This is a genomic window from Mesorhizobium sp. 10J20-29, assembly GCF_054130485.1.
The window spans coordinates 4,754,007-4,811,468 of record NZ_CP199156.1; the positions used below are offsets into that span (position 1 = coordinate 4,754,007).

At 65.5% G+C, this 57,462-nt stretch carries 47 protein-coding genes and 1 other RNA gene (1 of these 48 cut by a window edge); 11 read left to right on the forward strand and 37 right to left on the reverse strand.

Features of this window, described 5'->3' with window-relative positions; translation table 11 throughout:
- From ACT2BZ_RS22915 to ACT2BZ_RS22925, 3 genes are all read right to left on the reverse strand, one after another.
- Window positions 1-830: the 5' portion of a metallophosphoesterase gene (locus ACT2BZ_RS22915; protein WP_457938049.1), read on the reverse strand. 1 nt of this gene lie to the left of the window's left edge; 830 of the gene's 831 nt are visible here — the first part of the coding sequence; it begins with the start codon at window positions 828-830; the stop codon is cut by the window's left edge — 2 of its three bases fall inside, at window positions 1-2.
- A 6-nt stretch (window positions 831-836) separates the two neighbouring features.
- Window positions 837-3,155, reverse strand: a complete 2,319-nt coding sequence (locus ACT2BZ_RS22920; RefSeq protein ID WP_457938051.1) for a polysaccharide biosynthesis tyrosine autokinase — start codon at window positions 3,153-3,155, stop codon at window positions 837-839.
- A gap of 245 nt (window positions 3,156-3,400) precedes the next feature.
- Window positions 3,401-4,546, reverse strand: a complete 1,146-nt coding sequence (locus ACT2BZ_RS22925) for a glycosyltransferase (RefSeq protein ID WP_457938053.1) — start codon at window positions 4,544-4,546, stop codon at window positions 3,401-3,403.
- Between the two features lie 492 nt (window positions 4,547-5,038).
- On the opposite strand from ACT2BZ_RS22925, the gene ACT2BZ_RS22930 reads away from it, so the two are divergent.
- Both ACT2BZ_RS22930 and ACT2BZ_RS22935 read left to right on the forward strand, forming a co-directional pair.
- On the forward strand, window positions 5,039-8,005 hold the full coding sequence (locus ACT2BZ_RS22930; protein WP_457938055.1) for a family 16 glycosylhydrolase: 2,967 nt from the start codon (window positions 5,039-5,041) through the stop codon (window positions 8,003-8,005).
- A 458-nt stretch (window positions 8,006-8,463) separates the two neighbouring features.
- Entirely contained in the window at window positions 8,464-9,150 is a 687-nt protein-coding gene (locus ACT2BZ_RS22935; protein ID WP_457938057.1) for a sugar transferase, read from the forward strand.
- A 16-nt stretch (window positions 9,151-9,166) separates the two neighbouring features.
- On the opposite strand, the gene ACT2BZ_RS22940 is transcribed toward ACT2BZ_RS22935, so the two are convergent.
- On the reverse strand, window positions 9,167-9,487 hold the full coding sequence (locus ACT2BZ_RS22940; RefSeq protein ID WP_457938059.1) for a hypothetical protein: 321 nt from the start codon (window positions 9,485-9,487) through the stop codon (window positions 9,167-9,169).
- A 225-nt stretch (window positions 9,488-9,712) separates the two neighbouring features.
- Here ACT2BZ_RS22940 and ACT2BZ_RS22945 point away from each other — a divergent pair, with 225 nt between their 5' ends.
- Window positions 9,713-10,633: a glycosyltransferase family 2 protein gene (locus ACT2BZ_RS22945; RefSeq protein WP_457938061.1), complete on the forward strand. Its 921-nt coding sequence runs from the start codon at window positions 9,713-9,715 to the stop codon at window positions 10,631-10,633.
- Window positions 10,630-11,595, forward strand: a complete 966-nt coding sequence (locus ACT2BZ_RS22950) for a glycoside hydrolase family 26 protein (protein ID WP_457938063.1) — start codon at window positions 10,630-10,632, stop codon at window positions 11,593-11,595. The genes ACT2BZ_RS22945 and ACT2BZ_RS22950 overlap by 4 nt, the downstream gene beginning before the upstream one ends.
- Before the next feature lie 17 nt (window positions 11,596-11,612).
- Here ACT2BZ_RS22950 and ACT2BZ_RS22955 read toward each other — a convergent pair whose 3' ends face one another.
- The 13 genes from ACT2BZ_RS22955 to ACT2BZ_RS23015 all read right to left on the reverse strand — a co-directional run bounded on the left by ACT2BZ_RS22955 (window position 11,613) and on the right by ACT2BZ_RS23015 (window position 27,680).
- Window positions 11,613-12,668 (reverse strand): NAD-dependent epimerase/dehydratase family protein, encoded by a 1,056-nt coding sequence (locus ACT2BZ_RS22955; RefSeq protein ID WP_457938065.1) that lies wholly within the window; start codon window positions 12,666-12,668, stop codon window positions 11,613-11,615.
- Entirely contained in the window at window positions 12,665-13,684 is a 1,020-nt protein-coding gene (locus ACT2BZ_RS22960; RefSeq protein ID WP_457938067.1) for a Gfo/Idh/MocA family protein, read from the reverse strand. Before ACT2BZ_RS22960 ends, ACT2BZ_RS22955 begins: the two co-directional genes overlap by 4 nt.
- Before the next feature lie 21 nt (window positions 13,685-13,705).
- Window positions 13,706-14,770, reverse strand: coding sequence for a polysaccharide pyruvyl transferase family protein (locus ACT2BZ_RS22965; RefSeq protein ID WP_457938069.1), 1,065 nt, complete (start codon window positions 14,768-14,770; stop codon window positions 13,706-13,708).
- On the reverse strand, window positions 14,767-16,230 hold the full coding sequence (locus ACT2BZ_RS22970) for a lipopolysaccharide biosynthesis protein (RefSeq protein ID WP_457938071.1): 1,464 nt from the start codon (window positions 16,228-16,230) through the stop codon (window positions 14,767-14,769). The genes ACT2BZ_RS22965 and ACT2BZ_RS22970 overlap by 4 nt, the downstream gene beginning before the upstream one ends.
- A gap of 70 nt (window positions 16,231-16,300) precedes the next feature.
- Window positions 16,301-17,584, reverse strand: a complete 1,284-nt coding sequence (locus tag ACT2BZ_RS22975; protein ID WP_457938073.1) for a hypothetical protein — start codon at window positions 17,582-17,584, stop codon at window positions 16,301-16,303.
- A gap of 49 nt (window positions 17,585-17,633) precedes the next feature.
- Window positions 17,634-18,599 carry a glycosyltransferase gene (locus ACT2BZ_RS22980; RefSeq protein WP_457938075.1) on the reverse strand — a complete coding sequence of 322 codons (966 nt, stop codon included), beginning with the start codon at window positions 18,597-18,599 and terminating at the stop codon, window positions 17,634-17,636.
- 259 nt (window positions 18,600-18,858) lie between these two features.
- Window positions 18,859-20,526 (reverse strand): DNA repair protein RecN, encoded by a 1,668-nt coding sequence (recN, locus tag ACT2BZ_RS22985; protein WP_457938077.1) that lies wholly within the window; start codon window positions 20,524-20,526, stop codon window positions 18,859-18,861.
- 16 nt (window positions 20,527-20,542) lie between these two features.
- A complete protein-coding gene (locus ACT2BZ_RS22990) occupies window positions 20,543-21,370 on the reverse strand; it encodes an outer membrane protein assembly factor BamD (RefSeq protein WP_457938079.1) in 828 nt (275 codons plus the stop codon).
- A 212-nt stretch (window positions 21,371-21,582) separates the two neighbouring features.
- Window positions 21,583-22,527, reverse strand: coding sequence for a UDP-3-O-acyl-N-acetylglucosamine deacetylase (lpxC, locus tag ACT2BZ_RS22995; protein WP_457938081.1), 945 nt, complete (start codon window positions 22,525-22,527; stop codon window positions 21,583-21,585).
- 270 nt (window positions 22,528-22,797) lie between these two features.
- Window positions 22,798-24,450 (reverse strand): cell division protein FtsZ, encoded by a 1,653-nt coding sequence (gene ftsZ / locus ACT2BZ_RS23000; RefSeq protein ID WP_457938083.1) that lies wholly within the window; start codon window positions 24,448-24,450, stop codon window positions 22,798-22,800.
- 67 nt (window positions 24,451-24,517) lie between these two features.
- On the reverse strand, window positions 24,518-25,828 hold the full coding sequence (ftsA, locus tag ACT2BZ_RS23005) for a cell division protein FtsA (RefSeq protein WP_457938085.1): 1,311 nt from the start codon (window positions 25,826-25,828) through the stop codon (window positions 24,518-24,520).
- Window positions 25,825-26,766: a cell division protein FtsQ/DivIB gene (locus tag ACT2BZ_RS23010; RefSeq protein ID WP_457938087.1), complete on the reverse strand. Its 942-nt coding sequence runs from the start codon at window positions 26,764-26,766 to the stop codon at window positions 25,825-25,827. The genes ftsA and ACT2BZ_RS23010 overlap by 4 nt, the downstream gene beginning before the upstream one ends.
- Complete coding sequence (locus ACT2BZ_RS23015) at window positions 26,754-27,680, reverse strand: D-alanine--D-alanine ligase (protein ID WP_457938089.1); 927 nt, start codon at window positions 27,678-27,680, stop codon at window positions 26,754-26,756. The genes ACT2BZ_RS23010 and ACT2BZ_RS23015 overlap by 13 nt, the downstream gene beginning before the upstream one ends.
- Before the next feature lie 272 nt (window positions 27,681-27,952).
- Here ACT2BZ_RS23015 and ACT2BZ_RS23020 point away from each other — a divergent pair, with 272 nt between their 5' ends.
- On the forward strand, window positions 27,953-28,258 hold the full coding sequence (locus tag ACT2BZ_RS23020; RefSeq protein ID WP_457938091.1) for a PAAR domain-containing protein: 306 nt from the start codon (window positions 27,953-27,955) through the stop codon (window positions 28,256-28,258).
- A 1-nt stretch (window position 28,259) separates the two neighbouring features.
- Here the strand turns inward: ACT2BZ_RS23020 and murB are convergent, their stop codons facing one another.
- From murB to mraZ, 12 genes are read right to left on the reverse strand one after another with little or no spacing between them, the layout of a single operon-like run.
- Window positions 28,260-29,225: a UDP-N-acetylmuramate dehydrogenase gene (murB, locus tag ACT2BZ_RS23025; RefSeq protein ID WP_457938093.1), complete on the reverse strand. Its 966-nt coding sequence runs from the start codon at window positions 29,223-29,225 to the stop codon at window positions 28,260-28,262.
- Window positions 29,222-30,637: a UDP-N-acetylmuramate--L-alanine ligase gene (murC, locus tag ACT2BZ_RS23030; RefSeq protein ID WP_457938094.1), complete on the reverse strand. Its 1,416-nt coding sequence runs from the start codon at window positions 30,635-30,637 to the stop codon at window positions 29,222-29,224. Before murC ends, murB begins: the two co-directional genes overlap by 4 nt.
- On the reverse strand, window positions 30,634-31,761 hold the full coding sequence (gene murG / locus ACT2BZ_RS23035; RefSeq protein ID WP_457938096.1) for an undecaprenyldiphospho-muramoylpentapeptide beta-N-acetylglucosaminyltransferase: 1,128 nt from the start codon (window positions 31,759-31,761) through the stop codon (window positions 30,634-30,636). Before murG ends, murC begins: the two co-directional genes overlap by 4 nt.
- 9 nt (window positions 31,762-31,770) lie before the next feature.
- Window positions 31,771-32,925, reverse strand: a complete 1,155-nt coding sequence (ftsW, locus tag ACT2BZ_RS23040) for a putative lipid II flippase FtsW (protein ID WP_457938098.1) — start codon at window positions 32,923-32,925, stop codon at window positions 31,771-31,773.
- Window positions 32,922-34,325: a UDP-N-acetylmuramoyl-L-alanine--D-glutamate ligase gene (murD, locus tag ACT2BZ_RS23045; protein ID WP_457938099.1), complete on the reverse strand. Its 1,404-nt coding sequence runs from the start codon at window positions 34,323-34,325 to the stop codon at window positions 32,922-32,924. The genes ftsW and murD overlap by 4 nt, the downstream gene beginning before the upstream one ends.
- Before the next feature lie 14 nt (window positions 34,326-34,339).
- On the reverse strand, window positions 34,340-35,422 hold the full coding sequence (mraY, locus tag ACT2BZ_RS23050; protein WP_457938101.1) for a phospho-N-acetylmuramoyl-pentapeptide-transferase: 1,083 nt from the start codon (window positions 35,420-35,422) through the stop codon (window positions 34,340-34,342).
- A gap of 23 nt (window positions 35,423-35,445) precedes the next feature.
- Complete coding sequence (locus ACT2BZ_RS23055) at window positions 35,446-36,879, reverse strand: UDP-N-acetylmuramoylalanyl-D-glutamyl-2,6-diaminopimelate--D-alanyl-D-alanine ligase (protein WP_457938103.1); 1,434 nt, start codon at window positions 36,877-36,879, stop codon at window positions 35,446-35,448.
- The gene (locus ACT2BZ_RS23060) at window positions 36,876-38,330 is read right to left on the reverse strand and encodes a UDP-N-acetylmuramoyl-L-alanyl-D-glutamate--2,6-diaminopimelate ligase (protein ID WP_457938104.1); all 1,455 of its coding nucleotides are present in this window, start codon (window positions 38,328-38,330) and stop codon (window positions 36,876-36,878) included. The genes ACT2BZ_RS23055 and ACT2BZ_RS23060 overlap by 4 nt, the downstream gene beginning before the upstream one ends.
- 51 nt (window positions 38,331-38,381) lie before the next feature.
- Window positions 38,382-40,091 carry a peptidoglycan D,D-transpeptidase FtsI family protein gene (locus tag ACT2BZ_RS23065; RefSeq protein WP_457938106.1) on the reverse strand — a complete coding sequence of 570 codons (1,710 nt, stop codon included), beginning with the start codon at window positions 40,089-40,091 and terminating at the stop codon, window positions 38,382-38,384.
- The gene (gene ftsL / locus ACT2BZ_RS23070; protein WP_457938108.1) at window positions 40,091-40,465 is read right to left on the reverse strand and encodes a cell division protein FtsL; all 375 of its coding nucleotides are present in this window, start codon (window positions 40,463-40,465) and stop codon (window positions 40,091-40,093) included. The genes ACT2BZ_RS23065 and ftsL overlap by 1 nt, the downstream gene beginning before the upstream one ends.
- Before the next feature lie 5 nt (window positions 40,466-40,470).
- Window positions 40,471-41,487: a 16S rRNA (cytosine(1402)-N(4))-methyltransferase RsmH gene (gene rsmH, locus ACT2BZ_RS23075; protein ID WP_457938110.1), complete on the reverse strand. Its 1,017-nt coding sequence runs from the start codon at window positions 41,485-41,487 to the stop codon at window positions 40,471-40,473.
- Window positions 41,484-41,942 carry a division/cell wall cluster transcriptional repressor MraZ gene (mraZ, locus tag ACT2BZ_RS23080; RefSeq protein ID WP_457938111.1) on the reverse strand — a complete coding sequence of 153 codons (459 nt, stop codon included), beginning with the start codon at window positions 41,940-41,942 and terminating at the stop codon, window positions 41,484-41,486. Before mraZ ends, rsmH begins: the two co-directional genes overlap by 4 nt.
- Window positions 41,943-42,347: 405 nt before the next feature.
- On the opposite strand from mraZ, the gene ACT2BZ_RS23085 reads away from it, so the two are divergent.
- Entirely contained in the window at window positions 42,348-43,457 is a 1,110-nt protein-coding gene (locus ACT2BZ_RS23085) for a cystathionine gamma-lyase (RefSeq protein ID WP_457938113.1), read from the forward strand.
- A gap of 24 nt (window positions 43,458-43,481) precedes the next feature.
- Here ACT2BZ_RS23085 and rnpB read toward each other — a convergent pair.
- The 4 genes from rnpB to ACT2BZ_RS23105 form a co-directional block, all read right to left on the reverse strand.
- Window positions 43,482-43,893: RNase P RNA component class A (gene rnpB / locus ACT2BZ_RS23090), an RNA gene on the reverse strand.
- A gap of 106 nt (window positions 43,894-43,999) precedes the next feature.
- Complete coding sequence (locus ACT2BZ_RS23095) at window positions 44,000-44,653, reverse strand: lytic transglycosylase domain-containing protein (RefSeq protein WP_457938115.1); 654 nt, start codon at window positions 44,651-44,653, stop codon at window positions 44,000-44,002.
- Window positions 44,654-44,855: 202 nt separating this feature from the next.
- Window positions 44,856-45,620 carry an N-acetylmuramoyl-L-alanine amidase gene (locus ACT2BZ_RS23100; protein ID WP_457938117.1) on the reverse strand — a complete coding sequence of 255 codons (765 nt, stop codon included), beginning with the start codon at window positions 45,618-45,620 and terminating at the stop codon, window positions 44,856-44,858.
- Window positions 45,617-46,336: a TerB family tellurite resistance protein gene (locus ACT2BZ_RS23105; protein ID WP_457938119.1), complete on the reverse strand. Its 720-nt coding sequence runs from the start codon at window positions 46,334-46,336 to the stop codon at window positions 45,617-45,619. Before ACT2BZ_RS23105 ends, ACT2BZ_RS23100 begins: the two co-directional genes overlap by 4 nt.
- Window positions 46,337-46,457: 121 nt before the next feature.
- On the opposite strand from ACT2BZ_RS23105, the gene ACT2BZ_RS23110 reads away from it, so the two are divergent.
- Window positions 46,458-47,357, forward strand: coding sequence for a DMT family transporter (locus ACT2BZ_RS23110; protein ID WP_457938121.1), 900 nt, complete (start codon window positions 46,458-46,460; stop codon window positions 47,355-47,357).
- A gap of 52 nt (window positions 47,358-47,409) precedes the next feature.
- Here ACT2BZ_RS23110 and ACT2BZ_RS23115 read toward each other — a convergent pair whose 3' ends face one another.
- The gene (locus tag ACT2BZ_RS23115; RefSeq protein ID WP_457938123.1) at window positions 47,410-47,667 is read right to left on the reverse strand and encodes a hypothetical protein; all 258 of its coding nucleotides are present in this window, start codon (window positions 47,665-47,667) and stop codon (window positions 47,410-47,412) included.
- Window positions 47,668-47,797: 130 nt separating this feature from the next.
- Window positions 47,798-48,319, reverse strand: a complete 522-nt coding sequence (locus ACT2BZ_RS23120) for a winged helix DNA-binding protein (RefSeq protein WP_457938125.1) — start codon at window positions 48,317-48,319, stop codon at window positions 47,798-47,800.
- Between the two features lie 107 nt (window positions 48,320-48,426).
- On the opposite strand from ACT2BZ_RS23120, the gene ACT2BZ_RS23125 reads away from it, so the two are divergent.
- On the forward strand, window positions 48,427-52,158 hold the full coding sequence (locus ACT2BZ_RS23125; RefSeq protein ID WP_457938127.1) for a hydantoinase B/oxoprolinase family protein: 3,732 nt from the start codon (window positions 48,427-48,429) through the stop codon (window positions 52,156-52,158).
- On the opposite strand, the gene ACT2BZ_RS23130 is transcribed toward ACT2BZ_RS23125, so the two are convergent.
- Window positions 52,155-53,723, reverse strand: coding sequence for a peroxidase family protein (locus ACT2BZ_RS23130; protein ID WP_457938129.1), 1,569 nt, complete (start codon window positions 53,721-53,723; stop codon window positions 52,155-52,157). The two genes, ACT2BZ_RS23125 and ACT2BZ_RS23130, sit on opposite strands and share 4 nt — an antisense overlap.
- A gap of 175 nt (window positions 53,724-53,898) precedes the next feature.
- The gene (locus ACT2BZ_RS23135) at window positions 53,899-54,288 is read right to left on the reverse strand and encodes a cupin domain-containing protein (RefSeq protein WP_457938130.1); all 390 of its coding nucleotides are present in this window, start codon (window positions 54,286-54,288) and stop codon (window positions 53,899-53,901) included.
- Window positions 54,289-54,435: 147 nt separating this feature from the next.
- On the opposite strand from ACT2BZ_RS23135, the gene ACT2BZ_RS23140 reads away from it, so the two are divergent.
- The 3 genes from ACT2BZ_RS23140 (at window position 54,436) to ACT2BZ_RS23150 (ending at window position 57,395) form a co-directional block, all read left to right on the forward strand.
- Window positions 54,436-55,680: a DUF3419 family protein gene (locus tag ACT2BZ_RS23140; protein WP_457938131.1), complete on the forward strand. Its 1,245-nt coding sequence runs from the start codon at window positions 54,436-54,438 to the stop codon at window positions 55,678-55,680.
- Window positions 55,680-56,336, forward strand: coding sequence for a class I SAM-dependent methyltransferase (locus ACT2BZ_RS23145; protein ID WP_457938132.1), 657 nt, complete (start codon window positions 55,680-55,682; stop codon window positions 56,334-56,336). Before ACT2BZ_RS23140 ends, ACT2BZ_RS23145 begins: the two co-directional genes overlap by 1 nt.
- A 258-nt stretch (window positions 56,337-56,594) precedes the next feature.
- Window positions 56,595-57,395, forward strand: coding sequence for a glycoside hydrolase family 25 protein (locus ACT2BZ_RS23150; RefSeq protein WP_457941421.1), 801 nt, complete (start codon window positions 56,595-56,597; stop codon window positions 57,393-57,395).
- Window positions 57,396-57,462: the final 67 nt, after the last annotated feature.

Genomic DNA, 57,462 nt, shown 5'->3' on the forward strand with positions numbered 1-57,462 from the left:
CATCGCGGCCCTTCCAGCAATTCGGCGCCGGTCGCGTCGATGCGCAGGCAGGCCAGTCGCCCGGTCGCGTAGGCGCCGGTGTCGAGATTGATGCGGTTGCCCCGGAATTCCGGCGCCGGGCGCGGCGTGTGGCCATGCACGACGATCGCGCCGAAGCCGCCCTGATGGTTGAGGAACGGCTTGCGGATCCACATCAGGTCGTCGGCCACCTGCTTTTCGAGCGGCCGGCCGGGCCGCACGCCGGCATGGGCGAAGAAATAGGGCCCGTAGTGAAACGCGAGCCTCAGCCCGCGCAGGAAGGCGACGTCCTCGAGCGGCACCGCGCGGGCCATCGCGGCAGCCAGAACGGCCTCGCTCTGCGGGTTGACGCCGTAGGAGAGCGCGGTCGCAGCCCCTCCCCATTCCAGCCATTCGCGCGCCGCGATACGTCCTTCCAGGAAGCCGAGCAGCGTGTCCTCGTGGTTACCCGAAATCGCGATCACCTTGCGCGCCTCCGCCCGTCGGCGCAGCCGGGCGAGCACGCCGGCACTGTCCGGCCCGCGGTCGACATAATCGCCGAGGTAGATCTCCGCCTGCCGCTTGCCGATGCGGCGTCCGAAATCCGCATCGATCATCGCATGCACGCCGTCGAGCAGGTCCGAGCGGCCATGGATGTCGCCGACAGCATAGATCACGGTGCCGGCATCGATCGGCGGATAGGCGACCGGGCCGGCACTGCGGCGGCCAAGCTGCTTCAGCCAGCCGAGAACCCGCGCCTGCAGCGACCTTCGCCGGCTCGCAGCCCGAAGTAGCGGTCCGCTTCCGTGAAAATCTGCAGTCGTGTCACTCATGCCCGCTCAGCCCTGCGATACATAGGCGCCGAACTTCTCGCTCGAGTAGTATTCGCTGCTGCCGATGGTCGACGTGTAGAGCCGCAATCCGTGTTCGTCGGTCTTGTTCAGCACGCAGCCCAGGATCTTCTGGTTGACCAGCGGCGCATTGTGCAGCGCGTCCGTCACGGTGGCGATGGCGGTCTTGCCCCATTCGACGACGAATACGAAGCCGTCGATCGAGCCGGCAACCGCCTTGGCGTCGATCACAGGGGCGAGCGGCGGCAGATCGATGATGACGTAGTCGTAGGTCTGGCGCGCCGCCTGCAGCAGCTGCGCCATCCGGGCCGAGCCGATGAGATCGGCCTTCTGCCCGGCGCCGCCCTTGGCCGCAGCCGGCAGGAACTTGAGCCGCTTGCTTGCGTCCGAATAGATCAGCTCGTCGACCGGCACCTGGCTGACCAGGAATTCGTAGAGGCCGGCCGTCGCCTGCGGCGCGATTTCGCGCGTCAGCGTCGGGCTGCGCAGGTCGGCGTCGATCACCAACACGGAACTGCCATTCGAGGCCATCAGTTCGGCAATGTTCATCGCCGTCGTGGACTTGCCCTCGCCTGGCATCGACGAGACGACGCCAAGCGTGCGCACACCGCCGTCTTCCACCGCGAAGTCGGCCGCCAGCTTGACCGCGCGCAGCGTCTCGGCATAGCGCGACAGCGGCGCCTTGACGACATGCTGGAAGACACCGAGGTCGCGCGACAGCATGCGCGGCCCCGCCTGTCCGTCGGCGCGCTGGGCCGGCTGCCGCACCGCTCGGCGCATTTGCCCGCGCGCCAGTTTCGGCAGGATGCCGAGGCAGGTAACCCCGAGCACCCGCTCGACCTGGTTGGGCGAGCGGAACGTGTTGTCGCTGAGTTCCCGGCCGAGCGCCAGGAGCAGCCCGAGCGCCACGCCGGCGATACCCGAGAGGATCAGCGTGATCGTCGTCTTGGGCGACGACTTGCCGCGCGCCGGCGACGCCGCTGTCAGCACCCTGGCATCAGTGATCGGGAAGGATTGCTGCTGCAGTGCCGACTTGTAACGGTCGAGGAAGCTCTCATAGAGATTCTGGTTGGCCTGCGCGTCTCGCTCGAGTTCTCGCAGCCTGACACCCGCCTGGGCGACTTCCTCCGAGCGCGACGAATAACCCTCCAGCGTGCGCGCCAGCTCCTGCTCCTGGCTGCGCGCGACTTCCATGTCGCTTTTGTAGACCTGTTCGATGCGGCCGAGTTCGCCGAGGATCAGTCCGTTGATGTCCGCCATCTGGCGCCTGGCCTTGGCTGCCGCCTCGTGCTCGGCGCCGTAGCGGCGCGCGACGTCGGCTTCCTGCTGCGAGAGGCGCGAATATTGCCGGCGCAGGTCGCTGATCACCGGGCTTGCCAGCGAATCGACAACCGAGGCGTCGGGATCGCCGGTTGCGATCATGCGGGCGATCTGCTCGTAGCGCGCACTTTTCTGTGCGCTGTCCTTGCGTGCCTCCACCAGCCGCGCCGACAGGTCGCTGAGCTGGGCATCCGACAGGAGCTGCCCGTTGCCCGAATTCGTGTCGATGATGCCGTGCTCGCGCTTGTAGTCCTGCACCAGCTGGTCCGAGGCCACGGCCTTCTGGCTGAGCTCGGCAAGCCGCCCCTGCAGCCACAGCGAGGCGCGGCGCACCGATTCGAAGCGTGCGTCGAGCTTCTCCTCGAGATAGGCCTCCGCGACGGCGTTGGCGACGTCGGCTGCGCGCTGCGCGTCTTCCGAAACATAGCCGATTGCAATGACGAAGGTCTCATCGACGCGTTCGACATAGAGCCGCTTGGCAAACTGGTCGATCACCCCGCGCGGCACGCCTGTCTCCGGTATCGCAGGCTCGCCGCCGCCGAAGCTCAGCAGCGACTTGAGGATGCGTGCGCCGTTCTTCGCATGGTTGACGATCAGGTTCTGCGGCCTGCGGAATTCCTCGGCGTCCTGAATGCCGAGCTTTTCGATTACCGACGTGGCGATCTTCTCCGAGCGGATGATCTGCAGCTGGCTGTTGACGTCGACGTCGTCCAGACCAGCCTTCATGCCGCTGGCCGAGCCATTGCCCTCGATCACCTGGGCGTTCTGGATGTCGAGATAGACCAGCGCGGTCGAACCGAACATCGGCTTGGTGGTCGCCAGGTAGAAGACCCCGACGAACAGCATGGCCACGATCGAGCAGGCGATCAGCAGCGCGCGGCGGCGCAATATGGCGAGGATACCGACAAGGCTGAGCAGGCCCGATTCTTCGGCGGCGCGCGGTTCCCTGGCGTCGGCGGAAAAGTTCTTCTGGAGCTGCACAAGCATATGGGTCGCACCTTTCGGTTGCACTGCACAATCTCCACCGGAAAAACCGGTGATCGACTGTTTCCCCACGCCCCATATGAAATGCAAGCCATTGATATTAATTGATTAAACTACAATCAATGGATGTTTGCCCGCTTGCAGAGACGTTAGCAGAGATTTGCTGCAGTGCAAGAGAGTACAATAGCCTGCGGTCGATTTTGCGCTTTCCCCGGCGTTGCCCGGTGCCGCGGAAAGCGCAAGCTTCTTCACCTGTGCCCTGTCGCCCGCGCGCTCGGCGTCGGCGTCCAGGTCTGGAATTTCTCACCCTGTACAGAGCGCCACACCCCCCAGGACGTGCCTGCAAACGACATCAGCATGGCGAGGACTTGTTGCGCCATCCGCACCTTCAGCGCCAGCAACGCGGCAAAGGCCAGCGCCACGATGATGATGGCCGAAAACACCGGCACAGGCGGAAAGGCTGTTAGCAGCGACAGCAACAGGAACAGGCCCGACAGCAGCAGGTTGTAGCCGATCAGCCATTTCAGCAGCCGGTGCGACACGTAGCAGTAGGCGAGCGCCGGCCGGCGCCAGATTTCGGGCCAGATCAGCCGGTGCACGTTGAAGGCCTGGCAGGCGATTCGGATCTTGCGCCGGAACTCGTCTGCGGTGCTTGTCGCCGACCTCTCGAAGGCCAGAGCGTCCGGCGCGCGCGCTACCCGCAGGCCATCGATGACGATCTTCATCGACACGTAGAAGTCGTCGATGATGTCATCCGGTACCGGGTGGTGCGCCGAGCGACGGATAGCGAAGAGCGATCCGTCCGCGCCGATGACGCTGTAGGCGTCGCTTTCGATCTGCTTGATGGCCTCTTCGATCCGCCAGTAGAGCGATCCCGAACTGCTCATCGCGCTCTCGTCGGGGTTCGAATAGATGAGATGCCCGCAAACGCAGCCGACCTCGGGGTCTGCGAAAGATGGCGCAAGCTCCCACAGCACGTTGCCGTCAAGTTCGACATTGGCGTCGGTGAAGACGATGATCTCGGCCCGGCAGCGCTCCACCAGAACATTCATGCCGTGCGACTTGCCGCGCCGGACGTCGGAGACCACCACCGTGATGCGGTCGCTGAACGGTGCCAACCGCTCAGCCGTCCGGTCGGAAGCGCCGTCGACATAGACGAAGAGCTCGCAGTCATGCGTGGTGTCTGCAACCGCGATCATGTTGCGCGCCTTTTCGGCGATCGTCGCTTCCTCGTTGTAGGCGCAGACGCAGATCGCGAAGGTAGGCAGTGTTTCGGGCATGGCCGTTTTCGGCCTGCGCCGCCTGAACGGCAGCAGCGATAGCGGGTAGGTGACGAACGGGTGAACGCTCAGCAACAGGAAGAACAGGAACAGGATGGTCCAAATGACAAGCATGGCGGTATGGGCGCCTTAAACGAGAGTAACTGACTGATCGTCCCCAACCCGCGATGCGGGCGCCACTTGCCTTCTTGCCTTCCCTGTCTGTGTTGCCGACCCCACTTTTCCTGCCGGCGTAACGCCGGGTGCCTCACCGGGCGTGCCGGCGGCTGGCTCGCCCGCTAATGCGCCGCGAAACCGGTCAATTGTCAACGCCCCATCTGCAATGCGCTCTCCACGGACGGGTCTTTCCTGTCCGCCTTACGTCAAATTCCGACAATGCGCGGAAAGAATTGGTGAAGTCATTAACCATCGATCGCACGAAAAAACCCAAGTATCGCCACACTGGTGACGCTGCCTCTTCGCTATGTTTTCTTGGACCGCCGAGGAACCTCACCCGGTGGCCTTTCCTTCATGCCCGAGCCGCGTGCCTGAGGGCATGAGCGAACCGCCGAACGGACAATGCGCGCGTCTCGAGCGTCGCCGTCCTCGACAAGGGAATACCGCCACATGCCAGCACTTTCCCCTCGATTTGTCATCGGAACCGGCGCTGCCGAATCTCTCGCCGGCAGCGACGGCGTCGACTTCATCGTCGGCGGCAAGGGCGACGACACGCTGACGGGCGGCGCCGGTGCCGACACCTTCGTCATCAGCAAGAACAACGGCGACGACGTCATCTCCGACTTTCAGGCTGGCCCGGGCGGCGACGCCCTGCGTCTCCAGAACCTGGGCTTCGCCGATTTCTGGGCCGTCCGCGCCGCCTCCGTCCAGGTCGGCGCCGATGTCCGCATTAGCCTGTCAGACGGCGCGACGCTTCTCCTGCGCAATGTCAGTCTGGGAGACCTCACCCCGGCCAACGTGGTTGTCGACTGGCGGCTCGCCTGGTCAGGCTCGCCGACCACCTGGTTGTCGGCAGACCAGCCGCGCACGTCGCTTTCCGGCACCTCCGGCAACGACCAGCTTACGGCGAGCGCCGAGCATATCACGCTGTCTGGCGGCGCCGGCGACGACACCTATTTCGTCTGGGACCACACCAATATCGTCGAGGAAGCGGCCGGCGCCGGCGTCGATACGGTCAAGACATACGGCGTACACGGCTACTCGCTGGCCACGGCGCCGGAAGTCGAGAACCTCTTCCTGCTCGGCGACGCGTCCTCCTCGGCGCGCGGCAACGCGCTCGACAATTTCCTGAGGGGCAATGGCGCGGCCAATTTCATCGACGGCGGCGCGGGCGACGATTCGCTGGCCGGTGGCGGTGGCGGCGACATCTTCGTCGTGCGCGCCGGCGAAGGCTCCGACGTCATCATGGACTTCCAGGCTGCCGGCGGCGACACGGTCGCGCTGTCGGGCTTCGGCTTCCGCGATTTCGCGGCGATCTCGGCGGCGCTGCACCAGGTCGGCAGCGAGGCCATCCTCGACCTCGGCGACGGTGAGACGCTTACCTTCCACAACACCAAGGCCAGCTCCTTTACCGCAGACGACTTCTCGCTTGCGCCCGACCACGAGGCGATGACCCGCACCTTCTTCGACGGGTTCGACAGCTTTGATCGCTACGCAGATGGCGCCGGCACATGGCGGACGCGCTTCGAATGGTGGGGCGACGGCGCCTTCACGCTCTCCGAGAACGGCGAGCAGCAGATCTATGTCGATCGCGACTTCACGGGCCTCACCGGCGTCGAGGCGGACGCTCCGCTCGGCCTCAACCCCTTCTCGCTGGAAGACGGCAAGCTCGTCATCACGGCGAGCCCGATCGACGCGCCGGGCGACGCCACCGGGGACTTCGCCTTCAGTTCCGGCATGATCTCCAGCCAGTCTTCCTTCTGGCAGACCTACGGCTATTTCGAGATCGTCGCCGAGCTGCCGCAAGGCGCCGGCGCCTGGCCTGCCTTCTGGCTGCTGCCGGTCGACAACAGCTGGCCGCCCGAGCTCGACGTGCTGGAAGCCTTCGGCGACCAGCCTGACCAGGTCCATTCGGCCGTCATTGACCCGACCGGCACCGTCGGCGGCTGGGCGCAGGTCAACACCTCGAATGGCCCGCACGCCTTCGGCATGAAATGGACACCCTACGAGATCACCTTCTATGTCGATGGGGTCGAGACCCTGTCGGTGGCGACGCCTGCCGACCTCAACGCGCCCATGTACATGATCGCCAATCTCGCCGTCGGCGGCGACTGGCCGGGCGACGCCGACCCTTCGTTCAGCGCCGGCTTCGGCATCGACAGCATCGCCGCCTACCAGCTGGCCGAGTACACGCTCTCTGGCTACACGCTGCGCACCACCGGTAGTGCCGCGAAGTCCTTCCAGGCGTCAGCCGATGGTCAGACGCTGATCGGCAGCACCGGCAATGACAGGCTCGAGGCCGGCCAGCACGCCGCCACCCTGCGCGGTCTCGCCGGCGACGATTCCTACCGCGTCGCCGACCCGGCAGCGACGATCGTCGAATCGCTCGACGGCGGCATCGACGAGGTGCGCGCCTCCACGGCCTACGCGCTGCCCGACAATGTCGAGAACCTCTACCTGACCGCCGCTGCCGGCAATGCCAGCGCGACCGGCAACGGGCTTGCGAACATTGTCAGCGGCAATGCCGGTGACAATGTCATCAGAGGCGGCCTTGCCGGCGACATTCTCTACGGCGGCGGCGGGCGCGACACCTTTGTCTTCGCGCGAGGCGACGGCTCCGACATCATCGCCGACTTCTCCGCCGACGACATTGTGCGCCTTGACGACCACGGCTTCTCGACCTTCGACGACGTGGTCGCTGCCATGACCGAGGTCGGCAACGACACCTGGCTTCAGCTCTCAAGCTTCGAAACCCTGGTTTTTCGCAACGCCGGCATCGACGCCTTTGCAGAGAAAAACTTCGACCTGCCGTCGATCCCGCCCGAAAGCCAGGCGTGGATTCGCGCCAATATCGGTACGGCCGATGCAGACAGCATGTCCGGCAGCGCCTCCAATGAGCGCTTCGAGGGCAAGGGCGAGGCCGACAGCTTTTCAGGCGTCGTCGGCGATGACACCTATCTGGTCGACAATGACGAGCAGGTGGTCGTCGAGCGCGTGCGCGAAGGCATCGACACGGTCGAATCCTACATATCCTTCGCCCTGCCCGATAACGTCGAAAACCTGACGCTGCTGACGCCCGGCGCATCGGGCCTCGGCAATGCGCTCGCCAACCGGATCGTCGGCTCGGCCGGCGCCGATACGCTGAATGGCAAGGGCGGCAACGACTGGCTGTTCGGCGGCGATGGCGATGACGTCTTTGTCTTCGAAGCCGGCGGCGGCAACGACACGGTCGCCGACTTTACCGGCACCGCCGCCGGGCTCGCCGAGCGCGATCTTCTGCGATTCGTCGGCTTCGGCGAAAACGCCTATCTCACCCAAGCGGGCGAGGACTGGACGATCCACCATGAAGGCGGCGACGTGTCGCTTCACCTTGCCGGCGTTACCGCGCTGTCGCCGGACGATTACGTACTCGCCTGAGGGCTGGGGGCGAGTGCCTGAATGGGAATGATGGCCATGCACACGCGATCTCCGCTCCGCCACGTCGGCGCGCCAACAACATCCGGCAATCAATCGGTCTGCGGGCAAGCCCGGCAGCCGTCGGAAAGAGTTTCGCTGCAATGCGGAACGGTATTCAAACTAAATAATTATGACAAAATCTTTCACGAAACTTAGGATTATATAGTCGCATTTATCGTTTACTTTCCGAGTTCGCCAAATTCTTGCTTACTGCTGCACCGCACCATTTAAGTCTAAATTGAGGTATATTAAGTCGGAGAACGAAATCCGCTTCCGAATTACGGGATGAAATCAAGCTCACTCGAATGAAAATAGGGACTTGATCATCGATACGATCAATGGTTTAAATTTAGTGTTAGCGGACTTGGGGGTCGCGCTTGGGGCGGTTCGAAATCATCTCGTGTTGATGGAGACGTCTGTTGCTGCATGTCGAGAACTCCCTGAAGGGCGCCCCGGCAGTCGATATTGCCGATGTGGGCCCCACCAAATATTCCACCGGCGGTTCACTCAAACGGGCACTCGACGTCCTCGTGGCGCTCACCGGGCTCGCCGTCCTGTGGCCGCTGATGCTGTTCGTCATCATCGCCATCCGCATCACCGATCCTGGCCCTGCGATCTTCGGGCATGAGCGCATCGGCTATAATGGCCGGCGCTTCAAATGCCTCAAATTCCGCTCGATGGTGGTCAACGCCGACGGCGCGTTGCGCGATCTGCTGGAGCGCGACCCCCGCGCGGCGGACGAGTGGGCACAGTCGCAGAAGCTGAAGAACGATCCGCGCGTCACGCGCCTAGGCAAGGTCCTGCGCGAAACCAGTCTCGACGAGCTGCCGCAGCTGTGGAACGTCGTCAAGGGCGACATGAGCATCGTCGGGCCGCGCCCGATCGTCTCGGCCGAAGTCACCCGCTACGGCAGCCACTTCCCCGCCTACGCGGCGACCAAGCCTGGAATCACCGGTCTCTGGCAGGTAACCGGCCGCAGCGACTGCAGCTACGACGAGCGGGTCTCGCTCGACGTCGACTATGTCAAGAACTGGTCGATCCTGCGCGACATCAACATCATCGCCAAGACGGCGGTGGTCGTCTTCGCTCGCAAGGGAAGCTATTGAAACCCCCCGTCGGGGCTCATGGCTCTTCGCGGATCTGCGGCTTTCTGGAGAACGGTACCGTGCCTGATTTCGCCTCGCCTGCGTCTGCCTTGTCGCGCGCCGCCCTGCCCGGCCAGATCCGGGAAACGGCAAGCAGCGTGACGAAATACGCAGCCTCGATGACAACAAGCGGCGCCAGTCCGGCGATCAGCATCTGCAGCGCGCCGTTGGAGCTCGCGACGTACAGGCCGATTGCCGCCGGCAGCAGCGCCAGGATGCCAACGGCAACCGCCGACAGCCGGATAAGGCCGCAGCCCACCCCGATCACGAGGTACAACAGAATCACAATCCCGGTCATTGGTGCCCCTTCCGCCCAAACCGTAAGCTACAGAACCGCGGTTAACTCCCCTTGAAGAATTACTGCGAACTACAGCGAGATCGGCCAATTAACTAACAGTCGCACAAGGAAAAAGCCACCCGTTTGAAGGGAACAGCTTCGCCAGACACGTCGCTGAACCCGCCCGAAATCGCACCGCGCCTCCACTCGTCGGCGCCGAACGCAACACAGGGAACCCTGCTCCCGATGCAGATACGAACCGCGCCAGAAGAGGGTTTCGCAAAGCCCCTCTTTTCCATCGTCATGGTCACCTTCGCGCGCGATCATCTCGTGCCGCAGACGATCGCCCAGGCGGCACGCGTCGCAGGGCGCGACGACGTCGAGTTCGTGCTGGTCGACAACAACCCGGACGAAACCGACCGGTCGGGTTTCCTGAAACCCTTTTCCCGCTGGCAATACGTCAAGCTCGGCTTCAACAAGGGCGTCTCGGCGCGCAATGACGGCGCCAACGCGGCGCGCGGCGACTATATCCTGTTCGTCGACGACGACGCCTTCCTCAACCCCGAGGGCGTCCTTGACCGCTACGAGGCCGCCTTCGCCGCCAACCCGAACGTCGCCATCGTCACGGCCCGCCACATCGACCACGACAGCGGCGACACGCCTCGCGCCTCCTTCCCGCATACCGACAAGTCGCTGCCCAAGGACAAGCCGTTCAAGACCTTCCGCTTCCAAGGCAACGGCTTCGCCCTGCGCCGCGCCGCCTGGGAGGCGGTCGGCCCGATGTCGGAGGATTTTTTCTACGGGCTGGAGGAGATCGACTACGCCTACCGCATCGTCGATGCCGGCTACGAAATCTACTACGAGCCCGGCTGCTGGGTGGTCGAGCACAACGACCCGGCCGGCCGCAAGCCGAAAAAGGAAGTCGAAGAGATGCGGCTGACCAACAAGCTCATCATCTCGTTCAAATACCTGCCGGCCATCTATCTGCCGCTGAACTTCGTGCTGTTCTCGGCCTACGTTTTCTACCTCAACCGCGGCAACGTGAACGTCTTCCGCTCCTTCGGCAATTTCCTGAAATGGGCGCGCGAGCATCCCGGTCGCCGCAAGCCGATCGGCCGGCCGGCCATCAGCTATATCGAAAGCTGCGGGGGAGCGGTCTGGAAATGAGGTTGTCCGCAGTCGCTACCCTGCCCGTCGCCGTGCTCGCCGCCGCGCTTTGCCTCACCGGCATGGCCGGCGCGACCGAGATCGGCGCCTATCGCGGGCCGGGCTGCGACGGCCGCAAGGCTATGGCCGAGTTCGAGACCTTCATCGGGCGCAAGGCCGAGCGCACCGTCGACGCGCTGAATGCCGAAAGCTGGCGCGAGATGCGCCGCTCGATCCCCTGGATCGTCAAGTGCTGGAGCGGTTCCGGCATAGCACTGACGCTCTCGGTACCGATGCTGCCGCGCGGCGGCGGCTCGACGCTGCGCGAGGGCGCGGACGGCGCCTACGACCAGGTCTTTCTCGATACCGCCAGGGCCCTGGTCAGGTACGGCCAGCAGGACGCCATCGTGCGCATTGGGTGGGAGTTCAACGGAGACTGGGTCCCCTGGGCTGCTTCAAAGGATCCTGAAGCCTACAAGCTCTACTTCCGCCGTATCGTCGAGACGATGCGCAGCGTCCCCGGCCAGGCTTTCCTGTTCGAATGGTGCCCCAACCATGGCCGCCACGCCATGGACCCGACCGAAGCCTATCCGGGCGACGACGTTGTCGATGTCATCGGCATGGACGTCTATGCCGAGGAGTGGAACGACCCCGACGCAGATCCGGCTGAACGCTTTCGCAACTACCTCGAGCAGCCCTTCGGCCTGAAGTGGCATCGCGACTTCGCGCGTGAGCGCGGCAAGCCGACCTCCTATCCGGAGTGGGGTGTCGGCGACAAGCCGGGTGGCCACGGCGTCGGCGACGATCCGGTCTTCATCGCCGGCATGGCCGACTGGTTCGAGGAGGCGAAGCCCCTCTACCAGAGCTACTGGGACGTCCGCGCCTCGGACTACAACGCCCGCATGTCAGATTTCCAGTTCCCGGCCGCCGCTGAAATGTTTCAGCGGCGGTTCGGGGCGGCTGCCGTTCATTCAGGCAACTGAACGGCAGCCGCATTTCTTCAGCGCACCAGCCCTATGTCGCGCGCCCATTCGGCGGTCATCGCGATGCCGTCGTCAACGCTGGTGGAGGGAACGAAGCCGGCCAGCGCGGCACGCTCCATTGAGTAGGTGACGTCAGTCGCAAAGCGCGCCATCTCGTCGTCGTTCGGCCGCAGGCGAAGATCCTCCTCGGCCTTCTTCATCGCCGATTTCAGCCCGGCGCTCCTGGCCGCGGCCGCCACCAGCAACCCGCGGTGATGCGCCAGCAGGTACTTTCCGAGTTTCCTCACCGGCCGTCGCACCGCCACCTTCAGGCCGAGCGAGCGGTCCGGCGGCGCCAGCGGCGGAAAGCCGAGCGCCGCGTTGAAGCGTTCGAGATAGGAGTTCCACGTCGGCACTTCCGGCCCGTTGCCGTTGAACAGCGCGAAGCGTCCCGTGTCGGTCTCGATCATGTGGCGGATCATCCGCACGAGGTCGCCGACATAGACGAGATTGCATAGTCCCTCGCCCCTGGCTCCGAGTGCCGCCCAGCGGCCCGAGGCGAAACGGGCGATGAAAGGTTGGCTCCATTGCTGCGAGAATGGTCCGTAGACGAGCGTCGGGCGGATGCCGACGATCGGAAAATTGTCGGTCGCCAGTTCCTCGCAAAGCGCCTCGGCGCTGCGCTTGCTCTGGCCGTAGATGCTGACCGGGCCGACCGCAGGCGTGTCCTCCCCGATCAGACCCGTTGCCTCGCCATAGACGGCGACCGAACTGGTGAAGATCAGCTTTGCAACGCCGGCAAGTTTCGCCCGCTCGATCAGCAGCCGCGTACCGGCCTTGGTCACCGCGTCGTCTTCCTCCGGCCCGCGCGCGCAATGAACGACCACCTCGACTCCCTTCAGCGCCACGTCGAGCGAGTCCTTCTCCATCACGTTGCACGGGACGATCTGCAGCGGAAACCGCGCAATGCGCGCGGCACTCGTCCAGCGGCTGATGCCGGCCCTGACGTCCCAGCCCGCAAGATGAAGCGCTTCTGCTACCCAGCCGCCGATGAAGCCCCCGGCTCCGGTGATCAGCACCACGGGCTTCGTCATGACGCCCACTCCCGGTAGTAGCTCGGCAACTGGCTTTCGGCCGCCGCATAGAGCGCATCGATGCCGGCGAGCGGTGTCACCACGCTTTCAGGCTCGATCAGCAGTTCCTCGCGCCCTTCGACCGCGGCGGCAAAGTTCGCAAGCAGCGTTTCGGCAAAGTCGGTCCAGCCGGCCTTGCCCGGTCCGCGTTTCGCCTGCCACGCGGCGGTTCCCTGGCGCGTCTCGATACCGGTGAAATCGGTCACCGACCCACGCAGAGCGCCCCGCGTTCCCTCGACCAGGAAACCGTTGGCGAGCTTGGAGTGAAAGCTGACCTCGAGGTCGAGTTTTGTATCCCCGAACGCCAGCTCCGCGCGGGTGAAGCATTCCGGCCCGCCGAACCCGTCCATCGTCGCCGACAGCACCTCGGGCGCCGAATCGAGCCACCATGAAACCATGTCGAGCACATGCACGCCGATGTCGAGCAGCACGCCACGCGGCCGGCCGCCCTTCCACGGCCGCCTGAAATAGAAGCCCGATGCCGTCGGCCACTCGAATTTCTGGCCCTCCGCCCACCTTATACGCGTGATCTCGCCGAGATCGCCGCGGCGGATCATCTCGCGCGCCAGTGCATAGGACGGGCAGAAGCGCCGATAGTGGTTGGCCGTCAGCACGCAGCGGCCCGCCGCTGCCGCCACCAGTTGCCTGGCGTCCTCGGCTGTCTCGGCAAGCGGCTTCTCAACGATCACGCTGACGCCGCGCTCGATCAGCGGCAGGGTCGTCGCGACATGCAGGTGGCTGGGCGTCGCGTTGACGGCGGCACTTACGCTCTCCGGCAGCTCGGCAATGTCGCCGACCAGCTGGTCGCGCCGGAAGCCGAAATCCTCGGCCGCCTTCTCACGTCTCTGTTGCGACGGTTCGACCAGCCAGACCTTGTCGCGGGTCGCCGCGTCCTTTCCAAGGACGGGAAAATAGTAGGAATCGGCGATGGCGCCGCAGCCGATCACAGCGAGGTTGAGGTTATCGAGCAGCGTCACGCCAGCATTCCCTCCGCCAGCCTATGCATCGACCCGCCCGGCCAGTTGCCGCACCGCAGCCAGTTTCTCGACCATCCGGCCACGCCGGTCGGCAAAGACGCGATCGTCGCTGAGAAAGCTCGGGGCCTGCATCGCATTGCGAACAGCCTCGGTGCACGTGTCCAGAAGGCGTCGATCGAGCGACCTCAGGAGGCCGCCGGACGCCTTCGACGCGGCAGGCTTCACCAGCCGGCGCCAGGCCCGCTTGCTGTTCCGGCTGACAAATTGTCCGAGGGCCGAGTTCTCATGCTCGGCACTCCTGGCAAGCTGATGCAGCATTTCGTCCGCCAACGTCTCTGCCGCGTCTGGCGCCTCATCGAACACCGCCGGATGCAGATGTCCGTGCCCCATTGATGCGACCATCCGGTCGCGTGCGGAATCGAGCAGCGAACTGTGCGGCAGACGGATCGGCCGATAGGGAATGTCCATCGACAGCGCCCAGTCCATCCACTTGAACGAACTGATTTCGCGCGACGACACGAGCGGCACGAAGGGGACACGCAACGTGTCGGCGACAATGGCCCCGTGCATCGCCTCGGTCAGCGCCAGCCGGGCGTTGCCGATCAGGCGGAAAACATCGTGAAAATCCCAGCGAGGGTCGATGTAGGTGATGCCGAGCCGCTCGCAGATCGCCTCCCATGCACCGGTCTCGGTCGATGAGACATGCGGGATGAACACGACGCCGCCCGTGCGTTGATCCAACGGCTTGGTCAAGCCGTCGATCTCGGCCAGCAATATGGCCCCGTCGGTGATGACCTTCTCCGGCGGCAGGCCTGCGGCGCGCGCCGAGAGCGGTCCGCGCACGGCGAGAAAATGCCAGGATCCGTCGTCGAGACCTTGTGGAAGCGGCGAGTAGCCAACGCCGGAACCGAACACGATCTTGACCCGGGAAGGCGGAATCAGCCTGTTCAGGATCGTGCCGACGCCGACGAAGGTGATGTCGTCCTCGCCCTCGTCCCACAATCCAGGCAGCAGCTTCGGCCAGAGCCAACCGTTGAGATCGTCGCCGAAGTTTCCGTGCGGCGAGTGGAAATAATGAAGCTTCATCCCGATACTCTCTTCCCGGCTAGGAGGGGCTTGATCTCCATGTGCATGTTTCGCCGCCAGGACGGGAAGCAGAACCACAGGAGCAAGCCGTAAAGCGCCGCGCCGATCGCCGCGGTCGCCATTGCACGCAGCAGCGCGACATCGGTCAGCTCGACAAGGAGCGGACGCGCTGCGGCGAGGACGGCGGTCATGATGAGGGCAGAAATCAGCGGCGGCATCAGGGCGCGCCCCACCGCGATCGGCGCGGTTCCGATCGCGAGCTTCAGGAGCCATACGTTCACGACGGCAATCATGCTGGCGCGAACGACGTTGGCGATCAGCGCAGGGACCACGCCAAAGGGAGCCGCCGCGACGGTGAGAAGCACAGCCAGGACGACCTGCGCCAGCGCCTGCCAGAGTATCCAGCGTGTGCGACCGGCAGCCGTGAGGGACGAAGCCAGGAAATAGTTGACCGTCGCCGCGACCGAGATCGGCGAGAGTATCTGAATGAACAGGATGGCATCGTCCCATTTGTCTCCGAACAGTATCGGCACGACATCCGGGGCCACGACCGCGATGCCGAAGAAGATGGGATAAAGCGCGGTACCCGAGACGCTCATCAGGCGGATCGTCGCGCTAGACAGCGCCGCGGGGTTGTTCTGAAGCCGGCTCAACGCGCTCAGCGACACATTGACGATCGGTTGGACAGCGACCGCCATGATGAAATCGAACAGCCTCCACGCGATGCGCAACTGGCCGAGAACCTGGGGGCCGAACAGGTAGCCGATCGCAACGTCGATGACGCGCACATTCGCCATCTGCAGGAAGCCGACCATGCTGAGGTCGAGGCCTACTCTCGCGAGCGAAACCGCATCGGGGGTCGACCAGCGCCACTTCGGCCGCCAGGGCGAATTCCACCATACCATTGTCAGGAGCACGAGGGCGACGACGAGCCGCTGCGCGACCATAGCGTAGATGCCGAAGCCGTAGAGGGCCATGCCGACCGAGACGACGCCACCGAGCGTTGACGCTGCCACGGTGCGCGCCGCCAGCCACTTGAAGCCGAATGACCGTCGCAACCAGGCCTCGGGCACGGCGCTCAGTGTCTGCAGCAGGCAAATGGGTGCCAGGAGTCGCAGCACCGGCACCAGCGTTGGCGTCGAAAAAAAGTCGGCCACGAGTGGCGCCGAGAGATAGACCGCAGCTGTCATTGCCAAGCCGAAACCCTGCAGCATCCAGAAGCTGGTGCTGGCGGCCGCGTCGTCGAGTTCCTCGCGCTGCACCAGCGCCTGCACCTGGCCGAGGCAGCCGATCAGCGCCAGGATGTCGATAACGATCATTGCAATTGCCATGACGCCGAAATCTGCCGGGGACAGAATGCGCGTGAGCATGACGAAGAGGATGAACCCGACGGTCTGCTGACCGGCGGTTCCGACCAGGCTCCAGGCCGAGCCGATGAAGACCTGGCGTTTCAGCGCCATGGCGAGCTGCGTCCCATACCGGCGCGGCTGATGGCCGGCGACCCGGCGTGTGTGATTGGACCGCCTCGGGTCATGCGGCCGACCCCGGGCCGGCCGACACCGGCGCCGGGGCGCGCGATTTGACCATCACCACGCCGGCTGCAAGCAGCACCGCGTAGATCGTATGCAGTGGCACGTTGAGCGAGCCGTTCATGAACTGGTACTGCAGGAACACGACCCACGAGACGGCGAATGGCACGCCGTGTCCGAACATCGCCGTGATGATCAGCAGGGCCCAGCAGGCGAATGCCACGATGCCGTACTCGACGAAGACCTTCGAATAGGGTGCCCACGCGAAGTTCGCGCCCAGTTGCGACTGCCCCTTCGGCATGGCGCCCGCACCCTTGCCTATGAAGAGGTCGGTCTCCTCGCCGAACAGCGCATCGACCACCGCCTCGGCGGGACGCGAGAACCGCATTTCGCCGCTGGAGCCGCGCGTCCCGAACTCGGAGACGCGGCCCTCGATGTTCTGGGTAAGGCCAATCGCTTTCGCCCCGCCATAGGCGATCGGCAAGGCCACGATGCCGGCGACGATGATGCCTTTCGGGATGCGGCCGAGCACGAAGGGAATGGAGAGCGCCAGCGTCAGCATGCCGGTGCCGCCGAAGGTGCAAAGCAGCGCCGCGCCGAAAAAGGCGAGGTACCTGAGACGGAAAAAGCAGGTCAGCTCGATGACGATCGCCATCGCGATGAACTGGGAGATATGCGACGTCTCGAGGAAGAAGACGGCGTTCGGCTTCATCCAGGGCGAACCCCAGTGGATCGGCTGGATGTAGTTATAGTGAAGATAGAGCAGCCGCTTCGGGATGAGCGAGTTGAGGTCGACGATCCCCAGACCCACCAATTGGGTCGCCCAGTTGAAGAAGACCAGCGATCCGGCAGCCACCGCGATGAGCTGAAAGTTTGCCAGCCATTTCAAATAGTGCTCCCGGTCCAGCTCGATCCGGAACACGTAGAAGGTCGAGATGATGATCAGGAGGAGGAGCGACATCAGCGAGTAGGTGGCGCTGGCAAGAACAACGGCCGCAAAGCCCGTGACAAAGGTGAAGCCGCAGAACAGGATCAGCGAGAGCACGCTCGCCCTGAGCAGGCCCTTGATCGCGAGGATGCCGATCACGCCGGCGTGGATCAGCAGCGCCAACGCCACCTGACTGGTCTCCGCGCTGCCGATCGGCACTGCGATCTTCTGCGTGGCCACCACCAGGATCATCTCGAGAGTGAACAGCCTGACGATGAAATCCATGTCCGAGACGCGCTCTGCAGGAGACGCGTTCGTCGAAGACCATCGGTTCAGGCTTTCTGCCGAAGAACTCATTCCGTCGTTCCTACGCTCGCCCCCGCGACCGGTGCCGACGTTGTTTGCTTCACCTGTTCTGCACCGCCGGATCGTCGCCGCCGGCAAGCCGCGACTTGCTGCGATTCAGGAGGCCGAGCGCACTGACACGCAATTCGCGCAACGCGATGACCGGGCTCGTCGCGCCAGCGGGCCAGGGAAAGGCGCGCCGCAGCCCGCCGATGTCCTGGAACCTGCCCTGCGCCACCAGGTTCTGCGTCTCGATCAGGCGCAGAAAGGCAAGCAGTGCCTCGAGTTTCGCCAGCCGTTCCGGTGGGCAACTCTTGCGCAGCGGTTCGGGATCGACCAGGGCGGGACGGCGCGGATGCCGCCCCTTCTGGCTGACGCCGAGCGCTGAGTCCTCGACGTGAAAGTAGGTCAGGGCGGTACGGTCGAAATAGACCTGTTCGCCGAGAGCGACCTGCAGCCAGAAATAGGAATCCTCGCCGTACAGGCAGCGCTCCCGGTCGTAGTAGCCGCCATAGCGCTCGAAAACCTCTCTCCGGACCACGGTCGAACTCGAATGGAAACAGTCGACATAGGCCTTCATGTCGACCGGCCTCGCATAGCTGTCGATCGTGCGCGGCCCGTTCTCCGGGATCATCCTCAGAACGATATCCTCGTGGATCTCCTTCTTCGTCGAGGAGTAGGCCGCCACATAGGCCGCGCAATCCGGGTTGGCTGTCAGGGCCGCATCGGCCGCTTCCAGGAAACCTGGCGTCCATTCGTCGTCGCAGTCGAGAAAGGCCAGCAGTTCTCCGGTCGCCAGGGCCGCCCCTGCATTGCGCGCCCTGCCCGGGCCGGCATTGTCCTGCCTGACCAGCCTGATCGCGGCGAGGTGGACCTTGTCGATGGCCTCGGCGCTGCCATCCGTGCTGCCGTCATCGACGACGATTACTTCCACGTCGCCGGCCGACTGCGCCAGCACGGAGGCGATCGCCCGATTGATCGTCGACGCCTTGTTGTAAAGCGGAAGAATGGCGGTAAAGCGTGGCACATCCACCTCTTTCGGCGGACCGCGGGGCAAAACCATTCTCTGCGAGAACGAGCCCGGCCAAGAGCTGGCCGGTGCGATTCTGCCTACGGTCGGCCCCGGGCTATATGCCCGCGGTTAGATCCATAGTGCCCCACCATGTATCCCGATATTGCACTGCAATATGGCGAGAGTGCAACCGGAAACTCTGCACAAAACGCATGGCCGCCCGGCGAGCAGGCCGCCTCGGCAAACATGGTTAATGATTCGTTGATTTGCCGGCCTAGGCCGGGTTTTCGCTGAGCAGCCGCGCCGCGGCCGCCCTCGCTTCCTCTGTGATCGTCGCGCCGGCAAGCATGCGCGCGATCTCTTCCTGGCGCGCCGGGCGGTCCATTTCGGCCACGCCGGTCGACACCCGGTCGGCATTGCCGGACTTGGAGATCAGGAAGTGAGTCGCCGCCCGCGCCGCCACCTGCGGCGCATGGGTGACCGACAGCACCTGCACGCCTGAAGACAGCCGCGAAAGCCGCTGCCCGATGGCGTCGGCTACCGCGCCGCCGACCCCGGTATCGATCTCGTCGAAGACAAGCGTCGGTGCCGAGCCGCGGTCGGCCAGCGCCACCTTCAGCGCCAGCAGGAAGCGCGACAGCTCGCCGCCTGAGGCCACCTTCATCATCGGTCCGGGACGCGTGCCGGGGTTGGTGCGCACCCAGAACTCGATCTGGTCGATGCCTTCCTCGCTGCGCTCGTCCGCATCGGTGCCGATCTCGACGATGAACTCGGCGCGCTCGAGTTTCAGCGCCGGCAGTTCTGCCGCGACAGCCTTGCCGAGGCCGCCCGCCGCCGCATGGCGCAGGTCCGAAAGCCCGGCCGCGATCCGGTCGTAGCCGGTTTGCGCGTCGAGCGCCTGCTTCTCGAGCGAGGCCAACCGCTCCGCACCCGCGTCGAGATCCGCGAGGTCGGCCGCCATCGTGTCGCGTGCCTTGGCGAGGTCGTCGACCTGCACGGCAAACTTGCGCGACGCGGCGCGTAGCGCGAACAGCCGCTCCTCCGCCTTCTCCAGCCGCTGCGGGTCGTATTCCGTCTCGCGCAACGCCGCCTCGACACCGGCCTGCGCCGCATCGAGTGACAGCAGCGCCTCATCGAGCGACTGCACCACCTCGTCGAGCACACCCGGCGCCTCGGCCGACTTGCGCTGCAGGCGCCTGAGCAGGCTGGCGAGCTGCGGCAGCGGCGAATTCTGGCCCGACAGCACGTCCTGCGCATCCTTGATCTCGGTCGCCACCTTCTCGGCGCGCATCATCGCGGTGCGGATCTCGGCGAGTTCCGTCTCCTCGCCGGGCTGCGGGTCGAGTTGCGACAGCTCGGCAACCGCGGCGCGCAGGTAGTCGGCCTCGCGGGCCGCTGCCTCGACCCTTGCCCGGTGACGCGCCAGCTCCTGCTCGGCCTCGCGCCATGCCTTCCACGCCTGGCGCATCCGCGCGACTTCGCCGAGGTGGCCGCCGAAGGCGTCGAGCAACTGCCGGTGCGCGGCGGCATCGACCAGCGCGCGCTCGTCGTGCTGGCCGTGGATTTCCACCAGCGCTCGGCCGATGTCGCGCATCAGCGTCACGCTGGACGGCTGGTCGTTGACGAAGACGCGGGTGCGTCCGTCGGCGCTTTGCACGCGTCGCAGGATGATGTCGCCGTCATCGTCGAGGGCGTTTTCTGTGAGGATGGCACGCGCCGGGTGGTTCAGCGGCACGTCGAACACGGCCGTAACCTGCCCTTGGGCGGCGCCGTGGCGTACCAGCGAGGCATCGCCGCGTGCGCCCAGCGCCAGCGACAGCGCGTCGAGCAGGATCGACTTACCCGCGCCCGTCTCACCGGTCAGCACCGACAGCCCTGCCGAGAAATCGATGTCCAGCCGCTCGATCAGGACGATATCGCGGATCGACAGTCTGGAGAGCATGCGTTCCCGCTACCGGTCAGGCGCCGCCGAACAGCTTCCCGGCCTGCGAGATCCACGAGCCGGCATTCTCACGCGGCTCGAGGCCCCGCGACTGCAGCAGCGCGTAGGAATCCTTGTACCACTGGCTGTCTGGATAATTGTGCCCGAGCACGGCGGCGGCCGTCTGGGCCTCCGAGGTCAGCCCCATGGCGTAATATGTCTCGGTCAGGCGCGCGAGCGCCTCCTCGACATGGCGGGTGTTGGAATAGTTCTCGACCACGTAGCGGAAACGCTTGGCCGCGGCGATGAATTCTCGGCGCTCGAGATAGTAGCGCCCGATCTGCATTTCCTTGCCGGCCAGTTGGTCGCGCGCAAAGCGGATCTTGGTGCGCGCATCCTCGACATATTCCGATTCCGGCCAGCGGTTCTCGACCTCTTCCATCGCCTCGATGGCGCGGCGCGATTCCTTCTGGTCCTGCGTCACGTCGCGGATCTGCTTGAAGTAGGAGAGACCGACGATGTACTGCGCGTAGGCTGCATCTTCCGACGACGGGTAGAGCGCCACGTAGCGCTTGCCGGAGTTGATCGCCTCGTCGAAATTGCCCTGCCGGTAGTTGGTGAAGGCGCCCATCACCATCGATTTGCGGGCGAACTCCGAATAGGGGTGCTGGCGGTCGACCGCCGCGAACTTGCGGCCCGCTTCCTTCAGGTTGCCGGCGTTGAGGTTGGCCAGGCCCTGGTTGTAGAGAACGTCCGCCGGTTCGGTCTCGTCCACATAGGTCGACAGATCGAGATCGGGTTCGCTCGACATGCAACCCGCGAGCGACAGAGGCGCCACGGCGATCAGCGCAACCGCAAGATTCATCCGTACTGCTCGGCCGGCGTAAGCCATTCTCGGAAATTTCATGGTTGAATTACAGCCCCTTCGGCACAGCACTCGTCGTCGGCACGCCGCCATAGATCATAACCGCATTTCGACGGCAACGCTATCGCGGGGCAATGGCGCATTTTTGTGGCGACATGGCGACGGTCGCGCAATGCGCGACCGCTGGGCAAGAATCCTGCCCTATTGTGGCTTCAGAGCACCCAGGGAGCGTAGACCGCCGCATTTACAGCGGTCATTTCGGCAGTGCGACCGCGTTCGCGCCTGTTGGTCTCGACGATTTCGAAGGCAGAGCGGTCAGACAGCAGGCGCCTCAGCGCCGCGGCGTTCAGCCTATGGCCGCCGCGATAGGAACGGAAACAGCCGATGAAGCGCGCGCCGGCCAGTGCAAGGTCGCCCATGGCGTCGAGCATCTTGTGGCGGACGAACTCGTCCTTGTAGCGCAGGCCTTCCATGTTGATGACGCGGCTGTCCTCGCCGATCACCACCGAGTTTTCGAGCGATGATCCGAGTGCGTAGCCGGCGGCCCACAGCCGCTCGACATCCTTCATGAAGCCGAAGGTGCGGGCCCGCGCGATGTCGCGGCGGAACGAGTCCGCGCTGACGTCGGAGGCGAAGAACTGGCGGCCGATTGCCGGGCTCTCGAAGTCGATCTCGACTTCGAAGCGGGTGCCGTCATGCGGCTGGAACTCGGCCCAGGAGGCGCCGTTCTCGATACGCACAGGCTTCAGCACGCGGATGTAGCGGCGCTTGACGGCCTGCGTCTCGATGCCGGCCTGGTCGATCGCCTCGACGAAACCCGCAGCGCTGCCGTCGAGGATCGGCATCTCGCTGCCGTCGATCTCCACGATGACGTTGTCGATGCCGAGCCCGAGCAGCGCGGCCATCACATGCTCGACGGTGCCGACATGGAACCCAGCCGGGTCGCCAAGAACTGTGGAAAGGTCGGTCGCGCCGATCTCCGAGACCAAGGCGCGAATTTCCTTGCCCTCGCCGTCGCACTGGTGGAAGACGACGCCGGTGTCGGGGTCGGCAGGCAGGAAGCTGAGCGAAACGGGTTTACCCGAGTGAACGCCGAATCCGGACAGCGCTACACGCGATTTGAGTGTCGTCTGATAGTCGTGCAAGTTGATCCCCATGCGCCCGTCCAGCCTGTCCCCGCATCTCCAACCCCAGGAGAGCGGTCTTGCTGGTTGCTGTGGGCGGGATCTCATCCCCGAATCCCTCCCACATGCTGACCTTATTCTCGTCACAGAATAGTCGCCGGCCAGGGAGACTCCAAATCACGCTTTCTTACTCTGTGTTACGGGAGGACCCCCGCAACTGAATTATAAGCGCTTGTTTTTATGATATTTTTCGGGTCGGCGGACAAGCCGGATTCTGTCCGCCGACACCGTTTTCGAAGGTCGTCAGTTCGCCTGGCGACGAAGGAATGCCGGAATCTCCAGCTGGTCGTCTTCCTGCGCAGCGCGAGTCTGCGGCGTCAGGCGGCCGTGTTCGTCGAGCTGGCCGCGCCGCGGTGCGTAGAGCTGCGGGTCCTGGCTCGGGATGCGGCGGGCTTCCGGCGCCGGCTGGCGCAGCTTCGGCTCGCGGGTCGCGGAAGGCTCGACGCGGGCCTGCTCCTCGTCGCGGCGGCCAAGGCCGGTGGTCAGGCGCTTCAGCAGGCCCATCGGGCCGCTGTTCTCATGGTCGACCGGGCGGCTCTGGGCTTCGACGGCGGCCTTGACGACCGGCGAGAAGTCCTCGACGCGCGGCATACGCTGCTGCACCGGGGCCGGCTGCAGGGTCTCGCGCTGCGGCGCGGCGGCTGCTGGCTGCGGGCGCTGCACCTGCGGCTCGGCCGGCGGTGCCTGGAACAGCTTGCTGGTGGTGCGGAACTCGTCCTTGGGCGCGGCGCGTGCAGCCATTTCGACGGCGTTGACCTCGGCCTGGCGGATCGCGTCGGCAACTGGATCGGCTGCCTTCTCGAGCCGCGGAGCATCGACCGGTGCCGCCTGCTCGGCAGTCGTCGGGCGGGCGTCGGCCACGGCCGGACGTGCAACCGGCTTGGGCGGCGCCTGGCGGATCGTCACCGGCGGAGATGCGATGTCCTCGGCCGACTTGTCGATGCCGGTCGCCACGACCGACACGCGGATGACGCCCTCGAGTTCCTCGTCGAAGGTGGCGCCGAGAATGATGTTGGCGTCCTGATCGACCTCCTCGCGGATACGGGTAGCCGCCTCGTCGACTTCGAACAGCGTCAGGTCACGGCCGCCGGTGATCGAGATCAGCAAGCCCCTGGCGCCGCGCATCGACGTCTCGTCGAGCAGCGGGTTGGCGATAGCGGCTTCGGCGGCGGCCATCGCACGGCCCTCGCCCGATGCCTCGCCGGTACCCATCATCGCCTTGCCCATTTCGCGCATCACCGAGCGGACGTCGGCGAAGTCGAGATTGATCAGGCCTTCCTTGACCATCAGGTCGGTGATGCAGGCGACGCCCGAATAGAGCACCTGGTCGGCCATGGCGAAGGCGTCGGCGAAGGTGGTCTTGTCGTTGGCGAGCCGGAACAGGTTCTGGTTCGGGATGACGATCAGCGTGTCGACGCACTTCTGCAGTTCCTCGATGCCGAGGTCTGCGGTCTTCATCCGGCGCTGGCCTTCGAAGTGGAACGGCTTGGTGACGACGCCAACGGTCAGGATGCCCTTTTCGCGGGCCGCGCGGGCGACGACCGGGGCTGCACCGGTGCCGGTGCCGCCGCCCATGCCGGCGGTGACGAAGCACATGTGGGTGTTGGACAGGTGATCGATGATCTCGTCGATGCACTCTTCGGCGGCGGCGCGCCCGACTTCCGGCTGCGACCCGGCACCCAGGCCCTCGGTAACATGCGCGCCGAGCTGGATCAGCCTGTCGGCCTTCGACATGGTCAACGCCTGCGCGTCTGTGTTGGCAACCACGAATTCGACGCCGCGAAGCCCCGCTGTGATCATGTTGTTGACGGCATTGCCGCCGCCCCCGCCGACACCGAACACGGTGATGCGTGGCTTCAATTCCGTTATGTCGGGCTTCTGCAGATTGATCGTCATTGTCCTCGTCCTTTGCCTTTCCTGCCGCGTCGCCGCCACGGCCGCTATGGGGACCAGCCCCGCCGAATTAGAAACTGTCCCTCAACCACTGACTCATGCGATCCAGCCTTCCGCCGGTTCCCGTCATTTTCAGGCGGGACATCGCATTACCTTGCCGGCTTTCGAAGCTGGCGACCTGTGGATAGATGAGCAGGCCGACCGCTGTCGAAAACGCCGGTCCCTTGGCCGCCTCGGGCAGGCCGGCAACCCCGAGAGGCCTGCCGATGCGCACGTTGCGACCGAGAATTCTTCTTGCTGCCTCGGGCAGCCCGGCGAGCTGCGAAGCACCGCCCGTCAGCACCACCCGCTTTCCTACGGCATTGCCGTAGCCCGACTTGCCCAGCCGGTCGCGCAGCAGCTCCAGCGTCTCCTCGACGCGGGCGCGCACGATGCGCGTCATCACAGAACGCGGCACCTGCAGCGGCACTTCGCCGTCTTCGTGGCCCATCGGCTGCACCGTCACCAGGTCGCGGTCGTCGGCGCTGCCGGGTAACGCCGAGCCGTGCATGACCTTCAGCCTTTCGGCATGCTCGATGCGCGTCGACAGGCCCTTGGCAAGGTCCATCGTCACGTGGCTGCCGCCGACCGGAATGGCGTCGCCATGCACGAACTTGCCGTCCGAGAAGACGGAGATCGTCGTCGTGCCGCCACCGAGGTCGATGCAGGCGGCGCCCATTTCCAGTTCGTCGTCGACCAGCGCGGCAAGCCCGCTGGCATAAGGGGTCGCGACCATCCGCTCGACCGACAGGTGCGAACGGTTGATGCAGAGCTCGAGATTGCGCAGCGGCGCGGAGTCGCCGGTCAGCACATGCATGTCGACACCGAGCGCGTCGCCAACCATGCCGCGCGGGTCGCGGATGCCGCGCTCGCCGTCGAGCGAGAAGGCAACCGGCAGCGAATGCACGACCTCGCGGTCGGCCTTCAGCGCCTGCTTGGCGCCTGCGCCCAGCACGCGCTTGATGTCGGCGCCGTCGGTCTCGTGGCCGCCAAGATTGATCGAAGCCGAGAAGACCTCGCTGCGCAGGCGCCCGGCGGTCAGATTGACGATCAGCGAATCGACGGTCAGTCCGGCCATGCGCTCGGCCGCATCCACGGCCAACCGGATGGCGTGCTCGGCGCGGTCGAGGTCGATGATGACGCCCGACTTCACGCCCTGCGATTTCTGGTGGCCGATGCCGATCACCTGCACCTCATGCGTGCGGGCACGCAGGATCGGGCTTTCGCCGCGCGGCCGCAGCCTGGCGATCACGCAGCATACCTTGCTCGAGCCGACGTCGAGCACGGTGACGATGCCGGACCGGCGGGACGCGACGTCCTTGTTGCCGCCCATCCAGCTCATATGTTTTTCCCCGGCTTCTTCTTTGCCGCCTTGGCCTGTTCGGCAAGCGCGGCGGTGCGGCGCACCAGCGCCTCGGGGGTCAACCCGATGACCAGCCGGTCCTCGAGCCGGAGATCGACAGAGGCGATGTCGCGCGACAACAGCCCGTTCTCGCGGTCCATCCGCAGCACTTCGGCAATGGCGCCGTCGGTATTGCCTTCCGGCAGCTTGATGGTGATGCCGTTTTCGAGCCTGAGGTCCCAGCGCCGCTCGGCAACACGGATGAAGCCCTTCACGCGGGAGGCGAGTTCGGGATAGCGCCGGATCTTGTCGACGAAGCCCGGGGCATCCTCGGCCGCGCCATAACCGATGACCAGCGGCAACACCGAATGGCGACCGCCCGAGAACGGTATGATGACGTCGCCGGCGCGGTCGACGATGGCCAGTTGCCGGCCATGCTGCCAGATGGCGAAAGGCTTGCGCTCCTCGATCCTGACCTCGATCGTGTCGGGATAGATCTTGCGCACGGACGCCTGCTTGACCCAGGGCAGCCCGGCGATGCGCTGACGCGCAAGGTCCGCATCGAAGCCGACGAGAGAGGTCCAGCCGTCGAGCTCGAGCCGCTCGAGAATGTCGATTTCCGAGGTCTCGGCGTTACCGGACACCCTGACGCTTTCGACCGCGAAGCCGAGGCGCGACGTCACCGTCTGCACCGCGACCGGAATCTCGCCGCCGATCCACGCGCCGTAGAGCACGCTCGAAGACAGCAGGACAGCACTCGCGATCGTCGCGGCAAAGCGGGGCGGCGTGTACTCGCCGCTGCACAGCCGCGCAACGACGCGCGCCGGGCGGCGCAGCCAGCGCGGCAGGACGAAGTGCTCGGCGGAAAGGAACACGCCGAGGGAGGTCGGCCGCAATGCGCCGCCTCTACCGTGCTGTCCCGACCTCAACGCAAACACGAAGCGTCCTCCACCATCCAACTCAAAAGATCGCCGAAAGAGTGCCCCGCTTGTGCGGCGATCTCAGGCACCAGCGACGTCGGCGTCATGCCTGGCTGCGTGTTGACTTCGAGCCAGATCAACTCGCCATTTTCCGAATGGCGGTCGTCGTAGCGGAAGTCTGATCGGGATACGCCCCGGCAGCCGAATGCTTGATGTGCCTTGAGCGCCAGTGTCTGTATTTTTTGGTAAATATTTGGTGAAATTTTTGCCGGGCATTCGTGTTTTGATCCGCCCGGGACGTATTTTGAATCATAGTCGTAGAAGGAATGCCCCTCGGGGATGATCTCGGTGACGCCGAGAGCCACATCGCCCATCACCGCGCAGGTCAGCTCGCGCCCGTGCACGTAGCGCTCGACCATCACCATGTCGCCGTACTTCCACTCCGACGAGGCGATCACCTGCGGCGGATGCGACTGGTCTTCCTTGACGATGACGACGCCGAAGCTCGACCCCTCGCTGACCGGCTTCACCACGTAGGGCGCCGGCATGGGATGCTTGTCACGGATGGTGAAGCGGTTGACGATCTTGGATTCGGCGACCGGGATGCCGGAAGACTTGGCTATCTTTTTCGCCTGCTCCTTGTTCATCGCAAGGGCCGAGGCCAACACGCCGGAATGAGTGTAGGGAATTGCGAGATATTCGAGGATGCCCTGGATCGTGCCGTCCTCGCCGAACGGCCCATGCAGGGCGTTGAATACGGCGTCAGGCCTGAGATCGGCAAGCACCGAGCTGACGTCGCGCGTCACGTCGATGCGCGTAACATCGTAACCTTCGGCTTCAAGCGTATCGGCGCAGGGGATGCCGGAAGCCAGGGACACTGGCCGCTCCGACGAAAACCCCCCCATCAACACCGCGACCCGTTTGAACTTCATGCCCCGTCATTCCCCTCGCGCAGCGGCCCGACCCCCCGGTCACGGCTTGAGTCCGAGTCTTCCAGGGAGTCACCCCCCAGACGGAAAACGCGGCACACGCCTCGTACGACTCAATTCGGAAACGCTGTTAACCCAAAGAATCAGAGAGTTGATTCCGTGGCAAGTACGCATTTGCCAAAGCTGTACTTATCGATTCCGGTATGACTTTTTTGACTCACCTCGGCAGCCGGCCGAAGATGGTGACTCTGGGGCACGCGGCGCGGGAGGCTGACTTGCGGATATTGCTGACGACCCTGCTGTTGCTGTCCGGGCCAGGTCTTGCGGCCGGGTTGCCCGACTGTGCGCGAACGGGCGCGATGTCGGTGATGATCAACGGCCGTCCTGCCTTGCGCCTCAGCGACATGGCGCTCTGCCCGCCGGGGTCCTACAGCGTCATTCCCGGCATGATGATCGAGGGAGAACCGATGGTGCAGGTCAATGCCGGAATCGCCGATTGCGTTTCCAGCGCCAGCCCCGATGTGATCGTCGACGGCCAGGGCGCCAAGCGCGTAGGCGACGTCGTCTGCCCGCCGCAGTAGGCTAGAGCAGCCGTCCCAGGAACGGGTCCACCTCGTGGCCCGGCCGGAAGCGGCCGATCCGCTTGATCTCCCAGTGCAGCCTGATGCCGGACGTTTCCAGCACCCGCGCGCGCACCGTTTCGCCAAGATATTCAAGGTCGTATCCGGTCGCGTTTCCGGTGTTGATCAGGAAATTGCAATGCATCGGCGAGACCTGCGCGCCGCCGATCATCAGCCCACGGCAGCCGGCCTTGTCGATTTCCTTCCAGGCCGACGTGCCTTCCGGGTTCTTGAAGGTCGAGCCGCCGGTCTTTTCGCGGATCGGCTGCACGGTCTCGCGGTGATGCTGCACCGCGTCCATCGCCGCCTTGATCGCGTCCCTTTCTTCAGCAAATCCCTCGAAGACGGCGGACACGAAGATCAGGTCCTCCGGCGCTTCGGAATGGCGGTAGGAGTAGCCCATATCGGCATTGCTCAGCGTGTGCACGTCGCCCTTGCGGTCGACGGCGCGCACCTCGACCACCCGCTCGCGCGTCTCGACGCCGTTGGCGCCGGCATTCATGCGCAGCGCGCCGCCAATGGCGCCGGGTATGCCGTGGTAGAAATGGAAGCCGCCGATACCGGCCTCAAAGGCGAAGGCCGCGACACGCTTGTCGGGCGTCGCCGCCCCCGCCCGGATGCGCGTATCCGAAACCTTTTCGACGTCGCCGAAACCCTTCGCAGACAGCCGGATCACGAAGCCCGGAATGCCGCCCTCGCGCACCAGCAGGTTCGAGCCGATGCCGACGGTCGTCACCGGCACGTCCTCGGGAACAGCCTTGAGAAAGGCGATCAGGTCTTCCTCGTCGGCCGGCTGGAACAGCGCATCGGCCGGGCCGCCGGCACGGAACCAGGTGATCTTGTCCATTTCCGCGTTCGGCGTCATGCGCCCGCGGATCCCCGCCAGCCTGTCGCCAAGTCGAGCCAGCAGGTCCTCGCCTCTCGTCATGCAGCAGCACCGTCGCCCGCCGCCAGTTCGCCCGGCAGCGCGTACGCCCATTGCGTGATGTTGCCGGCGCCGAGGAACACGACGAAGTCGCCGGGCTGGGCGATTGCGCGCACCAGCGGCGCTACCTGCGCGGGCTCGGCCACATAGCGCGCGTCGCGGTGGCCGCCGGCGCGGATGCGCTGCGCCAGTTTCTCGGAATTGACGCCGTCGATCGGGTCCTCGCCGGCCGCATAGACCGGGGCGACGATCACCGTGTCGGCAGCGTTGAAGCAGGACGAGAAATCGTCGAAAAGGTCGCGCAGGCGGGTGAAGCGATGCGGCTGGGCGATAGCGATCACGCGTCCCTTGGTCGAATCGCGCGCCGCGTTCAGCACCGCCTTGATCTCCACCGGATGGTGCCCGTAGTCGTCGAATATCTCGACGCCATTCCAGGTCCCGGTATGGGTGAAGCGCCGCTTCACGCCGCCGAAGGACAGCAGGCCCTTGCGGATGTCGTCGGCCGAGATGCCGAGCTCGTGCGCGACGGCGATCGCCGCCGTGGCGTTCGATACGTTGTGGCGGCCGGGCATCGGCAGGCGCAGGTCGCGGATCACAGTCTCCGGACCGGCCTTGCGGCGACGGATGACCACGTCGAACACCGAGGTCGCGCCCTCCATGCGGTGGTTCTCGAAGCGCACGTCGGCCTGCGTGTTCTCGCCATAGGTGATGATGCGCCGGTCCTCGATGTGCGCGACCATCGCCTGCACCTCGGGGTGGTCGGTGCACATCACGCCGAAGCCATAGAAGGGCACGTTCTCGACGAACTGGCGGAACGCCTCGCGCACCTTGTCGAAGGAGCCGTAGTGGTCGAGATGCTCGGGATCGATGTTGGTCACCACCGCGATCTCGGCCGGCAGCTTCAGGAAGGTGCCGTCGCTCTCGTCGGCCTCGACCACCATCCACTCGCCCTCGCCCATGCGCGCATTGGTGCCGTAGGCGTTGATGATGCCGCCATTGACCACCGTCGGGTCGAGCCCGCCGGCGTCGAGCAGCGTCGCCACCATTGAGGTGGTCGTCGTCTTGCCATGCGTGCCGCCGATGGCGACCGCCTGGCGGAACCGCATCAGCTCGGCCAGCATTTCGGCGCGGCGCACGATGGGCAGCAGCTTCAGCCGCGCCGCCTTCAGTTCCGGGTTCGACTTCTTGATTGCCGTCGAGACCACCACCACCTCGGCCTCGCCGAGGTTTTCGGCTCGGTGGCCGATGAAGCATTCGATGCCCTTGTCGCGCAGCCGCTGCACGTTGGCGCTGTCGGCCTGGTCGGAGCCCTGCACGCGGTAGCCGAGGTTGCGCAGCACCTCGGCGATGCCGCTCATGCCGATGCCGCCGATGCCGATGAAATGCACCAGTCCGATGCTCTGCGGCATTTTCATGCTGGCTTTCCTCTCTTGTAGTCCGCGACCGATTGACCGGAGGCAATAGCCTCTGCCAGATCGGCGAGCAACCGCGCCGCGTCGGGTTTCCCCGCCGATTTCGCGGCAGCCGCAACCGTCGCCAGCCTGTCCGGCTCGTCGATTGCCGCGCCGATCAGCGCGCAAAGCCGCTCCGTCGAGAGCGACGATTGCGGGTGAACCTCGGCGCCGCCGGCCGCTGCAAGTGCCTCGGCATTGGCCGCCTGGTCGTGGTCGAGCGCATAGGGATAGGGCACCAGGATCGCCGGCCGGCCAATTACCGCGATCTCCGACACTGTCGAGGCGCCCGAGCGCGAGATGACGAGATGCGCCGCTGCGATGCGCGCCGCCATGTCGGAGAAGAAGGGCAGCACCTCGACCTGCATGCCGAGCTCGTCATAGGCCTTCTTGACCCGCCCGACATCGTCGGCGCGCGCCTGCTGAGTCACCACCAGCCGGGCGCGCTGCGCCTCGGGAAGTGCCGCGATCGCGCCCGGCAGCGCGTCGGAAAAGAACTGCGCGCCCTGGCTGCCGCCGAACACCAGCAGCCGGAACGGTTGGTCCTCGCGCGATGGACGGTAGGGCGTCTTCGCCGCCTCCAGCACTGCGGGGCGCACCGGGTTGCCGGTCACCACGATCTTGTCGGCGAAGGCTCCTTCCCTGTCACTCAGGAAGCCGCCGGCGATTGCGGCCACCCGCGCCGCGAGCGCCCGGTTGGCGCGTCCCATCACAGCGTTCTGCTCGTGCACGATGGTCGGCACCTTGCGCCGCGTCGCCGCGTAGAGCGGCGGCAGCGTCGGATAGCCGCCGAAGCCGATCACCACCTCGGGCTTGATGCGTCGGATCACCTCCGATGCCTGCCTGACGCCGCGCCAGATCGTCAAGAAGGACTTGAGCAGCGCCACAGGGTTGCGCGAACCGATCGTGGCGGAGGCGATCGGGTGCACTTCATGCGCTGGAAAATGCCCGGCGAAGCGTTCGGCGCGATCGTCGGTCGCCAGGTCGACGCGCCAGCCGCGCTCGTTCAGCTGATGTGCCAGCGCCTCCGCCGGAAACAGGTGTCCACCGGTACCGCCCGCTGCGAGAAGGATCGTGCCTTTGGGCATGCCGCTCCGCTATTCCGCCGGCTGGGCGCGCTGCGTCATCGGCTGGAAGCCGATCGACTTGCGCTTTTCCGGCCGCTTGCGGGTCAGTGCCAGCACCATGCCCATGGAGATGGCAATCGCGATCAGCGACGAGCCGCCATAGGAGATGAAGGGAAGCGTCATGCCCTTGGCCGGCATGAGCTGCAGGTTCACGCCCATGTTGATGACCGACTGGAAGCCGAAGACCACGACCAGCCCGGCCACCGCGAAGCGGGTGAAATCATCCTGCTCCTTGAGCGCCGTGTTGAGGCCGCGCAGCACGATGAAGGCGAAGATCAGCATGATCGCCATGCACAGCAGGATGCCGAATTCCTCGCCCGCCACCGAGAACACGAAGTCGGCATGCGCGTCGGGGATGATCTTCTTGATGACGCCCTCGCCCGGCCCGAGCCCGAGCCAGTCGCCGTTGATCATCGCCTCGCGGCCCATGTCGACCTGGAATGTGTCGCCCTCGCCGGTCAGGAAGCGGTCGATGCGGCCGGCGACGTGCGGAAAGGCGGTGTAGGCGCCAAGGGCGCCCGCGGCGCCCAGGCTGCCGATGACGATGATCCACAGCCACGGCATGCCGGCCATGAAGAACATCACGCCCCAAGTGCCGAGCACGAGGATCGTCTGGCCGAGATCGGGCTGCGCGACGAGCAGCGCCAGCACGACGCCGAGCAGCATCATCGCGAAAAAGTTGCCGGGAATTTCGGGCTGCCGCCGGTGTTCTGCGAACAGCCAGGCGCAGATGACGACGAAGGCGGGCTTCAGGAACTCCGACGGCTGGATCGAAACGCCGGCGATCGATATCCAGCGATGCGCGCCCTTCACCTCGACGCCGACGAACAGCACCGCAACCATCATCACCAGCATCGCGCCAAGCATGACGAGCGACAGCCGCCTGATCTGCCTGGCGTTGAGGAACGACACCGAGATCAGCGCGATCAGCGCCGGAATCATGTACACGATCTGCCGCTTGGCGAAGTGGAAGCTGTCCAGTCCGATGCGCTCTGCCACCGCCGGGCTTGCCGCGAACGACAGAACGATGCCCAGCCCCATCAGGAGCAGGAAGGCGGCGAGAAACCAGCGATCCACGGTCCACCACCAGTTGGCGACGGGGCTGCGGTCCAGGCGACTCATCATGGCTTGGGTCCTCCGATGGGCATGACGCCCCCGATAGCATTCACAGCTTGCCTGAAGGCTTCGCCTCGAATTTCGAAATTCTTGAACTGGTCGAAGCTGGCGCAGGCCGGCGACAGCAGCACGACCGCCTCGTCGGCAGGATCGAGAGCTGCGTCGCGCGCCGCGTGCTCGACGGCTGCGGCGAGCGTGCCCGAGATCTCGTAGGGCACCGCCTCGCCAAGCGTCGCCGAGAAGGCAGGTGCTGCCTCGCCGATCAGGTAGGCCTTGGCGATGCGCGGAAAACAGCTTCTCAGCGGTTCGATGCCGCCTTCCTTGGGCAGGCCGCCGGCGATCCAGTAAATGCGCGGAAAGCTCGACAGCGCGGGGGCCGCGGCATCAGCATTTGTCGCCTTGGAATCGTTGACGAACAGCACGCGGCCCATGCGGCCGACCTGCTCCATGCGGTGCGCCAGGCCCGGAAAACTCTCCAGCCCCGACTGGATCTCGCCGAGATCGAGCCCGGCGGTGAGACAGGCGGCTATGGCGGCAAGCGCGTTCTGTGCATTGTGCTGGCCGCGCAGCGAGCCGATGCCCTCGAGGAAGCCGATGCGCGTATAGCGCCCGTTCACTGCTTCCATCAGGTTGCTGCCGTCGGCGAAATACCCGTCGGTCAGCGGCAGGCGCTTGGAGATGCGGATCACCTTCTTGCCGGCGCGTTCCAGTCGGTCGGCGATCTGCACGCAATGAATGTCGTCGACGCCGATGATGGCGGTTTCGCTGCCGGCGACCAGCCGCTCCTTGATGGCCGCGTAGTGCTGCATCGTGCCGTGGCGATCGAGATGGTCGGGCGTCAGGTTGAGCAATATGCCCGCCGTCGGGCTGATCGAGGGCGCGAGGTCGATCTGGTAGGAGGAGCACTCGACCACGTAGTATCGGTCCCTCTCCGGCGGATCGAGCGTCATCACCGCGCGGCCGATATTGCCGCCCATCTGCGTGTCGCGCCCGGCCGATTTCAGGATATGGGCCGCCAGCGCCGTCGTCGTCGACTTGCCGTTGGTGCCGGTGATGGCGATGAAGGGTGCATCGGGCGCTGCAAGGCTGCGCTCGCGACCGAACAGTTCGATGTCGCCGATGATCTCGACACCGGCGCCACGCGCCAGTTCGACGCTCCAGTGCGGCTTGGGATGCGTCAGCGGCACGCCGGGCGACAGCACGAAGGAGGCGAAGCCCGGCCAGTCGGCCTGCCTCAGGTCGCCGGTCGGGATGGCCTCGCCCGCAGCCTTCGCCACGCTGTCGGGATTGTCGTCCCAGGCCAGCACCTCGGCCCCGCCCGCCACCAAGGCGCGCGCCGTCGCAATCCCCGAGCCGCCGAGGCCGAAGAGCGCGACACGCTTGCCGCTGAAGGAGGTGGCAGGGATCATGAGCCCTCGAATTCCTATCTCAGCTTCAGGCTCGACAGGCCGATCAGCGCCAGGATCACTGCGATGATCCAGAAGCGGATCACCACCTGGCTTTCGGTCCAGCCGAGCTTCTCGAAATGGTGGTGGATCGGCGCCATCAGGAAGACCCGCTTGCCGGTCATCTTGAAGAAGCCGACCTGGATGATCACCGAGAGCGCCTCCATCACGAACAGGCCGCCGATGATGGCGAGCACGAACTCGTGCTTGACGGCCACCGCGATGGTGCCGATCAGGCCGCCCATCGCCAGCGAGCCTGTGTCGCCCATGAAGATTGCCGCGGGCGGGGCGTTGAACCACAGGAAGCCGAGCCCCGCGCCGATGACCGCGCCGAGGATCACCGCTAGTTCGCCGGTACCCGGCACGAAATGGATCTGCAGGTATTCGGCGAACACCGCGTTGCCCGACAGGTATGCGATGACGCCGAAGGATGCCGCCGCGATCATGATCGGCACGATGGCGAGCCCGTCGAGCCCGTCTGTCAGGTTCACTGCGTTGCCGGCGCCGACGATGACGATGCAGGCAAAGGGTACGAAGAACCAGCCGAGGTTGATCAGGAAGTCCTTGAAGAAGGGAAAGGTCAGCGACGACGAGAACGGCGCCTGCCCGACATTCATGATGACGATCGCGGCAATCGACGCGATCAGGAACTCGATAGCCAGCCGTGCCTTGCCCGAAAAGCCGAGATGCGACTGCTTGGTCACCTTCAGGTAGTCGTCGTAGAGGCCGATCGCGCCGAAACCGAGTGCCACCAGCAGCACCACCCAGACATAGACGCTGTTGATGTTGGCCCACAGCAGCGACGACACGACGATGCCGGACAGGATCATCAGCCCGCCCATGGTTGGCGTGCCGGCCTTCTTGAAATGCGTCTGCGGCCCGTCGGCGCGGATCGGTTGGCCCTTGCCCTGCCGGAAGCGCAGCGATGCGATGATGGTGGGCCCGAAGATGAAGACGATCAGCGCCGAGGTGATCAGCGCGCCGCCGGTGCGGAAGGTGATGTAGCGGAAGACGTTGAAGGCCGAGACCTGGTCCGCGAAATTGACGAGTAGGGTAAGCATCGGATCAGTCCCCCCGGACCAGTTCAGGAAAGCTTGGCGGCGCCGGCATCGGCCGGGAACGCATTGACCAGCGCATCGATGAGCTTCGAGAAGCCGATGCCCTTGGAAGACTTCACCATCACCACGTCGCCGGGGCCGACGGCCTCGAGCAGAACCGGCTTCAGTTCGTCAGCGCCGGTCCTGTATTCTATTTTCGAGCCGTCCGGCAACGCAGCGGCAAGTGACTTCATCTCCGGTCCGGCGAGCAGGATGAGATCGGTCCTGGTGCGCGCGATGAGTTCTGCGAGCCCGGCATGCAGGCGCTCGGAATGGCTGCCGAGTTCCAGCATGTCGCCGAGCACCGCGATGCGCCGCCCCTTGCCCTCGACCGGCGTCGCGTCGAGCAGCGCCAGCGCTGCCTGCATCGAGGCCGGGTTGGCGTTGTAGCTTTCGTCGATCAGCGTGATCGAGCCCTTTGGATGGGTCAGCACGTGGCGCTTGCCGCGCCCCGCCTCCGCACTGACCCCGGCGAGCGCCAGGGCCGCGGCGGCTACGTCGGCGCCGGCGAGATGGGCTGCCCCCAGCACCGCCAGCGCATTCTGCACGACATGGCGCCCGGGCGCGCCGATGGTCGCCGTCACTTCCTTGCCGCCGATCTTCGCCGAGATCAGCGAATGGTCCGGATGCAGCGCGAGGTTCGTCAGCCGGTAGACCGCCTTGGCATGTTCGCCGAAGCCGGCGACCTTCTCGACGCCCGCCGCCTTGGCGAGCTTCGACAGTAGCGCCCAGTTGGCGTCGTCGCGGTTGATCAGCGCCACGCCCCCCTTTTCGACGCCCTCGAATATTTCCGCCTTGGCCCTGGCGATATCTTCCAGCGACTTGAAGTGGCCGAGATGCGCGGCAGCGATCAGCGTCACGATGGCAATATGCGGCCTGACCATCTTCACCAGCGGGCGGATTTCGCCCTCGTGGTTCATGCCGATCTCGAAGATCGCGTAGTTGGTGTCGGCCGGCATGCGCGCCAGGGTCAACGGCACCCCCCAGTGATTGTTGAACGACTTGTCCGATGCATGCACCTTGCCGGCCTGCGACAGCACGTGGCGCAGTGCTTCCTTGGTGCTGGTCTTGCCGGCCGAGCCGGTGATCGCGATGACCCGCGCCTTGGTGCGCGCGCGCGCCGCGATGCCGGCCTTCTCGAGCGCCACCAGAACGTCGGGCACCACGATCATCGGCGCTGTCAGGCGACCGAGCGCCGGCAGCTTGCCTTCGGCAACCACCAGCAGCCCTGCCCCGGCCTTCACCGCCGCAGTTGCGAAGTCATGGCCGTCCATCGTCTCGCCCTTGATGGCGAAGAAGGCATCGCCCGGCTTCAGCGAGCGGCTGTCGATGGAAATGCCGGTGATGCCTTCCGGCATCGTGCCGATCGGGCGCCCACCCATCGCGTCAATCAGGTCCTCGGTCAGCCAGAGCAGGCTCATGCGATGCCTTCCCGGAGTGCCTTGCGCACTTCCTCGTGGTCCGAGAAGGGCAAGGTCTCGCTGCCGACCGTCTGGCCGTGCTCGTGCCCCTTGCCCGCGATGATAAGCGTGTCGCCGGCGGCGAGCATGGCGACCGCGTCGCGGATCGCCTTGTGCCGGTCGCCGATCTCGATGGCGCCCGGAGCGGCCGCCAGGATCGCCTTGCGGATGTCTGCAGGCACTTCCGAGCGCGGATTGTCATCGGTGACGATGGTGACATCTGCCAATCGCGTCGCGATCTCGCCCATGATCGGCCGCTTGCCGCGGTCGCGGTCGCCGCCGCAGCCGAACACCACGATGACGCGCCCGGTCGTGAAGGGCCGCACCGAGGCCAGCACGTTCTCCAGTGCATCGGGCTTGTGGGCATAGTCGACATAGACCGGCGCGCCGTTGGCCGTCGTGCCGACGAGGTCAAGCCGGCCCGGCGCGCCCTTCAGGTGCTCGAGCGCGTCGAGCGCCTTGTCGACCGGCGTGCCGGTCGAGGCGGCAAGTCCCGCCGCCACCAGCGCGTTGAATATCTGGAAGTCGCCGGCCAGCGGCAGCACGATCTCGTGCAGCACGCCGTCAGCCTCTATCTCGGCGCGCTGACGGTAGCGCTCGTGCTCGACCCGCTTCAGCTTGAGAAACGAACCCTGCCGGCCGACCGTAAGCACCTCGAGCCCGGCCGCCTTCGCCGCCTCGATGGTCCGCTTCGACCATGTGTCGTCGGCGAAGATCACCGCCGGCGCGCCCTTCGGCAGCAGCGTGTCGAACAGGCGCAGCTTGGCGTGGTGATAGTCTTCCACCGTCAGGTGGTAGTCCATGTGGTCGCGGCCGAGATTGGTGAAGCCGCCGGCCGACAGTCGCACGCCGTCGAGCCTGCGCTGGTCGAGGCCGTGGCTCGACGCCTCCATGGCCGCATGTGTCACGCCGGCATCCGCGAGATCGCTGAGCACCTGGTGCAGTTCGACCGGGTCGGGCGTCGTCAGCTGGCCGTAGTCGTCGCGTCCGGGCGCCACCACGCCGGTTGTACCGATGCTGGCGGCGGCCTTGCCGTCATGTTCCCAGATCTGTCGGGTAAAGGCGGCGACCGATGTCTTGCCGCTTGTGCCGGTCACGGCGACCATCGTCTCGGGCTGGCGCGGATGCAGCGCTGCCGCGGCCTTCGCCAGCGCCAGGCGCGGATCCTCGACCGAAATCACCGGCACGGACAGTTCGCCGAGCTTTGCGCCACGTGCCGCCACGATCGCCACCGCCCCACGGGCCACGGCGTCGGCCGCATAGCTGGCGCCATCGGCCTTGCTGCCCGCCACCGCGACGAAAACCGTCCCCGGTCCGCTGCGGCGCGAATCCGAAGTCACTCCTGCGACCTCGGCGTCGGCAAAAACGCCGCCATCGGCGATCAGCATACCGGCAAGGTCAACAAGCTTCATCAAGATCCAGTCGTCAAAAAATGGCGGCGCGCTTCCCGGCGCCTTCGAGAATCACTGATAGGAGACGACCGTAGCCCCGCTTTCATGGCCGAATTCCGGCTTCACGCCAAGCAGCGCGCCGGCCCGGCGGATGATGTTAGCCACGATCGGGGCCGCATTCGACCCTGCGGTGGCGCCCATGCCCGGTTTCTCGGGCTTCGGCTCGTCGATGATGCTGAGCACGATATACTGTGGATCGTCCATCGGGAAGGACGCCACGAAGGCGTTGAAGCGCACGGACGAGGAATAGCGCCCGTTGACCACCTTCTCGGCCGTGCCGGTCTTGCCGCCGACGCGGTAGCCGGGAACGCGGGCATTCTTGCCCGAGCCCTTTTCGGCGTTGAGGGCATAGAGATAGCGCATGTCTGCGCTGGTCTGGTCCTCGATCACCTTCTTGGCGGTGGCCATCGCCTCCTCCTCGCCGCGCTTCAGGAAGGTCGGCTCGATCAGGTAGCCGCCATTCATCAGCGCCGCGCAGCCGACCGCGGTCTGCAGCGGCGTCGTCGAGACGCCGTGGCCGAAAGCCACGGTGATCGAGTGAACCTTCTTCCACACCTTCGGCTCGGTCGGCCGTGCCACTTCCGGCAGTTCCGTGTCCATGCGGTCGAGGATGCCCAGCCGGTGCAGGAATTCGCGGTGGCCCTCGATGCCGACCACGTCGGCCTCCTTGGCCGAGCCGATGTTTGACGAGTAGATGAACACCTCCGGCACCGTCAGCACCCGGCCCTTGCCGTGGAAATCGTTGATCGTCTGGTTGCCGATGCGGATCGGCCGCGACGCGTCGAACGTGCTGTCGAGCGTCACCTTGCCGGAATCAAGCGCCATTGCCGTGGTGAAGCTCTTGAAGGTCGAGCCCATCTCGTAGAGGCCGGCCGACATGCGGTTCAGCCGGTCCTTCTCGTGCGCGTTGTACGGGTTGTTGGGGTCGTAGTCCGGCACCGAGGCCATCGCCAGCACTTCGCCGGTCTTGACGTTCAGCACCACCGCGCCCGCGGCGATCGCGTGGTAACGCTCCATCGCCTGGGTGATCTCGTCATGCACGATGTGCTGCACGCGGATGTCCATCGACAGCTTGAACGGCTTGAGGTCCTTGGCGATCGCAAGGCCGGACGCCTGCAGGTCGGCCAGGCCCTGGTCATCGATGTACTTCTCGATGCCGGCAATGCCCTTGTTGTCGATGTTGGTCAGGCCGAGGATATGCGAGGCCGTCGCGCCGCCCGGATAGAATCGGCGCTTCTCGGTGCGGAAGCCGATGCCCGGCAGGCCGAGCTGCATGATGTCGTTCTGCTGCCTTGGCGTCAGCTGCCGTTTCAGCCACACGAAGCCGGCCCCGCTCTTCAGCTTGTGGTAGGTCTGCTCGACCTCGATGTCGGGCAGCACGGTCGACAGCTTCTCGATCACCTCGTCGGCGTCGACAATGCGGCGCGGCTCGGCGAACAGCGAGGCCGTCTTGATGTCGGTGGCGAGGACTTCGCCGTTGCGGTCGACGATGTCGGGCCGCGACGCGGTCACCCGGCTCTCCGGCCCGCCCGATTCCTCGGGGTCCAGCATGCCGAGATAGACCAGCCTGCCGCCGATCGTGGCGTAGATGCCGAAGAACACCGCCATCGTCATGACGACGCGGTTCCTTGCCCTGCCGCCGGTCGCCTTGCGGGCGCCCTCGACGACGATCGAATTTGCCTGTGCTTCGGCCGGCGCGGCGCGCTTCCTGAAAATGCTCATCACTGCACCACCGCCCCGGTCACCGTCTGGTCCGGGCCGCTTTCGGCCATGCCGCCGAGATGCTGGTTCGACAGGTCCTCGATCACGACCGGCTTGGACGGCAGTTCTTCAAGCCCGACGATCTGGTGCGGCTCGATCGGCTGCAGCGCCAGTTCCGACTGGTAGATTTCCGACAGTTTCTGCAACCGCGAAGGCTGCGTCAGCAGGCTCCAGTCGGCCTTGAGAAGGTCGAGCGTGTCCTCCTCGAAACGTATCTCGCGTTCGATCTTGTGCACGATCGCGAGGCGGTCCTCGGCGTCCTGCTTGATCTTGTAGGTAACGGCGGCCGCCGAAACCATGACGGCGATCAGCACGATATCGCTGGTACGGAACACTGTTACTACCTCTCTGCCGAAAGCCGGATGTCGGGAAGTTTCGGAAGCCCGAAGATCGAAAAATCCTCGGGCCGGGCCGCTGCCTCGGTGCGGACAGCGACGCGCAGCTTGGCCGAGCGGGCACGCGGATTGACCTCGGTCTCCGCCTCGCTCGCCGCCACCGCCCCACCGCGCTTGGCGAAGGTCGGCGCCTTCTCCTGCAGCTCCGGCAGGAAGCGCGACCCCGCCGCGTTGCCGGAGCGGTCGGCGATGAAGCGCTTGACGATGCGGTCCTCGAGCGAATGGAACGTGACGACGACCAGCCGGCCGCCGGGTTTCAGCGCGCGCTCGGCCGCAAACAGTGCGAGCGCCAGTTCACCGAGCTCGTCATTGACGAAGATGCGCAGCGCCTGGAAGACGCGCGTCGCCGGGTGGATCTTGTCCTTGGGATTGCGCCCGACATGCGCCTCGATGGCGTTCGCGAGGTCGAGCGTGGTCTCAAAGGGCCGCGCCTCGCGCCGCTTCTCGATCATCCGCGCGATGCGGCCCGCATGGCGCTCCTCGCCGAGAAAGCCGAAGATGCGGGCGAGATCGCCCTGCTTGAAGCGGTTGACGACGTCAGCCGCACTCGCGCCCTCCTGCGCCATGCGCATGTCGAGCGGCCCGTCGGCGCGGAACGAGAAGCCGCGCCCGGCCTCGTCGAGCTGCATCGACGAGACGCCGATATCGAGCACCACCCCGTCGACCGCCTCGGCGTGATCGTCGAGCCTGGAGAATGGCCCTTGCACCAGCCGCAGCCTGCCGCCGGAAGAGGCTTCCATGTCGCGCCCGGCAGCGATCGCGTCCGGGTCGCGGTCGACCGCCACCACGGATGCGCCCGCGTCGAGGATCGCCTTTGTGTAGCCGCCGGCGCCGAACGTACCGTCGATGAAGGTCTCGCCCTCCTGCGGTGCCAGCGCCGAGAGGACTTCGGCGAGAAGAACCGGAATGTGACGGGCCGGTCCGCCAACCGCGGGGCTATCCCCGCCGTGACCCGCCATCATTCCGGTTGCTCCCCAGGCTTCGTCCCCTGCCGAAGTCGCGAAAGTCTTGCCCTCACCTCCGCGCCATAGGCGCCGAGCCGTCCGGGCTCCCAGATCTGAAAGAAATTGCCGCGCCCCACGAAGGCCACCTCCGTCGTGATGCCGGTGTGTTCGCGGATGAAGTCGCTGACCGTGATGCGCCCGTCCTGGTCGTATTTCAGGAACGCCCCGTCGCCATGCACGAAGAAGGACATGTCGTCGGCGGTCTGCAGGAACGGGTCTTCCAGCGCTATTCTCTCCTCGTAGCGGTCGAGCAGGTCGAGCCCGCCCACATCCAGCGCCGGCACGTCGAGCTGCCTGATGGCGTAAAGCTCGGCATAGCCGCGGCTCTGCACCACGGCGCGGAAATGCGCCGGCACGGAAACCCGCCCCTTGGCGTCTATTCTGTTGACTGCGCTGGACAGAAACCGGTTCATCACTCGTAACAGCCGCTCTCGCCGCCGCGCCCCGTTTCGTCATGTTTGCCGCGCCTCCGCAGCGCGGTTTCGGTGCCCTCCGTTCCCCGCATTGATATCGCGCGAAGCCGTGCCGGACAGGGCCAGGACCCCGCGGCTTGCACGCGCAAAACCCTCGACGGGAAAACAGACTTGATTGTGCTTATGGGATAGCATGGGGCACTATGGGCGTCAACGGGAACAACTCTCTGAATCCAGGCAAATCCGCGTCTCCGGACGGGTTGCAGGGCATCGCGCCCTTTATCCTCCATTAAGCCTAACGAAGCGTTATTGGCCGCGGCTGAACCCGGCGGCACCTTGCGGAGACCGACCGCGCATCATAGCGTCGCGCCGAATCTGAAAACCCATCCGCAGAGACTTGAAACCATGACCGACAGCCCGGCGTCCCGCGCGGCAAACCTCGCCCATCTCCGTCGCCGCAAGCTCGCCAAGGGCGATCCGGTTCCCCTGCCCCTGACCATGGCGTCCATCTTCAACCTGCCGGGCGACCCGGCCGGCTTCCGGCAGTATGGCCGCTTCGACAACCCGACCTGGGAAGCAGCCGAAGAGATGCTCGGCCATCTCGAAAACGCCACCGCCGTTGCCTTTCCATCGGGCATGGCGGCCATCTCGGCCATCTTCCTTGCCCTGCTGAAAACAGGCGACCGCGTGCTGCTGCCCTCCGACGGCTACTACACGCCCCGCGTGCTCGCGGAGCGCTTCCTGAAAGGGCTCGGCATCGAGTTCGACCTGCGCCCGACCACCAGCTATCTCGACGGCGGCTTCGACGGCTACCGCATGGTCTTCGTCGAGACGCCATCCAATCCGGGCCTCGATGTCTGCGACATTCCCGCGGTCGCCGCGGCCGCACATGCGGCCGGCGCCATCGTCGTTGCCGACAACACCACCATGACGCCTTATGGCCAATTGCCGCTCGATCTCGGCGCCGACGTGGTCGTCGCCGCCGACACCAAGGCGCCGAACGGCCATTCCGACGTGCTCTTCGGCCATGTCACCAGCCGCGATGCCGAAATCATCGCCGCCGTGAAGGACTGGCGCAAGCTGTCAGGCGCCATTCCCGGCCCCTTCGAGGCCTGGCTGCTGCATCGCGGCCTGGAGACGCTGGAAGTCCGCTTCGACCGCATGTGCAATTCGGCCGAGATCATCGCCCGCCGCCTGAAGGACCACCCGAAGGTCCGTGCCGTCCGCTTCCCCGGCCTCGAGGGCGATCCCTCGCACAATCTCGCCGCCACGCAGATGCTGCGTTTCGGCTTCCTCATCGGCCTCACCCTCGGCTCCGAGGAAGAGGCGGACGCTTTCATCGGCAATTGTGCGCTGATCCAGCCGGCCACCTCCTTCGGCGGCGTGCACTCGGCCGCCGAGCGCCGCGCCCGCTGGGGCGACGCCGTGGATGCCGGTTTCGTCAGGCTGTCGGTCGGCTGCGAGCCGACCGAGGAGCTGTGGGCCGCCATCGAGGCATCTTTCGACGCGCACTGATCGCGGCTCTCGCTTGAGGAAAAAATTGCCAGCTGGCCTGTAAGCCGGGTTCTGTATGGCCCCCGTCGCCTTGCGGCGGCGGGAACGTGGCGGCCATTCGTCTTGGACCGATGTTGCCATCGGTCTCATGCAACCTACCCGGACGGTGGACCGGAAACAGCCCTGAGGGTTGCCCCCCTACCGCCCCTATTCGGTTTTGCTCCCGGTGGGGTTTGCCGTGCCGCCCCTGTTGCCAGGCGCGCGGTGGGCTCTTACCCCACCCTTTCACCCTTGCCGCGCCCCGTCCCGAAGGACGGCCGCGGCGGTTTGCTTTCTGTGGCACTTTCCCTGGGGTCGCCCCCGCCGGCCATTAACCGGCACCGTGTTTCCATGGAGCCCGGACTTTCCTCACCCGCAGCCTTTCGACTGTTGCTGGTGCGGCCGCCCGGCCAGCTGGCAGGGCGTATAAAGGCGTTCGCCTGTTGAAACGCAAACGAAAAAAGTAACGCCCGCCCGGGCTGCCCCGGGCGGGCGTGTTTCGTGTCTTGGCGTTGCCGCCGCGGTCAGATGCCGGCGAGCCGCTTCTTGACCTTCTTGCAGTAGGCCGACGAGATCGGGTTCATCCGCTTGGCGCCGTGGCCCGCATTGTACTTCAGGATCGTGCCGCAGGTGCTGCCACCGCCGAGCTTCTGCGCCTTGGCCAGGTATTTCAGCCCGTACTTGATGTTGGTCTCGGGGTCGAACAGGCCTCTCGTCGATCCGGAATAGCCCATCATGCGCGCCGTGGCCGGCTTGATCTGCATCAGGCCGATCTCGCCGGCGCGGCCCTTCGAATTGGGCTTGTAGTTGCTTTCCACCTGGATCACCGCATGCACCAGCTCCGGCGAGACGCCGTTCATCGAGGCATAGCGCTCGATCAGCGGCGCAAAGGGCTTGTCCGCCTTCTTGGCCTTGGCCTCCTCGGCGTCGGCCTTCTTGCCGGCGCGCGTCGTCTCGGCCGCTGCTGCCGCCGCCTTGGCGGCGTGAAAGATCTCCTCGCCCGTCTTGCCGCGCTCGCCGGCCCGGTGGCCGCTGTCTTCCTTGCGCGACGCCGTCACCGTGCTCTCGGCCTTCGTGGCCGCCTTCGATACGTCACTCTTCGAGACTTCTTTTGCGTCCACTGCAAATGTCGTCAGGCCCGCGACGAGCGCGGCTGCCAAAACCGTCAGATTCTTCATGATTTCCTGTCTGCTATGCGGTCCCGCGACAGTATCCGCGCGGGGATGATCTACACTACACCGGGAGCGACACTCATCAGCCCGCCGGCAACTCGATGGCGCTCCTTTGCAGATCGACTTTGGGACAAAAAGGGCCGATCAAGTCACGTTGGATGACAAAATATTACCATGCCGGTTTTCGGCTTCGGTGGCCGTGCCGCTCTCAGGCAGGTTCGCGCGGCAATGCCTGCAGCAGCCTGGCGAGCGTATCGACCGTCGATCGGTCGGCCAGGCCGTCGACCCGGCGCGGCCTGAAATGCAGCTGAAACGCTGCAACCACAACGCCTGTCGCCTCGTCGAATACGCCGGTGATATCGACGCCATAGCCGTAGAGCGACAGCATCGATTGCAGTTCCTCGACGGCGTCGCCCTTGTCGCCGGGCGCGAGAACCGGCGTGCCGCCCGCGCGTCGCGGCGCGACAATATGACCGATGCCCGCCTGGGCCAGCTGCCCCCACGGAAACCGCTCGCCCGGGTCAACCTTGCGGCCCGGCGCCACGTCGGAATGCGCCAGGACGCGCTCTGCGGGGATGTTGTGCCGGCCGATGATGCCCGCGCAGAGCGCTGTCACCGCGGCCATCTGGCGCTTGCGGAAATTGCGGTAGCCGAGCGCATGCCCGGGATTGACGATCTCGATGCCGATCGAGCAAGAATTGATGTCGCTGTTGCCCTGCCAGAAGCTCTTGCCGGCATGCCAGGCGCGGTCGCTCTCGCGCACCATCTGCACGACGCGGCCGTTCTCGTGCACCAGGTAATGCGAGGAGACCTCGCTCGCCGGGTTGCACAGCCAGGCTTCGGCGGCATCGCCGCTCTCCATGCCGGTATAGTGCAGCACGATCATGTCGGGCCCCTCGACGCCGCGGCGCGGGCCGAAATTCGGCGATACCCTGACATCCGCGCCGGCATGGTCGGGCGCAAATCCACTCATGCAGGTCTGAGGCCCCGTTCGATCGTCTCGTATGCCGCGTTGATCGCCGCGATGCGCGTCGTCGCGATGCGGATGAACTCCTGCGGCACGCCGCGCGCGATCAGCCGGTCGGGATGGTTCGCTGCGACCAGCTTGCGGTAGCGTTTCTTGACGTCGTTGAGCGTGCTGCCGCGTTCTACGCCAAGGATGAGATAGGGGTCGGCATCGCCGAGATTGGCGTGCCTCGCCAAAATGCTCTGGTAATGGCTCTCCTCGATGCGGAAGATTTCCGCGATGCGGTGCAGGAACAGCCCCTCATGCTCATGCAGAACGCCGTCCGCCTTGGCGATGTGGAAGAGGCCGTCGAGAATGTCCTCCAGCATGGCGCAATTGGCCTTGCCGGTGCCGCACAGCCCGGCCATCTGCCTGGCATAGGCCTCGAAACCGGCGACATCCGCCTTGGCGAGATTGTAGAGCCGCTCGACATTGCGCCGCTCGGAAGCGGGAACCGAAAATATCTGCTGGAAGGCCTGAACCTCGTCCTGCGTGACGATGCCGTCGGCCTTGGCCATCTTGGCCGACAGCGCGATCATGGCGACCGAAAAGGCGACCCGCCGCCTCAGGTCGGCATCGCCCATGAAGACGGTCTGCACCGCCTCCACCACATCCGAGACGCCGGACGAGGCGGATGCGGAGACACGGGCGACGAATTCGCCTATGCGGTCCCAAATCGACATCGCCGTCTCATAGGATGAAAATCCCGGCTTGGCGAGGGAGCGGTTAGAGCAAATCGATGGGGTTACTGGCCCAAGCGATTTGCCGCGACGGGCGGTCGCGGCGCACGCTACCCGTCGGCACATGCTTCAGACTGCTTCTCCTGGCCAGCCCACGGTGCTGCGCGAAAACGCCGGCCTCGCCATCGGCCTCCTCGGCGTCGTCATTTTCGGCGGCACGCTGCCGGCAACGCGCGTCGCGCTCGGTGCCTTCGATCCCCTCTTCATAACATTCGGCCGCGCCGCTCTTGCGTCCGCCGCTGCCGCGGCGATCCTCATTCTCCTGCGCCGGCGCTTTCCGCGTGGCGACCTCGGCGCCCTTCTCCTTGCCGGAGTGCTGCTGGTCTTTGCCTTCCCGCTGCTGTCCTCGCTCGCCATGCAGACCGTGCCGGCCGCGCATGGCGCCGTCGTGCTCGGTATCCTGCCGCTCGCCACCAGCATATTTTCGGCGCTCCTGACAGGTGAGCGGCCCTCGATCCTGTTCTGGATCTGCGGTGTCGCCGGCGCCGCCCTTGTCGTCACCTTCGCCATGCGCGACGGCGGCATGCAGCTTTCGAGCGGCGACATCTGGCTGTTCCTCGCTGCCATTCTCGTCAGTCTCGGTTACATCATCTCCGGCAGGCTTTCGCGCAGGATGCCGGGCTGGGAAGTGATCTGCTGGGCGCTCATCGTCACCGCCCCCGTTTCGCTCGTCGGGACGGTTTTCGCCTGGGGACCCGGATTCTCGAACGCCGCGGCCCCTGAAGCCGTAGCCTTCCTCTACCTCGGCCTCGGCTCGATGTTTCTCGGCTTCTTCGCCTGGAATGTCGGACTGGCAATGGGCGGCATTGCTCGCGTCAGTCAGGTGCAGCTTCTGCAGGCTTTCGTCACCATTGCCATCTCCGCCCTGCTCTTGGGCGAAACCATTACCGGCGAGACCCTGGCCTTCGCGCTCGCGGTGATGGTGACAGTGATGATCGGCCGTTGGGCGCGCGTTGCCGCCTGAACGAAAGGAGGCCGGTCGAAACCGGCCTCCTTCATCCCCAAAATCGAGGGTCTTACTGCACTTCGGGTTCCGGCATCGGCTGAGCCGGCGAGGTCCCCTGCAGGTCGCCGCCCGTACCCGTCTCGGGTGTCGGCTCGATGCCCTGCGTGGTCGTGTTGTCGGTTGCCGGCGGAGCCGGCGTCACCGGCTGCTCCATGCCCGGTTCGGCCTGCGGAACGCTCTGGGTCGTGGTGTTGTCGGTGCTATCGCTGCAGGCGACCAGCCCCATCAGGGCGACGGCCGAAACGGATGCGACAAGAAACTTCTTCATGACTTCTCTCCTTCCGTGGGTGCCTGCGCTGCAGGCGGTCGGGAGAGAAATGCGCGTCGGTCTGTACTGTTTCGTCACATCGGGAGTCGGCTCTTAACATTGCGTCAGATAGCGCGCCGGACACCTTTGGTCACAGGCTCGCCGCGCTGCGCGCCGCCTGGTCGTATTGCCCCGACAGCGCCCGCATCAGGGCAGCAATGCCGCTGATCTCGGCTTCGTCGAACTTCAGCCCCTTCACGGTGGAAACCAGCAGCGCCTCGCGCACCTCGCGGTAGCGGCCGCAGGCCTCGGCCCCTTTCTCCGTCGCCTTCACCGTCTTTTCCTTGCCGCGCCTTCCGGTGGTGATCAGGCCCAGCCCCTCGAGCTTCTTTAACGCATAGGTCACCACATGCGTGTCCTCGATATTGAACATCATGCAGATGTCCGAGAGCGTCTTCTCGCGGCTGCGGTGGTTGGCTGCGTGCAGCACCAGCACGTCGATCGGCGCCAGGCCGGGCATCCCGGCCGCGCCCATGCCGCGCACGCTCCAGCGCTGGAAGGCGTTGCCGAGGATGGTCAGCGCGAATTCCAGTTCCGACAGCGCCGGCATGTCGCCATCGGCGAGGTGGGCGGCGGAGACGACGGGACCAATCCCGGTGGCGGCTTTCTGCATCGCATTTTTTCCTTCGCATTTTATCGACAAATCATTGACGAAATGGCGATGTTCTGTTCTATACCGCTCTTCTGCGCAAAGTCCAAGGCGATTGACGGGAGAGTTTCATGCTCGCGAAGAAGTGGGATTTCTGGATCGACCGCGGCGGCACCTTCACCGACATTATTGGCCGCGATCCCGAAGGCGCCCTGCATCCGCGAAAACTTCTGTCCGAGAATCCCGAGGCCTATAGCGACGCCGCCATCCAGGGCATCCGCGACCTGCTCGGCGTTGCTCCCGGCGCCGCCATCCCTTCCGGCCTCGTCGGCGACATCAAGATGGGCACCACGGTCGCCACCAACGCCTTGCTCGAGCGCAAGGGTGATCGCGTGTTGCTGCTCATCACCAAGGGTTTTCGCGACGCACTGAAGATCGCCTACCAGGCGCGGCCCGACATCTTCGCCAAGGAGATCATCCTCCCCGAGCAGCTTTACGAGCGCGTCGTCGAGGTCGAGGAGCGCGTTCGCGCTGATGGAACGGTCGAGAAACTGCTCGACCTTGCCGCCGTCAAACCTCAGATCGAGCAGGCGAAGAAGGACGGCATCGACGCCGTCGCCATCGTCTTCATGCATGCCTGGAAATACCCCGATCACGAAAAGGCGGTCGCGGACGTCTGCCGCAAAGTCGGCTTTGGACAATTGTCGGTCAGCCACGAGGTCTCGCCGCTGGTCAAGCTGGTCGGCCGCGGCGACACCACCGTCGTCGACGCCTATCTCTCGCCGATCCTGTCGCGCTACGTCAGCCGCGTCGCCGGCGAACTTGGCATTGGCGACAATCCGGCCGAAGGCCGCAAGCCCGCCAAAGGGGTGGAAGATGGGGCGTCGGCCGGCCAGGCCACCCCCGCGGAGGCCAGGGAGCGAAGCGAGCGCGCGGCCGTGAGCGAAAATCCAAAGCTCATGTTCATGATGTCGTCCGGCGGCCTCACCTCGGCGGAAAACTTCCAGGGCAAGGACGCGCTGCTGTCCGGCCCGGCCGGCGGCGTCGTCGGCATGGTCGAGACCGCAAAACTCGCCGGCTTCGGCAAGGTCATCGGCTTCGACATGGGCGGCACCTCGACCGACGTCGCCCATTACGACGGCGACTACGAGCGCGCCTTCGACACCGAGGTCGCCGGCGTGCGCGTCCGGGCGCCGATGATGCGCATCCACACCGTCGCCGCCGGCGGCGGCTCGATCCTGCATTTCGAGGCCGGGCGCTTCCAGGCCGGGCCGGATTCGGCCGGCGCCACACCCGGCCCCGCCTGCTACCGACGCGGCGGCCCGCTCGCCGTGACCGACGCCAATGTCATGCTGGGCAAGCTGCAGCCCGACTTCTTCCCGGCGATCTTCGGCCCCGGCCAAGACCAGCCGCTCGACGCCGCCGTGGTGCGCGAGCGTTTCGCCGCCATGGCCGCAGAGATCGGCGACGGCCGTGCGCCCGAAGCGGTCGCCGAGGGCTTCGTCACCATCGCTGTCGAGAACATGGCCAACGCCATCAAGAAGATCTCGGTGCAGCGCGGCTATGATGTCACCGAATATCTGCTCAACTGCTTCGGCGGCGCCGGCGGCCAGCACGCCTGCCTCGTCGCCGACGCGCTCGGCATGGAGGCGGTGCTCATCCACCCCTTCTCCGGCCTGCTCTCGGCCTATGGCATCGGCATGTCGAGCGTCTTCGCCTCGCGCCAGCAGGGCCTGATCCGGCCGCTCGCCGAAGACACCGTCGCCGATCTCGACGCCACCATCGCGACCCTGCACGACGCCGTGTTCGCCGAGATGAGGCTGCAGGGCGTTCCGGACGACGCCGTCGTCTGGCGGCCCAACCTCCACATCCGCTACGACGGCACCGACACGGCGCTCCCGGTCAATTTCGCCGCCCGCTCCATAAATCAGGCGCGGACCGATTTCGAAACAGCCCACAAGGCGCAGTTCGGCTTCGTCTACGACGACAAGCCGATGGTCATCGAGACGGTCGAGGTCGAGGCTTCCGATGGCCGTGTCACCGGCCGCGACGAGACCGACCGGCCGCTCTCCGGCACCGACGCAAAACCCGTCGAGACCCGCCCGATCTTCTGCAACGGCGCCTGGCTGGATGCCGCCGTCCACCGCCGCGAGAACCTCGCCTGCGGCAACCGCATCGACGGTCCGGCGCTGCTCATCGAGAGCCACCAGACCATCGTCGTCGAGCCGGGCTGGCAGGCCGAGATCACCGCCAGGGATCACGTGCTGCTCCGCCGCGTCGAGAAGAAGCAGCGCCAGGCCGCCATCGGCACCGAGGCCGACCCGGTCATGCTCGAGGTCTTCAACAACCTCTTCATGTCGATCGCCGAGCAGATGGGCGTGACGCTGCAGAACACCGCCTATTCGGTCAACATCAAGGAGCGGCTGGACTTCTCCTGCGCCGTCTTCGACCGCACCGGCGCGCTCGTCGCCAACGCGCCGCACATGCCGGTGCATCTCGGCTCCATGGACCGCTCCGTCGAGACCATCATCCGGCTGAACGCGGGCGACATCCATCCGGGCGACGTCTTCGCGCTCAACGCCCCCTACAATGGCGGCACGCATCTTCCCGACATTACCGTCGTGACGCCGGTCTTCGACGATGCCGGCGAGGAAATCCTGTTCTACTCGGCCTCGCGCGGCCACCATGCCGATGTCGGCGGCACGGCGCCCGGCTCGATGACGCCGCTCGCCACCACGGTCGATGAGGAAGGCGTGCTGATCGACAATTTCCGCATCGTCTCGCGCGGTAGGTTCCAGGAGGCCGAGCTCCACCGTATCCTCACCGACCACCCCTACCCGGCGCGCAACCCGCACCAGAACATCGCTGACCTCAAGGCGCAGATCGCCGCCAACGAGAAGGGTGTCGCCGAGCTGCGCAAGATGGTCGCGCATTTCGGGCTCGATGTCGTCGAGGCCTATATGGGCCACGTCCAGGACAACGCCGCCGAGAGCGTGCGCCGCGTGCTGGAGCGCCTGCCGGATGCTTCCGAGTACGAATACCCGACCGACACCGGCCAGGTCATCAGGGTGAGGATCACCGTCGACCGCGCCAGGCGCGAGGCGACCGTTGACTTCACCGGCACCTCGCCGGTGATGAAGAACAATTTCAACGCCCCCGAACCGGTCGCGCGCGCCGCCGTGCTCTACGCCTTCCGCGTCATGGTCGAGGACAACATCCCGATGAATGCTGGCTGCCTCAGGCCGATCAACATCGTGATTCCCGACGGCTGCATGCTGCGCCCCGCCTACCCGGCGGCGGTGGTCGCCGGCAATGTCGAGACCTCGCAGCACGTCACCAACGCCATGTTCGGCGCCATGGGCGCGCTCGCCAATGCGCAAGGGACGATGAACAACCTGACCTACGGCAATGAAAAATATCAGTATTACGAGACCATCTGCTCCGGCTCGCCGGCCGGCCGCATGAATAGCGGCCGCGGCTTCAACGGCACGTCCGGCGTCCATACCCACATGACCAATTCGCGCCTCACAGACCCGGAAGTGCTGGAACTGCGCTTCCCCGTGCTGCTCGAGGATTTCCACATCCGCCAGGGCTCGGGCGGCAAGGGAAAGTTCCACGCCGGCGACGGCACCCGCCGCACCATCCGCTTCCTCGAACGCATGGAATGCGCCATCCTGTCGTCGCACCGCAACCGCCCGCCCGAGGGTCTCGAGGGCGGCGGCTCCGGCGAAGTCGGCATGACGCAGGTGCGTCGTTCCGACGGCACCGTCGAAACGCTGCGCGCCTGCGACCAGACCTTCCTTGAGCCCGGCGAGGCGGTCATTGTCACCACGCCGACGCCGGGCGGATTCGGGGCGGCCTAGGCCACGGCCGCCTCCGCGCCCGAATTAGTGAAATTGATCATGTCGGCGATGGTGAAGTGCCCCGCTTCGGCGCCCGGCAGTGTCGGACGCCAGGTCGGCCATTGCGACAGGAATGAATGCCGGTCCTCCGCGATCAGCCCGGCCAACACTTCGGCAACGATGGTGCCGCCGACAGGCCCGAGGTGAAGGCCGCCGGAGGAAACTTCGGCCTCGCGCAGGATGTAGAACCACAACGGGCAGTTGTTCTCGAACATGCCCGGATGCGCCGCCAGCAGGGCCGCGCGCTGATCGCGCCGGTCCGCGTCGTCGGAATCGAAGAGCTCGGCGTCGCTCAGCGCCTCGAGGCTCATGAAGTGCGCCACCGCCTGGCCGCAGGGAATACCCATGCGCCAGCCTCGAAGGAGGTTCAGTGCCGCCAACGCGCGCCGGGCCGGTACCTGATCTTGATGATCTGGCAGACTGGTCAACGGATCGACGAGCGTGGTGTCGATCTTGAAGGATGGTTGCGGCAGCATAGCGCCGGGCGGCGGCGAATCCGGCGCCACGCCATCGAAATAGAAGCCCCAGTCGACCGCCCAGAAGTCCGGCAGCTCGCGGAAGCCGTTCAGGTTTGCGAGCTCCGAATTCAGCAGCGAGAAGACCGGAATCCGGTGGTAGGTCGCAGTCTGGCCGGCAAAGGGCTGCTGGCTGGGATTTGCGCCGCGCACGATGTGGTTCAGCGAATAGCTCGGCCGCACCATCGAATGGCCGTAGCGATAGGCCGCCACGGAGAACTCGACCGGAATGAAGGCATAGCGCCCTTTCGCTTCGTAGAAGCGCGTCGTCGGTATGCCGCCCCGCCCGCCGACGACCTCCTGGTAGGTCTGGTCGCCAACCACGCGCGGCAAGAAGTCGTGCAGCACCATCCACTGGTAGTGCCAGCGCACGATCTGCTGCGCGCGCTGGAAGTCACCGCCGGCAACCGTGTCCAGCACCCGGTTGTGAAAGCGCAGGAAGGTTGCCTGCAGTTGCGAGACGATCGAGTTCTCGTCGTTGCGCTTGTCGCCGATCAGCGCCCGCCGCGGCGTGGCGTCGTTGCGCGGCAGGTCGGGCCGGCTGTTGCGAGCCTTGTCGTAGTCCCGGTCGAGGCCGAGCAGCAGGTGCTTGCCGTCACTGTCGTACAGGAAGGGCTGATCGTCCGGACCCGAGCCGTAGACGGAATCTAGATCGAGGCGCGGCGTGCGGAAATCCTGCAGCGCGTCGGGATCGTTGAAACGATCGAGCGACGACATCGGGTCGAAGGTGATGTCGTGGTCGATGAACTGGCCGAGATAGGTGAAGCCTGCAGACAGTGCCGGGTTCTCGTCCGGCTCGCTGCCCTCTAGCGGCGTGTCGACTTCGACGCCGGCAGCGATGCGGCGGGAAAACTCGCCGTGAAACATCGTCTCGGCCAGCCCAACCAGAGCCTCCTCGCTGAACTCGGCCGGCGGCAGGTTGCGGAACATGCGCCCGAAGCGCTGATCTCTTACGCTTGAATGGGGAACGTTGGCCTGACCGCGCACTGCGGCACCGTGCTTGGATGTCATGGAACCCCTCCCGAACAGCCGCCGGAAGTCCCGGTCAGAACTTCCTGACGCTTTCCATTGTGGATTGCATGATGCTATCTATACAATCATTACTTGTAAAGATGGACACCTACACTTTATGCGTGCATGACCTCGCACACTGCCGGCCCTGCAACATGCAGGCGTGGTCGCAGTCCTACTCCAGGTTGGTCTGGATCCAGCGCGGCGACATGTGAATGTCGAGCGTCTGCAGGCGTCCGGGTCCGAGATTGATGAAGCGGTGCGGCACCCCGGCCGGGCCGAGCACCGTCTCCCCGGCCTCGGCGTCGATCACCGCCTCGCCGACGAAGAAGCGCGCGTGGCCCTGCTGCACGACGAAGACCTCGTCATAGGGATGCACATGCAACACCGGTCCCTTGCCCGGTTCGTCATTGCCATAGGTGAGGATGGTCACCTGCGCCCCGAGGCTCTCGCCGTTGACGGAACCGCGATGGGGACCTTCGACGGACCCATCGAACAGCCGCGCCTTTGCCGGCGGCCGACCGTCCGGCGTCACGGTAGCGGGGTCGAAATCGTGTCGGGACATGGAAACCTCCAAGGATCGAGTCGTGCGCCAAACATGTGCGAAACCCGTCCCCTCCTGCAACCATCACAGGACTGTCGCAACACCGTCACCTGCCCGTAATGAAGCCGCGCTAGCCCAGTCCGAACAGTCCTAGACGGGATTCGCGCCATGACCGACCTTTCGAGTGATATCGGCCTTCGCAGGAACCGCCAGGTCGGCCAGGCCGTATACCGGAACAGGGCGCTCTCCAGGGCCGGCCTCTCGGAACGTCTCTTCGCGCTTCTCTTCACTGGCCTTGTCTATCCGCAGATCTGGGAAGATCCCGACGTGGACATCGAGGCCATGGCACTCGGCGAGGGTCACCGCGTCGTCACCATCGCGTCCGGCGGCTGCAACGTGCTTGCCTACCTGACCCGATCGCCGGCTCGCATCGACGCCGTCGACCTCAACGCCGCGCACATCGCGCTGAATCGCCTGAAGCTCGCGGCGGTCCGGCACCTGCCGTCGCAGGCCGACCTGTTCCGCTTCTTCGGCGAGGCCGGCAACAGGGCCAATACCCAGGCCTATCAGCGCTTTCTGGCGCCGCAGCTCGATGCCGACACCCGCCGCTACTGGGAGGGACGCAACTGGCGGGGCAGGAAGCGCATCCGCGCCTTCGAGGGCAATTTCTACCAGACCGGCCTGCTCGGCTTCTTCATCGGCTCCGCCCATTTCGCGGCGCGGCTCTACGGCGTCGACCCCACCCGCATCATCGCTTCCAAAAATCTAGGCGACCAGCGCCGCTTCTTCGAGGAGGAGTTTGCGCCCGTCTTCAACGCCCGGCTGATCCGCATGGTGTTGTCGCGCAAGTCTTCGCTCTTCGGCCTCGGCATCCCGCCGGCCCAGTATGATTCCCTCATCACTTCTGGCGACGGCACAATGGAAAGCGTGCTCAGCGCCCGGCTGGAAAAGCTCGCCTGCCATTTCCCGCTGAAGAAGAACTACTTTGCCTGGCAGGCCTTCGCCCGCCGCTACCCGGCGCCTGGCGAGGCCGCCCTGCCCGCCTACCTGGAACAGGCCAATTACGAGACGCTCAAGGCCAACGCCGATCGCGTCGCCGTCCACCACGTCAACTTCACCGAACTGCTCGCCGGCAAGCCGGCCGGCTCGGTCGACCGTTTCGTGCTGCTCGACGCGCAGGACTGGATGAGCGACGACCAGCTAAATGCGCTGTGGACAGAGATCACCCGCACCGCCGCCCCCGGAGCCCGCGTCATATTCCGCACCGCCGCAGAGGCGACGCTCCTGCCCGGCCGCGTCTCTGCGGCCCTTCTCGACCAGTGGCGCTACGATCACGACGCGTCGCGCAGCCACGGCGCGCGCGATCGCTCGGCCATCTATGGCGGCTTCCACCTCTATGTGAAGAGCGCCTGATGAGCGCGCTTGCCCCCTCGCATGCGGCCCTGATGGACGGCGTCTACCGCTACCAGCGCCACATCTACGACCTGACCCGCAAATATTATCTGCTCGGCCGCGACCGGTTGATCGCGGATCTCGACGTGCCTGAGGGCGGAGCCGTGCTGGAACTTGGCTGCGGCACCGGGCGCAACCTGGCGCTGATCGCCCGCGCCTATCCCGCCGCGCGCCTCTTTGGCCTCGACATCTCGGCCGGCATGCTGGAGACCGCCGCAGCCGCCATCCGGCGCGGCAATCTCGCCGACCGCGTCACGCTGGCCCGCGGCGATGCCTGCGCCTTCGATGCGGAAGGCCTCTTCGGTCGCGACGGCTTCGACCGCGTCGTCATCTCCTATTCGCTGTCGATGATTCCGCCCTGGCGCCGCACGGTCGTCGCGGCATTCGACGCACTGGCCCCCGGCGGCTCGCTCCACATCGTCGATTTCGGTGGCCAGGAAAGACTCCCCGCCTGGTTCCGCAGCGCCTTGCGCGCTTGGCTCGCCCGCTTCCACGTCACGCCGCGCGATTCTCTGGGCGAAGTGCTGGAATCGGAATGCCATCGGATCGGCGCAACCCTTCGCTATGAAACGCTTTATCGCGGCTACGCCGTCCATGCGGTGGCCCGCCTCGCCTGATGTGCCGGGCAGCGCGGCAGCCGCCTCATCCCGCCGCCTGCCATGTTTTGGCCATTTATCTGCCGCCAATCGTCAGGCATCGAATTCGATGCGGGGGCGCGCAATCAACCGATTGTCAACCATGATGGGTGATGAAGGGAGCCGGCTCTGCTATAATGCGGAGCGGTTCCAGCGGCGTTCGAGCCGCTTCGGGGGTCTTGGGGACAGATGCTGAACCGGAATGTGCACGACGCTTCACTTGCCCTGGCGGGCCGCGCGCTGCGCGCCGCAGCGGGTCTTGCTCTGCTGGCTGCGCTGTCGGCCTGCTCCACCGTCGATGCGCTGACGCCGGACCTTTCCGCCACCACCAGCTCGACCGGGATCGCCGCTACCCATCCGCGCTTCTCCGACAGCGACCCGCACAAGTGGGAAGGGGGCGCGCCGTGGAACTATGCAGTTCACGGCACAGACGTGTCGAAATATCAGGGCTCCGTCGACTGGCACAAGGCCAGGACCAGCGGCGTCTCCTTCGCCTTTATCAAGGCGACCGAGGGCGGCGACCGCGTTGACGACCTCTTTGCTGAGCACTGGCGCAAGGCGAAGGCAGCGGGCGTGCCGCGTGCCGCCTATCACTTCTACTACTTCTGCCGCCCGGCCGCCGAGCAGGCGCGCTGGTTCATCGACAACGTTCCCAAGGAAAAGGGCGCGCTGCCGCCCGTCCTCGACATGGAATGGAATCCGCAGTCGCCGACCTGCAAGCTCAGGCCCGACCCGGCCACCGTGCGCAGCGAGATGCGCATCTTCCTGCAGATCGTCGAGAAGCATTACGGCAAGAAGCCGATCATCTACACCTCCGTCGACTTCTTCGAAGACAACGGCCTGTCCGGCTTCCGCGGCTATCCCTACTGGGTGCGTTCCGTTGCCGGCCATCCGACCGCCAGGTATGGCGACCACCCCTTCACCTTCTGGCAATACACCGGCACGGGCGTCATTCCCGGCATCCGCGGCGACGCCGACATCAATGTCTTCAACGGCGACACGCGCGCATGGAAGAAGTGGCTCAAGGCAAACGCTGCCTGATACATCCGGCCACGGATCGATTTCGCCTTCCATCCATTAGAGACCAGATTTCAACGAGGAGATTGCC

Bases quoted from the DNA above. Each gene is read 5' to 3' on its own strand.
- ACT2BZ_RS22975 (WP_457938073.1), bottom strand. From the start codon at position 17,584: ATGAGTTCTTCGGCAGAAAGCCTGAACCGATGGTCTTCGACGAACGCG.
- ftsA (WP_457938085.1), bottom strand. From the start codon at position 25,828: ATGAGCTGGATGGGCGGCAACAAGGACGTCGCGTCCCGCCGGTCCGGC.
- ACT2BZ_RS23100 (WP_457938117.1), bottom strand. From the start codon at position 45,620: ATGAGTGGATTTGCGCCCGACCATGCCGGCGCGGATGTCAGGGTATCG.
- rsmH (WP_457938110.1), bottom strand. From the start codon at position 41,487: ATGATGGCGGGTCACGGCGGGGATAGCCCCGCGGTTGGCGGACCGGCC.
- murB (WP_457938093.1), bottom strand. From the start codon at position 29,225: ATGACGAGAGGCGAGGACCTGCTGGCTCGACTTGGCGACAGGCTGGCG.
- ACT2BZ_RS23095 (WP_457938115.1), bottom strand. From the start codon at position 44,653: ATGAAGAATCTGACGGTTTTGGCAGCCGCGCTCGTCGCGGGCCTGACG.
- ACT2BZ_RS23135 (WP_457938130.1), bottom strand. From the start codon at position 54,288: ATGTCCCGACACGATTTCGACCCCGCTACCGTGACGCCGGACGGTCGG.
- ACT2BZ_RS23130 (WP_457938129.1), bottom strand. From the start codon at position 53,723: ATGACATCCAAGCACGGTGCCGCAGTGCGCGGTCAGGCCAACGTTCCC.
- recN (WP_457938077.1), bottom strand. From the start codon at position 20,526: ATGCTCTCCAGACTGTCGATCCGCGATATCGTCCTGATCGAGCGGCTG.
- ACT2BZ_RS22965 (WP_457938069.1), bottom strand. From the start codon at position 14,770: ATGAAGCTTCATTATTTCCACTCGCCGCACGGAAACTTCGGCGACGAT.
- ACT2BZ_RS23060 (WP_457938104.1), bottom strand. From the start codon at position 38,330: ATGAAGCTTGTTGACCTTGCCGGTATGCTGATCGCCGATGGCGGCGTT.
- ftsZ (WP_457938083.1), bottom strand. From the start codon at position 24,450: ATGACGATCAATCTGCAGAAGCCCGACATAACGGAATTGAAGCCACGC.
- ACT2BZ_RS23145 (WP_457938132.1), top strand. From the start codon at position 55,680: ATGAGCGCGCTTGCCCCCTCGCATGCGGCCCTGATGGACGGCGTCTAC.
- murD (WP_457938099.1), bottom strand. From the start codon at position 34,325: ATGATCCCTGCCACCTCCTTCAGCGGCAAGCGTGTCGCGCTCTTCGGC.
- ACT2BZ_RS22925 (WP_457938053.1), bottom strand. From the start codon at position 4,546: ATGCTTGTCATTTGGACCATCCTGTTCCTGTTCTTCCTGTTGCTGAGC.
- ACT2BZ_RS23110 (WP_457938121.1), top strand. From the start codon at position 46,458: ATGCTTCAGACTGCTTCTCCTGGCCAGCCCACGGTGCTGCGCGAAAAC.
- ACT2BZ_RS22920 (WP_457938051.1), bottom strand. From the start codon at position 3,155: ATGCTTGTGCAGCTCCAGAAGAACTTTTCCGCCGACGCCAGGGAACCG.
- mraY (WP_457938101.1), bottom strand. From the start codon at position 35,422: ATGCTTACCCTACTCGTCAATTTCGCGGACCAGGTCTCGGCCTTCAAC.
- ACT2BZ_RS23120 (WP_457938125.1), bottom strand. From the start codon at position 48,319: ATGCAGAAAGCCGCCACCGGGATTGGTCCCGTCGTCTCCGCCGCCCAC.
- ACT2BZ_RS23125 (WP_457938127.1), top strand. From the start codon at position 48,427: ATGCTCGCGAAGAAGTGGGATTTCTGGATCGACCGCGGCGGCACCTTC.
- ftsW (WP_457938098.1), bottom strand. From the start codon at position 32,925: ATGATGAGTCGCCTGGACCGCAGCCCCGTCGCCAACTGGTGGTGGACC.
- ACT2BZ_RS23105 (WP_457938119.1), bottom strand. From the start codon at position 46,336: ATGTCGATTTGGGACCGCATAGGCGAATTCGTCGCCCGTGTCTCCGCA.
- murG (WP_457938096.1), bottom strand. From the start codon at position 31,761: ATGCCCAAAGGCACGATCCTTCTCGCAGCGGGCGGTACCGGTGGACAC.
- ACT2BZ_RS23140 (WP_457938131.1), top strand. From the start codon at position 54,436: ATGACCGACCTTTCGAGTGATATCGGCCTTCGCAGGAACCGCCAGGTC.
- ACT2BZ_RS23065 (WP_457938106.1), bottom strand. From the start codon at position 40,091: ATGAGCATTTTCAGGAAGCGCGCCGCGCCGGCCGAAGCACAGGCAAAT.
- ACT2BZ_RS22955 (WP_457938065.1), bottom strand. From the start codon at position 12,668: ATGACGAAGCCCGTGGTGCTGATCACCGGAGCCGGGGGCTTCATCGGC.
- ACT2BZ_RS23085 (WP_457938113.1), top strand. From the start codon at position 42,348: ATGACCGACAGCCCGGCGTCCCGCGCGGCAAACCTCGCCCATCTCCGT.
- ACT2BZ_RS23055 (WP_457938103.1), bottom strand. From the start codon at position 36,879: ATGAGCCTGCTCTGGCTGACCGAGGACCTGATTGACGCGATGGGTGGG.
- ACT2BZ_RS22930 (WP_457938055.1), top strand. From the start codon at position 5,039: ATGCCAGCACTTTCCCCTCGATTTGTCATCGGAACCGGCGCTGCCGAA.
- lpxC (WP_457938081.1), bottom strand. From the start codon at position 22,527: ATGGGGATCAACTTGCACGACTATCAGACGACACTCAAATCGCGTGTA.
- ACT2BZ_RS23015 (WP_457938089.1), bottom strand. From the start codon at position 27,680: ATGAAGTTCAAACGGGTCGCGGTGTTGATGGGGGGGTTTTCGTCGGAG.
- murC (WP_457938094.1), bottom strand. From the start codon at position 30,637: ATGAAAATGCCGCAGAGCATCGGACTGGTGCATTTCATCGGCATCGGC.
- mraZ (WP_457938111.1), bottom strand. From the start codon at position 41,942: ATGAACCGGTTTCTGTCCAGCGCAGTCAACAGAATAGACGCCAAGGGG.
- ACT2BZ_RS22940 (WP_457938059.1), bottom strand. From the start codon at position 9,487: ATGACCGGGATTGTGATTCTGTTGTACCTCGTGATCGGGGTGGGCTGC.
- ACT2BZ_RS22990 (WP_457938079.1), bottom strand. From the start codon at position 21,370: ATGAATCTTGCGGTTGCGCTGATCGCCGTGGCGCCTCTGTCGCTCGCG.
- ACT2BZ_RS22970 (WP_457938071.1), bottom strand. From the start codon at position 16,230: ATGGCGCTGAAACGCCAGGTCTTCATCGGCTCGGCCTGGAGCCTGGTC.
- ACT2BZ_RS22950 (WP_457938063.1), top strand. From the start codon at position 10,630: ATGAGGTTGTCCGCAGTCGCTACCCTGCCCGTCGCCGTGCTCGCCGCC.
- ACT2BZ_RS22945 (WP_457938061.1), top strand. From the start codon at position 9,713: ATGCAGATACGAACCGCGCCAGAAGAGGGTTTCGCAAAGCCCCTCTTT.
- ACT2BZ_RS23115 (WP_457938123.1), bottom strand. From the start codon at position 47,667: ATGAAGAAGTTTCTTGTCGCATCCGTTTCGGCCGTCGCCCTGATGGGG.